Annotated in this window: 49 protein-coding genes (1 of these 49 running past the window's edge); 22 read left to right on the top strand and 27 right to left on the bottom strand. The window is 61.0% G+C overall.

Translation table 11 applies throughout. The features are described from left to right. On the top strand, positions 1-465 hold a 465-nt coding region (gene cysC, locus Q1A53_RS20115), incomplete at its 5' end, for an adenylyl-sulfate kinase (RefSeq protein WP_299970030.1). Between the two features lie 63 nt (positions 466-528). Here cysC and Q1A53_RS20110 read toward each other — a convergent pair. The 3 genes from Q1A53_RS20110 to Q1A53_RS20100 all read right to left on the bottom strand — a co-directional run bounded on the left by Q1A53_RS20110 (position 529) and on the right by Q1A53_RS20100 (position 2,136). Beyond that, the gene (locus tag Q1A53_RS20110; protein ID WP_299970027.1) at positions 529-1,410 is read right to left on the bottom strand and encodes a PhzF family phenazine biosynthesis protein; all 882 of its coding nucleotides are present in this window, start codon (positions 1,408-1,410) and stop codon (positions 529-531) included. A gap of 83 nt (positions 1,411-1,493) precedes the next feature. After that, entirely contained in the window at positions 1,494-1,718 is a 225-nt protein-coding gene (locus tag Q1A53_RS20105; RefSeq protein ID WP_299970024.1) for a DUF1150 family protein, read from the bottom strand. Positions 1,719-1,722: 4 nt separating this feature from the next. Beyond that, a complete protein-coding gene (locus Q1A53_RS20100; protein ID WP_299970021.1) occupies positions 1,723-2,136 on the bottom strand; it encodes an Hsp20 family protein in 414 nt (137 codons plus the stop codon). 157 nt (positions 2,137-2,293) lie between these two features. Between Q1A53_RS20100 and Q1A53_RS20095 the strand changes: the two genes are divergently transcribed. From Q1A53_RS20095 to Q1A53_RS20085, 3 genes are all read left to right on the top strand, one after another. After that, the gene (locus Q1A53_RS20095; protein ID WP_299970019.1) at positions 2,294-2,518 is read left to right on the top strand and encodes a DUF465 domain-containing protein; all 225 of its coding nucleotides are present in this window, start codon (positions 2,294-2,296) and stop codon (positions 2,516-2,518) included. An 84-nt stretch (positions 2,519-2,602) separates the two neighbouring features. Next, entirely contained in the window at positions 2,603-3,091 is a 489-nt protein-coding gene (purE, locus tag Q1A53_RS20090) for a 5-(carboxyamino)imidazole ribonucleotide mutase (protein WP_299970017.1), read from the top strand. Beyond that, entirely contained in the window at positions 3,084-4,151 is a 1,068-nt protein-coding gene (locus Q1A53_RS20085) for a 5-(carboxyamino)imidazole ribonucleotide synthase (protein ID WP_299970016.1), read from the top strand. The genes purE and Q1A53_RS20085 overlap by 8 nt, the downstream gene beginning before the upstream one ends. A 12-nt stretch (positions 4,152-4,163) precedes the next feature. Here the strand turns inward: Q1A53_RS20085 and Q1A53_RS20080 are convergent, their stop codons facing one another. Beyond that, positions 4,164-5,306 carry an alpha-D-ribose 1-methylphosphonate 5-triphosphate diphosphatase gene (locus tag Q1A53_RS20080; protein WP_299970015.1) on the bottom strand — a complete coding sequence of 381 codons (1,143 nt, stop codon included), beginning with the start codon at positions 5,304-5,306 and terminating at the stop codon, positions 4,164-4,166. Next, positions 5,293-6,084 carry an alpha/beta fold hydrolase gene (locus Q1A53_RS20075; RefSeq protein WP_299970012.1) on the bottom strand — a complete coding sequence of 264 codons (792 nt, stop codon included), beginning with the start codon at positions 6,082-6,084 and terminating at the stop codon, positions 5,293-5,295. Before Q1A53_RS20075 ends, Q1A53_RS20080 begins: the two co-directional genes overlap by 14 nt. A gap of 73 nt (positions 6,085-6,157) precedes the next feature. Here Q1A53_RS20075 and Q1A53_RS20070 point away from each other — a divergent pair, with 73 nt between their 5' ends. Then, positions 6,158-6,613 carry an NUDIX domain-containing protein gene (locus Q1A53_RS20070; RefSeq protein WP_299970009.1) on the top strand — a complete coding sequence of 152 codons (456 nt, stop codon included), beginning with the start codon at positions 6,158-6,160 and terminating at the stop codon, positions 6,611-6,613. Here Q1A53_RS20070 and Q1A53_RS20065 read toward each other — a convergent pair. From Q1A53_RS20065 to Q1A53_RS20060, 3 genes are all read right to left on the bottom strand, one after another. Next, on the bottom strand, positions 6,579-7,427 hold the full coding sequence (locus Q1A53_RS20065; RefSeq protein WP_299970007.1) for a DMT family transporter: 849 nt from the start codon (positions 7,425-7,427) through the stop codon (positions 6,579-6,581). The genes Q1A53_RS20070 and Q1A53_RS20065 overlap by 35 nt on opposite strands. Positions 7,428-8,270: 843 nt before the next feature. Next, positions 8,271-8,714, bottom strand: a complete 444-nt coding sequence (locus Q1A53_RS23455) for a response regulator (RefSeq protein ID WP_366872989.1) — start codon at positions 8,712-8,714, stop codon at positions 8,271-8,273. 100 nt (positions 8,715-8,814) lie between these two features. Beyond that, on the bottom strand, positions 8,815-9,573 hold the full coding sequence (locus Q1A53_RS20060; protein WP_299970002.1) for a HAMP domain-containing sensor histidine kinase: 759 nt from the start codon (positions 9,571-9,573) through the stop codon (positions 8,815-8,817). A 213-nt stretch (positions 9,574-9,786) separates the two neighbouring features. On the opposite strand from Q1A53_RS20060, the gene Q1A53_RS20055 reads away from it, so the two are divergent. The 3 genes from Q1A53_RS20055 (at position 9,787) to Q1A53_RS20045 (ending at position 13,011) form a co-directional block, all read left to right on the top strand. Further along, the gene (locus Q1A53_RS20055) at positions 9,787-11,763 is read left to right on the top strand and encodes a HAMP domain-containing sensor histidine kinase (RefSeq protein WP_299969999.1); all 1,977 of its coding nucleotides are present in this window, start codon (positions 9,787-9,789) and stop codon (positions 11,761-11,763) included. Between the two features lie 37 nt (positions 11,764-11,800). Then, positions 11,801-12,244, top strand: a complete 444-nt coding sequence (locus tag Q1A53_RS20050; RefSeq protein WP_299969996.1) for a response regulator — start codon at positions 11,801-11,803, stop codon at positions 12,242-12,244. A gap of 605 nt (positions 12,245-12,849) precedes the next feature. Then, positions 12,850-13,011, top strand: a complete 162-nt coding sequence (locus Q1A53_RS20045; RefSeq protein ID WP_299969993.1) for a hypothetical protein — start codon at positions 12,850-12,852, stop codon at positions 13,009-13,011. A 214-nt stretch (positions 13,012-13,225) separates the two neighbouring features. Here the strand turns inward: Q1A53_RS20045 and groL are convergent, their stop codons facing one another. The 3 genes from groL to Q1A53_RS20030 form a co-directional block, all read right to left on the bottom strand. Further along, on the bottom strand, positions 13,226-14,872 hold the full coding sequence (gene groL / locus Q1A53_RS20040; RefSeq protein ID WP_299969991.1) for a chaperonin GroEL: 1,647 nt from the start codon (positions 14,870-14,872) through the stop codon (positions 13,226-13,228). Between the two features lie 87 nt (positions 14,873-14,959). Continuing rightward, positions 14,960-15,247, bottom strand: a complete 288-nt coding sequence (locus Q1A53_RS20035) for a co-chaperone GroES (protein WP_299969988.1) — start codon at positions 15,245-15,247, stop codon at positions 14,960-14,962. Between the two features lie 171 nt (positions 15,248-15,418). Beyond that, positions 15,419-16,117 (bottom strand): DUF2161 family putative PD-(D/E)XK-type phosphodiesterase, encoded by a 699-nt coding sequence (locus Q1A53_RS20030; protein WP_299969985.1) that lies wholly within the window; start codon positions 16,115-16,117, stop codon positions 15,419-15,421. Between the two features lie 123 nt (positions 16,118-16,240). On the opposite strand from Q1A53_RS20030, the gene Q1A53_RS20025 reads away from it, so the two are divergent. From Q1A53_RS20025 to Q1A53_RS20000, 6 genes are all read left to right on the top strand, one after another. After that, complete coding sequence (locus Q1A53_RS20025; protein WP_299969982.1) at positions 16,241-17,161, top strand: manganese-dependent inorganic pyrophosphatase; 921 nt, start codon at positions 16,241-16,243, stop codon at positions 17,159-17,161. Positions 17,162-17,225: 64 nt separating this feature from the next. Further along, positions 17,226-18,098 carry a TIGR01459 family HAD-type hydrolase gene (locus tag Q1A53_RS20020; RefSeq protein WP_299969979.1) on the top strand — a complete coding sequence of 291 codons (873 nt, stop codon included), beginning with the start codon at positions 17,226-17,228 and terminating at the stop codon, positions 18,096-18,098. A gap of 87 nt (positions 18,099-18,185) precedes the next feature. Next, the gene (locus tag Q1A53_RS20015; protein ID WP_299969976.1) at positions 18,186-18,629 is read left to right on the top strand and encodes a MaoC family dehydratase; all 444 of its coding nucleotides are present in this window, start codon (positions 18,186-18,188) and stop codon (positions 18,627-18,629) included. Between the two features lie 71 nt (positions 18,630-18,700). Beyond that, a complete protein-coding gene (locus Q1A53_RS20010) occupies positions 18,701-19,633 on the top strand; it encodes a bifunctional riboflavin kinase/FAD synthetase (protein WP_299969973.1) in 933 nt (310 codons plus the stop codon). Next, entirely contained in the window at positions 19,630-20,118 is a 489-nt protein-coding gene (locus Q1A53_RS20005) for a YcgN family cysteine cluster protein (protein WP_299969969.1), read from the top strand. Before Q1A53_RS20010 ends, Q1A53_RS20005 begins: the two co-directional genes overlap by 4 nt. After that, positions 20,099-21,139 carry a beta-eliminating lyase-related protein gene (locus tag Q1A53_RS20000; RefSeq protein ID WP_299969965.1) on the top strand — a complete coding sequence of 347 codons (1,041 nt, stop codon included), beginning with the start codon at positions 20,099-20,101 and terminating at the stop codon, positions 21,137-21,139. The genes Q1A53_RS20005 and Q1A53_RS20000 overlap by 20 nt, the downstream gene beginning before the upstream one ends. On the opposite strand, the gene Q1A53_RS19995 is transcribed toward Q1A53_RS20000, so the two are convergent. Next, positions 21,116-21,904, bottom strand: coding sequence for an alpha/beta hydrolase (locus Q1A53_RS19995; RefSeq protein ID WP_299969963.1), 789 nt, complete (start codon positions 21,902-21,904; stop codon positions 21,116-21,118). The two genes, Q1A53_RS20000 and Q1A53_RS19995, sit on opposite strands and share 24 nt — an antisense overlap. Continuing rightward, positions 21,901-22,500, bottom strand: coding sequence for a 2-hydroxychromene-2-carboxylate isomerase (locus Q1A53_RS19990; protein WP_299969961.1), 600 nt, complete (start codon positions 22,498-22,500; stop codon positions 21,901-21,903). Before Q1A53_RS19990 ends, Q1A53_RS19995 begins: the two co-directional genes overlap by 4 nt. A 113-nt stretch (positions 22,501-22,613) precedes the next feature. Between Q1A53_RS19990 and Q1A53_RS19985 the strand changes: the two genes are divergently transcribed. Further along, positions 22,614-23,633, top strand: a complete 1,020-nt coding sequence (locus Q1A53_RS19985) for a ribose-phosphate pyrophosphokinase (RefSeq protein ID WP_299969958.1) — start codon at positions 22,614-22,616, stop codon at positions 23,631-23,633. A 608-nt stretch (positions 23,634-24,241) separates the two neighbouring features. Here Q1A53_RS19985 and Q1A53_RS19980 read toward each other — a convergent pair. The 6 genes from Q1A53_RS19980 to Q1A53_RS19955 form a co-directional block, all read right to left on the bottom strand. Beyond that, the gene (locus Q1A53_RS19980; RefSeq protein ID WP_299969953.1) at positions 24,242-24,658 is read right to left on the bottom strand and encodes a F0F1 ATP synthase subunit epsilon; all 417 of its coding nucleotides are present in this window, start codon (positions 24,656-24,658) and stop codon (positions 24,242-24,244) included. 10 nt (positions 24,659-24,668) lie between these two features. After that, the gene (gene atpD, locus Q1A53_RS19975) at positions 24,669-26,093 is read right to left on the bottom strand and encodes a F0F1 ATP synthase subunit beta (protein ID WP_299969950.1); all 1,425 of its coding nucleotides are present in this window, start codon (positions 26,091-26,093) and stop codon (positions 24,669-24,671) included. A 19-nt stretch (positions 26,094-26,112) separates the two neighbouring features. After that, a complete protein-coding gene (locus Q1A53_RS19970) occupies positions 26,113-26,988 on the bottom strand; it encodes a F0F1 ATP synthase subunit gamma (RefSeq protein WP_299969947.1) in 876 nt (291 codons plus the stop codon). 11 nt (positions 26,989-26,999) lie between these two features. Then, positions 27,000-28,538, bottom strand: a complete 1,539-nt coding sequence (atpA, locus tag Q1A53_RS19965; protein ID WP_299969944.1) for a F0F1 ATP synthase subunit alpha — start codon at positions 28,536-28,538, stop codon at positions 27,000-27,002. Continuing rightward, positions 28,539-29,099, bottom strand: a complete 561-nt coding sequence (locus tag Q1A53_RS19960; RefSeq protein WP_299969941.1) for a F0F1 ATP synthase subunit delta — start codon at positions 29,097-29,099, stop codon at positions 28,539-28,541. Positions 29,100-29,412: 313 nt separating this feature from the next. Beyond that, positions 29,413-30,147: a class I SAM-dependent methyltransferase gene (locus Q1A53_RS19955; protein WP_299969939.1), complete on the bottom strand. Its 735-nt coding sequence runs from the start codon at positions 30,145-30,147 to the stop codon at positions 29,413-29,415. Between the two features lie 64 nt (positions 30,148-30,211). On the opposite strand from Q1A53_RS19955, the gene gloB reads away from it, so the two are divergent. The 3 genes from gloB to Q1A53_RS19940 all read left to right on the top strand — a co-directional run bounded on the left by gloB (position 30,212) and on the right by Q1A53_RS19940 (position 34,051). Further along, positions 30,212-30,979: a hydroxyacylglutathione hydrolase gene (gene gloB, locus Q1A53_RS19950; protein WP_299969936.1), complete on the top strand. Its 768-nt coding sequence runs from the start codon at positions 30,212-30,214 to the stop codon at positions 30,977-30,979. A 174-nt stretch (positions 30,980-31,153) separates the two neighbouring features. Then, positions 31,154-33,475 carry an ATP-dependent Clp protease ATP-binding subunit ClpA gene (gene clpA, locus Q1A53_RS19945; protein ID WP_299969933.1) on the top strand — a complete coding sequence of 774 codons (2,322 nt, stop codon included), beginning with the start codon at positions 31,154-31,156 and terminating at the stop codon, positions 33,473-33,475. A gap of 438 nt (positions 33,476-33,913) precedes the next feature. Beyond that, positions 33,914-34,051, top strand: coding sequence for a hypothetical protein (locus Q1A53_RS19940; RefSeq protein ID WP_299969930.1), 138 nt, complete (start codon positions 33,914-33,916; stop codon positions 34,049-34,051). A 278-nt stretch (positions 34,052-34,329) separates the two neighbouring features. On the opposite strand, the gene Q1A53_RS19935 is transcribed toward Q1A53_RS19940, so the two are convergent. From Q1A53_RS19935 to Q1A53_RS19925, 3 genes are all read right to left on the bottom strand, one after another. After that, a complete protein-coding gene (locus tag Q1A53_RS19935) occupies positions 34,330-36,150 on the bottom strand; it encodes a peptidoglycan -binding protein (protein ID WP_299969928.1) in 1,821 nt (606 codons plus the stop codon). A gap of 2 nt (positions 36,151-36,152) precedes the next feature. Next, positions 36,153-37,337, bottom strand: a complete 1,185-nt coding sequence (locus Q1A53_RS19930; protein ID WP_299969926.1) for a biopolymer transporter ExbB — start codon at positions 37,335-37,337, stop codon at positions 36,153-36,155. A gap of 76 nt (positions 37,338-37,413) precedes the next feature. Next, positions 37,414-37,944: a gamma-glutamylcyclotransferase gene (locus Q1A53_RS19925; RefSeq protein WP_299969924.1), complete on the bottom strand. Its 531-nt coding sequence runs from the start codon at positions 37,942-37,944 to the stop codon at positions 37,414-37,416. A 66-nt stretch (positions 37,945-38,010) separates the two neighbouring features. Between Q1A53_RS19925 and Q1A53_RS19920 the strand changes: the two genes are divergently transcribed. Further along, positions 38,011-39,015, top strand: coding sequence for a DUF2125 domain-containing protein (locus tag Q1A53_RS19920; RefSeq protein ID WP_299969922.1), 1,005 nt, complete (start codon positions 38,011-38,013; stop codon positions 39,013-39,015). Between the two features lie 77 nt (positions 39,016-39,092). Here the strand turns inward: Q1A53_RS19920 and Q1A53_RS19915 are convergent, their stop codons facing one another. The 5 genes from Q1A53_RS19915 to Q1A53_RS19895 all read right to left on the bottom strand — a co-directional run bounded on the left by Q1A53_RS19915 (position 39,093) and on the right by Q1A53_RS19895 (position 43,311). Further along, the gene (locus Q1A53_RS19915) at positions 39,093-39,845 is read right to left on the bottom strand and encodes an extensin family protein (protein WP_299969920.1); all 753 of its coding nucleotides are present in this window, start codon (positions 39,843-39,845) and stop codon (positions 39,093-39,095) included. Beyond that, a complete protein-coding gene (locus Q1A53_RS19910) occupies positions 39,842-40,762 on the bottom strand; it encodes a prephenate/arogenate dehydrogenase family protein (RefSeq protein ID WP_299969918.1) in 921 nt (306 codons plus the stop codon). Before Q1A53_RS19910 ends, Q1A53_RS19915 begins: the two co-directional genes overlap by 4 nt. Further along, positions 40,759-41,844 (bottom strand): histidinol-phosphate transaminase, encoded by a 1,086-nt coding sequence (gene hisC, locus Q1A53_RS19905; RefSeq protein WP_299969916.1) that lies wholly within the window; start codon positions 41,842-41,844, stop codon positions 40,759-40,761. Before hisC ends, Q1A53_RS19910 begins: the two co-directional genes overlap by 4 nt. A gap of 141 nt (positions 41,845-41,985) precedes the next feature. Next, positions 41,986-42,606 carry a 30S ribosomal protein S4 gene (gene rpsD / locus Q1A53_RS19900; RefSeq protein WP_299969914.1) on the bottom strand — a complete coding sequence of 207 codons (621 nt, stop codon included), beginning with the start codon at positions 42,604-42,606 and terminating at the stop codon, positions 41,986-41,988. Positions 42,607-42,741: 135 nt separating this feature from the next. Then, positions 42,742-43,311, bottom strand: coding sequence for a DNA-3-methyladenine glycosylase I (locus tag Q1A53_RS19895; RefSeq protein WP_299969913.1), 570 nt, complete (start codon positions 43,309-43,311; stop codon positions 42,742-42,744). Between the two features lie 132 nt (positions 43,312-43,443). On the opposite strand from Q1A53_RS19895, the gene Q1A53_RS19890 reads away from it, so the two are divergent. From Q1A53_RS19890 to phbB, 3 genes are all read left to right on the top strand, one after another. After that, positions 43,444-44,286 (top strand): EAL domain-containing protein, encoded by an 843-nt coding sequence (locus Q1A53_RS19890; protein ID WP_299969911.1) that lies wholly within the window; start codon positions 43,444-43,446, stop codon positions 44,284-44,286. Between the two features lie 160 nt (positions 44,287-44,446). Next, a complete protein-coding gene (locus Q1A53_RS19885; protein ID WP_299969909.1) occupies positions 44,447-45,622 on the top strand; it encodes an acetyl-CoA C-acetyltransferase in 1,176 nt (391 codons plus the stop codon). Between the two features lie 124 nt (positions 45,623-45,746). After that, positions 45,747-45,754, top strand: the beginning of a protein-coding gene (gene phbB, locus Q1A53_RS19880; protein WP_299969907.1) for an acetoacetyl-CoA reductase. Its footprint extends 715 nt past the window's final position; the window shows 8 of its 723 coding nt (coding positions 1-8); it begins with the start codon at positions 45,747-45,749; its stop codon lies off the right edge, out of view.

Raw genomic sequence — 45,754 nt, 5'->3', positions numbered from 1 at the left:
AAACTAATGGAGATGGGCGGGCGTCCGGTGACACTGCTGGATGGCGATATCGTGCGGAAAAACCTCTCAAGCGAGCTCGGGTTCTCCAAGGAGCACCGCGATCTCAACATCCGCCGCATCGGCTATGTGGCCAGTGAGATCACCAAGAACGGCGGCATCGCGATCTGCGCACCCATCGCGCCTTATGCCACCACCCGACGGGCCGTGCGCGAGGATGTGGAGGCCTTCGGTGCCTTTGTCGAGGTGCATGTGGCGACCTCCATCGAGGAATGCGAGCGCCGCGACCGCAAGGGGCTCTACAAGCTGGCGCGCGAGGGCAAAATCAAGGAATTCACCGGCATCTCCGACCCCTACGACGTGCCCCAAAACCCCGAACTCCAGGTTGAGACCGAAAACGTCGACGTCGACAGCTGCGCGCATCAAGTCCTCCTCAAACTCGAAAGCATGGGCCTCATCAGCGGGTGAGGGCGGGTCCCGACCCACAGACAAACGACCGCGGCCGCCCAGATCACCGGGCGGCCGTTCGTGTCAGGCAGTGTGCGGAAGAGTGAGCTGCCCTGACATCACCACCACGCCTTTGCCCGCAACCTCAACGCCGGTGATCGCGTCCCGCGGACCCAGAACACGGACCTGCGCCTGACCCGGGCGGCCCATGCCGTGGCCCTGCTCCGCCACGAAATCGGGGCGGTCGATCAGCCCGGACGACCAAAGACAGGCGGCCATCGCGCCGGTCGCGGAACCGGTGAAGGCATCCTCCGCCGGGCTCGGCGGCGCCAGCAGAAGGCGGCTGTAGGTATCGCCCTGCGGTGTGGCACCCTCCAGCGTGACCCAAAAGGGCTCCATCACGTCGGTGCCGGAGCTGCCCAGATGAGCCCCCAGGTCAGCAAGCGCCCCGGGATCAAGACACAGGGCGTCCAGCGTGGCGCGATCCTTCAGCACGGTGATGCAGAACGGTAATCCGGTGGAGACGATCTGCGGCGGGGCGATGATCGCCTCGGCGTCGATACCGCCAACCCGGGCCACCAGATCCTTGGGAACCACTGGCCCAAATGCCGGGGCCATCTGGGTCATGGTGACCGTGTCACCCGTCACCTCCACAGGGATGACCCCTGCCCCTGTCTCCAGCCGCAGCGGACCGTCGGAGATCAGCCCTCGGGCCCGCATGGCCAGCACCGTCGCAACGGTGGGATGACCGGCAAAGGGGATCTCACGGCTTGCGAGGTAATAGCGGACCCGGACATCGGCCACCTCCGACGGGCCGGTGAAGGTACATTCGACCAAAGACGTCTCGCGCACATAGGCCATCGAAACTTTGGCCGGGACATCCGCTGCAGCGTGCACGACGGCACAGCCATTGCCGCCAAAGATGACGTCCGTGAACGCATCCACCCAGTCGAAATCAAAGGTCATGCAGGCTCCCAATGAAAAAGGCCGCAGCGCTCTGCGGCCCTCCCAGGGTGATCATGCAGGTCAGGTCACGTCAATGCATCCGTTCAGTGCACGGGCACCGGCGCATAGTCGTTCTGGCGGGCCAGACGGAAGGCCAACCCCCGGTCCGCGACCAGCGCGAGCTGCTGCCCGTCGCTGTCATGCACTGCATAAAGCTGATCCAGATCGCCCGCCTGCTCACGCACGTCCTGCGGCAGATCGGTGACGTCGATGGCCTTCACATAGACGATGCGGGTGTCGGCCGGTATGGTTTGGGTCTCTCCAGTCATAGGCTTACCCTTTCCTGATGTTGATCTTTTGAACAACGGTTTGTGGTTTGGCGCGGGTCAGGTCCACGTGCAGCAGACCGTTTTCCATGATCGCCTCACCAACGTCGACACCATCGGCCAGAACAAAACTGCGCTGGAACTGGCGCGCGGCGATCCCACGGTGCAGGTAAACGCGCCCTTCCGTGTCGTCAGACTGACGGCCCCGGATCACCAGCTGGCGGTCCTCCACCGTGATTGACAGGCCTGCCTCGCTGAAACCGGCCACGGCCAAGGTAATCCGGTAAGAAAAATCCGAGGTTTGTTCGATATTGAAGGGCGGATAGCCCTCATTGCCAGATTTGGCAGTCCGCTCCAGCAGCCTTTCGAGCTGCTCAAAGCCCAGCATATGGGGATATGATCCCAGGGTCATTTTCGTCATGCGACACGTCCTCATCAGTCAAGCGACAGTCAAATTCAGGTCCCGTTAAGGCGACCTGCTGTAAATATGGGGGCCACCTCGTTTGGACACAAGGGCTAGGCGGTAGGTTGGTGAACACCTATGTTATAAGACGACGGGACGGACGGAATCACGGATCATGAACGCACCAACAGACTTGTCGATGAAAACCGACGACGTGCTGCGCGTCGAGCTTGAGGTGTTCCGGCGGGAGCATCGCGATCTGGACGAAGCCATTCAGGCGCTGGCCGAACGACGGCACGGGGATCAGCTGACCCTGCAGCGGCTGAAAAAACGCAAGCTGCGGCTCAAGGATGTGATCGCCCAGATCGAGGACAGGCTGACCCCAGATATCATCGCCTGACCCTGAACGGCACCGCATTGCCTCGGGTCCCGGTTTGGCTATAGTCCGCTCTCATCTGTTGGACCCGAGGGGCTTTTTCACATCATGACCAGACCTGCCGTGGGCATCATCATGGGCAGCCAGTCAGACTGGCCCACGCTGCGCGAGGCCGCAGACCTGCTGGATACTCTGGGGGTGGCTTACGAGACGCGCATCGTCTCGGCACACCGCACGCCCGACCGGCTCTGGGACTACGGGCGGGATGCAGTGGACAACGGATTACAGGTGATCATTGCCGGTGCGGGCGGTGCCGCGCATTTGCCCGGCATGATGGCCTCCAAAACGCGGGTGCCGGTGATTGGCGTACCGGTTCAGACCAAAGCCTTGTCCGGTCTTGATTCGCTCTATTCCATCGTGCAGATGCCGCGCGGTTATCCGGTCGCAACCATGGCAATCGGGGCGGCAGGGGCGGCCAATGCAGGGCTGATGGCCGCCGGGATCCTGGCCCTGCAGGATGCGGCCCTGGCCGAACGGCTGGAGAACTGGCGCGCGGCCCTCTCCGCCTCGATCCCGGAGGCCCCGACGGATGACTGATCCGCTGGCCACCGGTGCGGTCATCGGCATTCTGGGCGGCGGGCAACTGGGGCGGATGCTGTCGGTCGCAGCGGCGCGGCTGGGCTTTCGCACGCATATCTTCGAGCCCGGGGCTGCCCCGCCCGCGGGGCATGTGGCGGACCGCCTGACAACTGCACCCTATGAGGACATCGCCGCGCTGACCGAGTTTGCCCGCAGCGTTGATGTGGTGAGCTACGAGTTCGAAAATATTCCCACCGGTGCGCTCGACGTGATCGAGCGCCTCGTGCCGATCCGCCCCGGGAGAGAGGCCTTGCGCGTCAGCCAGGACCGGTTGACCGAAAAGACCTTTCTGCGCGACCTCGGCCTGACCACGGCCCCTTTCGCCGATGTGCCGGATGCGGATGCGCTCAAGGCATCAGCCGAGCACACGGGCCTGCCAGCGATCCTGAAAACCCGACGCTTCGGCTATGATGGCAAAGGCCAGATCCGCATCGCAGATGCAGACGCGCTGGCGGCCGCCGGGGCGGAGATTGGCGGGCAACCGGCCATCCTCGAGGGTATGGTGCCCTTCAGCCACGAGATCTCCGTGATCGCGGCGCGGGGCCCGGCCGGTGATGTGGCCGCCTTTGACCCGGGCGAGAATGTGCACCGCGACGGCATCCTGCACACCACTACGGTACCCGCACGGCTTAGCCCCGCCCAACGCACTGACGCGGTACTGATCGCTGCCAAGATCCTGAACGCGCTTGACTACGTCGGGGTGCTGGGGGTGGAGCTTTTCGTGACGCCTCAGGGCCTAGTGGTGAATGAGATCGCCCCCCGTGTGCATAACTCAGGCCACTGGACCCAGAACGGCTGCACCGTGGATCAGTTCGAACAACATATCCGCGCAATTGCCGGTTGGCCGCTGGGGGACGGGATGCGCCACGCGGATGTGACCATGGAGAACCTGATCGGGGCGGATATGGAGCGCGTGCCCGAGCTGGCAGCAGAGCCGCGCACAGCGGTGCATCTCTACGGCAAGGCAGAGACAAAACCGGGTCGCAAGATGGGGCACGTCAACCGGATCACCGGCTAGGTCCGCGCGGTCTCAGCTGGCAAAAAAGCGCTCGGCCACCGGGCCGGAGAGATAGCTGAACTGCCCTGCCACCATGGTTGCCGCCACACGCTGCGTGGCCACGTCGATCACCACGAGATCGCAGCGTTGGCCGGGTGCCAGCGTGCCGCGATCCGTCAACCCAAGCACCCGCGCAGGCCCTTCAGAGACCAGCCGCCAGGCGCGCGCCAGATCCATCCCCGGCCCCTCCGCCAGAGCAAAGGCCGCGCGTCGCGGGCTGGGATAATGATAATCGGAGGCAAGCGCGTCGCAGAGCCCCTTTTCCACCAGTGCTCTGGCCGAGACGTTGCCCTTGTGCGACGCACCGCGCACCACGTTCGGCGCGCCCAGGATGACCGGATCGCGCATGTCCTGCGCGGCGTGGGCGGCCTCTTCCGTCTCCGGGAACTCGGCCACGGTGACCCCGCGCCCGTGCCAGCGCTGCCGGATCTCAGCGGTGTGGTCATCATGGCTACCCATGCGGATACCGCGCGCGGCAAGCGCTGCGCACAGCGTGTCAAGCGCGCCGGGCACCTCATCGCGTCGCGCATGGGCCTCCATCATCAGGGCAAAGTGTTTCTCCGGATTGCGGCCTGCCTTCAGCGCCTGTCCCACCATGCGGGGCGGCTGCCGACCCGCTGAGAGGCGATCGTGCGGCAGATGGTCATTGAAAACGACGTAGGTCACATCCCAGGCCGCGACCCGCTGCGGCAGATCAGGATAGAGTTCCAGCTGATGGGTCTCGAACCGAAGCTGGGCGCGGATGTCCGTGACCAGCCCGGCCCGCGTGTCGCGGATCGCCGCAAAGACCTGATCGGCGAAATCGAGCCCGCGCAAACCGCCCTCCCAACTGACGAACTGCGCCAGAACCGCTGTCGTGATGCCATTGGCGGCCAGTTCTGCCTCTGTCGCCACCAGTCCTTCGGCCATCTGTTTCATGGCACCCCGGCGCGGTGCCAGATGCCGCTCGAACCCGTCGCCGTGCAGATCCACGATCCCGGGCAGCACCAGATAGCCAGTGAGATCCACCGGTCTGCCACCGCTGTCCGCGATCCACTGACCTTCTATCGTCAAATCAGAAACGTGCAGCCCCGCAGGTGTCAGAACCTGCGCACCCTGAAACTTAAGGTTCGCCAATCATCGCCCCCACACCCGGCACGCAATTGCCATCGGGACAGCCAAGTTGCGACAGGATCGCGTCAAACCAGCTGAGCGAGCGGTCAAACTTGCCGGTGGTCAGAAAGGACACGGTCTGCGCAATCACGCGCGGGTTGTTCATCATAAAGGTATGCGTGACCGGGAGAACGATGTGATCGCTCATTCCAGCAACACGGGTGGACGCGACTGACACTTTGCCATCGTCCCGCCCCGGTATGAGCGACGAAAAGTAGGGGTTCAGCGACTGATCGCCCGCAATCACACCAAGCTCGAAGGTGACAGGTGGCAGGCGGCGTGGCAGATCCTGCGGATCGGTGCCCAGTTGCGCGCCCGCCGGGCCGTTGATCCAGTCGAAGGCCTCAATTTCGTCCAAGGCATCCACGACCTCGCTGCCCTGGTTCGGCGGCGCCAGCATGACCACGCGGCCAAGCCTGTCGGATGGGCTGTCGGCAACCCACTGACGCAACAGGATACCGCCCATGGAATGGGTCACGAAATCCACCTTGCCTTCCGGACCGCAGGCGGCCATCGCCCGTGGCAGCGTCCGCGCGACCAACTCTGCGATGGGTGCTTGCGTCGAGGGGTAGCCCGGACGCACCACGGTGTAGTCTTCTGCGTTGAGCGCAGCCTCCATCAGCGCGAAGGAAAACTCCGTCCTTGCGAGCCCGTGTAACAGCACGACACAGCGCGCCTGTGCGGCGGCTGCCACCATGGTCAGAGCAAATACGACCAGCGCTGTCTTGAAACTACGTCTCATATCCGGTGAGATAGTGCCAAAGCGCCGCTGTCAAAAGAGTTACGTCGCGCGCCCGGCAAGGAAAGCGCCCGTGATGCCCAAACGCCCCGTTCGCCTGGCCACCCGCGCGGTGATCGTTCATGAGGACCGGCTGCTGCTGGTCAATGCCTGGGCGGATCCTAAAAGGCCGCTGCTCTGTGCCCCCGGTGGCGGCGTAGAGACGGGCGCGTCACTGCCGGAAAACCTGCGCCGTGAGGTGGTCGAGGAAACGGGGCTGGACATCACGGTGGGCGATCCCTGCCTGATCAACGAATTTCACGACCCGGCCACCGGATGGCATCAGGTGGAGGTCTTCTTTCGCTGCCGGATAGAGGGCAATCCGGTGATCGACCCGACATGGCAAGACCCCGAAAACATCGTGACCCGCCATATCTGGGCGACAGAACAGGAGATGCGACAGTTGGTGGTTAAACCGGACAGCCTGCGGCGGGTGGCCTTCTCCCCGGATGCCGCGCTCAGCTACGACCCGCTGGAACAGATCGTGCGGTGATTGCCATGGCAATGCCGGATACGACGAGCGCTGCCGCTAATGCCACCCTCAGGCTCACGGCCTCGCCCAGCAGCGCGGCACCGCCGATGAGCGCTATGATTGGCACGCTCAGTTGAACCACGGGTGCTAGGTTGGCTGGCAGCCGCGGCAAAACCGTATACCACAGTGCATATCCGACACCCGAGGTCACACCGCCGCAGAATATCGCAAGACCCCATCCCAGCGGCGTCATATGTTGGGCAAAAGCTGCCAGTGCCGCCACGACGAGCGGCAGACAGAGCAGGAAGTTGCCCGTGGTGGCGGCAAGCGGATCACGCTCGGCCCGGCCCGCAATGGTGTAGATCGCCCAGCCCACCCCGGCCAAGACCATCCAGGCGGACCCCGTTACTTGGGCCGCGCGTTCCTGCTCCGGCCAGAGTGCGAGAACGAGGCCAAGAAACGCGACACTCGCCCCTGCCAACTGCTGCATGCGAGGCCGGGTGCCAGTGGCAAAAGCGTGGCCGAACATGGAAATCTGCACGACCCCAAAGAGCACCAGCGCGCCAAGTCCCGCATCGAGTGTCAGATATGCCAATGAAAACCCAGCCATGTACACGGCGAGGCTTACGGCGCCCACCGCGCGGCTGCTCTGAAACAGGCGCAGGCGACCACCGCGCACGACCAGGATAACTGAGAGGACGGCAGCCCCCGCGAGCACCCGCACGATGGCAAAGCTGTTGGGATCCATATGGCCGCCATCAACCGCGAGCCTTGTCAGGACGGAGTTGGCGGCAAAGGCGATCATGGTGGCGGTAGTCAGCAGGAAGAGGCGCATGGTCCCGCATAGCGGCTTGGGTTGATCCCGCCAACCGGAAGTTGACGCCGGGGAGACAGCTCTGGCTCCGTGCAGGTGCAGGTTGCGTCGGCAAATCTACGTGACGCGCCCAAGACCGCTATCCGCGCACCGTCTGTCGCGGCGATGGCGGCAGGGCTCCGGCGGATCGTGCTGTGCCGCGATGGCTGGCCGCCGTTGAGGCTTGGCTGAATGGCTATTTTCAGTTCTGGTTTCTGCGTAGCGGCGTGCGCAGATCAGGCCGGACAATGCAACAGCCCGTCAATACCCTCACTCATGGCAAAACGAGACCTGCCGCCAATGTCCCAATCCGCCATTCGAGCCTCCGCACAGCGGGCTAAACGCCTGTGCCCATATGACCGGGAGGTGAGAAGATACTGCCGGTTGCTTCACACTGTGCAGTTCAGTCATCAACAGAGCGCGGAGAATTGGGCCGGTACCTGCGGGGAGCAGGGTCCAGCTGAGCGCCACTGATTCCCCGGAGGTTTATCCCCGGTCGAGCCCGAGTATGCTTGTGTACGTACTTTCGAACCGGAGCCGCAGCAAACCGTTCAATGTCATATTTGAGGACCAGCATGCCGTGGGTCAGGCATGTGTTCAGCTGGCTGAAGCGATAGGCAAGACCGACAAGGAGCCGTTCCTGATAAGACATCAAAACAAGTTGACTAATCCGCGAGGGTACTTGGTTGGGGGCATTTCCCCTATGGTGTCGTAGATGAGCGCGGCACGTTCCGGGGCTGGTTCAATGGAACCTGGAGCTTATCGGGACGGGGTGATCCACCCACCCCATATCCTTCCGGCCAAAGCGCTGGCCGCCCGCAGCGGCTAGATCAGCAAGTGGGTTTTGTGAGGTATATCGCCGTCAGACTTTGACCGGAATGGTGTATCAAAAAGCGCGTGGTGTAGGTGCGCCTTTGTAAATTCGTCTTTTGCCAAAACGCGCGGGTACTCGTGCACTTGGGGCCGCGTATTCGCTCGGTCCCCTGTGACCAGAAGGACGGGCGTATCTGCGTGTCGGGCGCAAGACCGGATCAGGGCGTAGACATCCCAACCGGTACCATCAGGCAAATTCAGATCAATCACGAATAGATCGAAATGCCGGCTGTGCAGTAGCGGCGGCACGGCCGAGCATCGGCTGGCCTCGCTTGTGATAACTCCTTGATCGGTGTCACGGAGCAGTCGGCGCAGCCGGGCGCGATCGAATTGATCGTCATCCACGACCAACACATGGGGAGGCAATGGGACAGGAATAGCGGGAACGACGGACATCCACGATTGAACAAACATGACAGCTCGGCTTTCAGATTTCACAGGGAGACGAGGGACGGCTTCGACAGTTTCAAAAGCGACCGAGAGGTTGCGCCTCGATTCAGAACTTTTTTTCGCAAGGTGGCTGGGGCCCGTCGGGCAGGCTTACCTCCACCGCGATACCGCGAGCATCGAGCGGGTCGTTGAGGCGCGCGTGTCCTTCATAGACCTGGGCAATTTTGCGCGTAATGGCCAAACCCATCCCGCTCCCCTCAACTTCATCCCGGGGTTTGAGGGTTGTCATCGCCCCGAACACTTTCTCACGATAGCGGGGCGCAATACCTGGGCCATCGTCGGAGACGGTTAGAACAACCGATCCGCCCGCTCGCTCAGATGACACGACGATCTTGCCCGTTGGTGAATCATGATGCTTGATCGCATTCGAGATCAGTGCCGTGAGCAGTGTGAGAATATCTCTCTCGCCGCAGCGGACAGAGTGATGAGACAGGTTGCGGATGATCTGAAATCCATGAGGCAGGCGGATTTCCTCAAGCACTTCATCAAGCGCATCGTCAAGATCCACCTGACCGACCTCTTGCATCCGGCCAACGCGTGAAAATGTCAGCAAATCCACCAACATCCGGTCAAGTCGGCCGGTGTGACGGTTCATCAGTTCGATGCTTTCTCCCACTGAACCGTCGAGTTTTACGCCCGCATCCTGCAGATCCTCAGCGATCCAGTGAGGCAGCTCGATCAGCGCGCGCACCGAATTGCGGACATCATGGCTGATCAGGTAAATGAAATCCTCGATCTCCGTGGAGGGCATGTGATCTTTCGTACCAGCCTGCGCCATACCGCACTGATCGGAGTTTGGAGACATGGAAAAGAAGTCCTTTAGAACATCGTCGGGCTGATGTAGCAGGGGCCGCTGAATCCTCGGTTAACGCGGTGTCATTGACCGCAAACGATCCTGTGCAAAAATCACGTATATAAAGATGCGTCTTTTTTCGAGGTCACTGGAAATTCGATAGGGGCGCTCTCTAACTGTACTGGATTTAAGCCGAGTTTAATCCTTCCGCCGTACCCTCATCCGGTGAGCGAGCAAATCAGATCCCTTCCAGCAGAACGCGGCATCTTCTCGAGCATTGTCGCTCGTCTGCGGCTGTTATTGGTGGTCATCGGTCTGGTGACGGTCATCGCCGGACTGACGGGCTTCACTCAGGTGCGCGAGATTTCCTCAGCCACCGGGGCGCTGCGTCACGGGGCACTTCCTATCCTGATGAACACCGCAGCGGTGGAGCGTGACCTGAGCCGAATTCGGGTCACACTTGAACGGGCAAACTTCGCCCGGTCATTGCCGCAATTGAACAAAGCCCAGACCAGTCTGGACAGTCAGATCACCAATTTTCGGACGCAAATCTCACAACTGCTGTTGACCCCTGGGACCATTGCCCTGACCGAACAGATCGAGAGTCATCTGGGTGAGCTGGACAATATCGCACACCAGCTGATCACAAAAAAGCGAGAATCGTTTGAAATCACCCGATCTCTGACGGCCCTACAGCAACAAATTGACAACGTCGCGAGCGACGCGAGCATGGCCCTGAGAAGCCTGCTCAAAGACAGCAGCGATCAGGTCGACATAGCCCTTGAACGGATCCGATCGGACGCCTCGCCAGCCGCCGACGTGATTGATCAGCTTTTCTCCGGACTGTTCCTGAATGCTCTGAATCTGACGAGCCTCTCAATGGGGTTCGAGACCACGACCGAACTGGCCAGAACGGACGCCACCTCCGGCGATGTGAGACGAAGTGCTGAACTGGAACGCACACTCAAGCAAAGACTGGAAAGCTTTACCACGCGCCTGACAGGACTGACGGCGAGTCCGCAAAAAAGCCAGCTCATTCAGGCTGCGGCAGATCTCGAACGTTTGCTGGTCGGGCGGGACGGACTGGTTATTATGGGCCGACGCGCTCTCCAAAACCGCGAAACGCTGCAGTCGCTTCGTGAACAGCACATCACGCTGTCGGGGGAGTTGTCGACCTTCGCGAGAGACCTGGGCGAACAGGCCAAGATGGTTGTCGATAAAAAGTCAGCGGCCTTGGGTGCTGCAACGCGCTGGCTGTCGATGATCCTCGTGGTTTGCCTCTTCCTCGCCGCAATCATTACAACGATCGGCAATTCCATCATCATCGAACAGCAGTTCAATCGCCGAATGGAACGGTTGAGCAAAGCCGTCCGGGCCATCGCAGGAGGGGATCTTAAACACCCTATCGACATCGACGGCCGCGACGAGTTGGGCGATGTTGCGCGGGCGCTGACAATTTTCAAGGACAACGCCGAAGAGTTGCGCCGCTCCAACAAAGAATTGGAACAGTTTGCCTATGTCGCAGCGCACGATCTTCGCTCCCCGCTCCGCGCGATCCATGATCTGGCCGACTGGACACTGCAGGACGACGAGAACGCGCTGTCGGAGGACAGCGGCACCTATCTGAAGATGCTGCAAAGCCGGGCAAAGCGCTTGGACCGGCTACTCGCGGATCTGTTGAATTATGCCCGTGCGGGAAGTCAGAAGGACGGGCTGGTGGACATAGAACTGCGCGCCTTTGTGGAAGAGATCTGGACGATGCTCGATCCGCCCAAGAGCTTCTCACTTCGCTATAGCGGTCTCAACGGCTCTGTACGCACATATGCGACGCCATTGAAACAGATCCTGATCAATCTGATCTCGAACGCCGTGAAACATAATGATCAAAACACGGGTACTCTGTCGATCTCAACAAAGGCAGAGAACGGTTGGCTCATTTTTGATGTCGCGGATGATGGCCCCGGCATCCCACCGGAATATCAGACGCGGATTTATCAGCTGTTCCAGACGCTGCGCCCACGCGATGAGGTTGAGGGCAGTGGGTTGGGTCTGGCGATCATCCGAAAGCTGCTTGAACGCTATAAGGGAGATATTTCTCTCCACTCCGATCCGGATACCGGGCGAGGCGCGCGGTTCAGGGTCAGATTTCCCGGCGATACGGGCCTTGCTGCCGATGAACGGTCATACTCGGGTGCTGCCTGATGACCTTATTTCCATACCTCACTGAAGGATGCGCGCCATGATTGGCACTAAAACGCCCCAAGACGCTACGTTTCTGCTGGTTGATGACGACGAGATCAGCATCCTGTCCATGAAACGGTCGTTAAAGAAGCTTAAGATCGTCAACCCCGTAGTCGTCGCCCGCGACGGGCGCGAAGCACTGGATCTGTTGATCGAAGCGATCAACGAAAACAGTGGTCAATTGCCCCCGTTCATCGTGACTCTCGATCTGAATATGCCCCGAATGAATGGTCTGGAGTTTCTCGAAGCCGTGCGATCAGATGCGCGACTGCAACAATTGGTCATTTTCGTTTTCACAACGTCGGATATGCCAAGTGATATCCAGTCGGCCTACAGCAAGAACATTGCCGGATACCTGGTAAAGGAAAATGCGAGCGAGACACTGTCACGGGCGCTGAAAATGATCGGGTGCTATTCCCGTATTGTCGCCCTGCCGAGCTGACATTTCTGAAATCAGGTCTGAATAGACTCCAGATCTAGCTCCAACCGACATCTGAGGGTGTGTCCAGCTCCATATGCATTCGTCATTTTTGAGCAGGGTTTGGTACCGGTGCGCGCATGTTCAAGGCTTGATGCGGTCGGACACGAGTGTACGGCTTGAGCCGGGTATTGATGACGATCTGCGCCGGTTTTTCGATGCGTCTCCAAACCAATCAGCATCCTGGCGTCGGTCCACTGGCCGGCAGGCGTTTGCGTGGCAAATGATGAGAGGGGCCAAATCACACGTCGACGTCTGGCAAATTTCTGAACAGAGGTCTTACGCTGATATAGCCGCTGAACCATTGTCAGCCGTCCAAATGCCGCTTTGGTTATGGGGGATCATAGCGGTCCTCTCCTCGCCGTGCTCGCCAGCCCGTCCTGCCATGATTTGACCAAAAGCACCCTTGTTGCTCTATTACTTCCGCCGATCAAAATGGTCTTTGGTGGAACACGGTCTTCGGACGCGTCGCGCAAGCACAAGCCATTGGGATTGGTGGATATCACCCAGTCGGAATACGTCTGTCATCTGCCATGGTCTTGTTCGTTGGACGTTGGAAAGAACGAGAGATGCGCGATCTGCGCGCGGCTCGGCGAAAAAGCAAGAGAGACATCAACCCTGTGTTTTCCCGCGGCGAGATACAGCGCTCAACCAGAGTGGATGAGCCTGACGATAACGGCCACTGCCGCACAAAAACGCTGGCGCGCTTTGCGGGACTTTTTGAAGGGTGACATGTGCCCGTTTCGATTTCGAACGATGCACCAAAGAACCCGACTTGGACGCCTCCCTGCGTCTCCTGTCTTGCCGAAGATCAACGTCGAGAGAAACATCGCGCGAATGAGCTCAAACCAACACCGATAAGTGCGGCACCACTGAGCAGACGCCCGAACGCGAAAGGGCCCGCCTGACGACGGGCCCCCTCTTATTCTGCCTAAAGCGGCGCGCTTACATCATGCCGCCCATGCCGCCCATGTCGGGCATGCCGCCACCGGGGGCGCCTGCACCCTCTTTGGAAGGCTTGTCGGCGACCATGGCTTCGGTGGTGATCAACAGACCGGCAATCGAGGCTGCGTCCTGCAGGGCAGTCCGAACCACTTTCGCGGGGTCGATGACGCCGAAGGAGAACATGTCGCCATATTCTTCGGTCTGCGCGTTGAAGCCGAACTTCAGATCATCGCTTTCGCGGATTTTGCCAGCGACGACCGAACCGTCCACGCCTGCGTTCTCAGCGATCTGGCGCAGAGGTGCTTCGAGCGCTTTGCGCACGATGGAGACACCTACGTTCTGATCGTTGTTCTCACCGGTCAGACCTTCGAGCTGCTTGCCCGCCTGAACGAGAGCAACGCCACCACCGACGACAATGCCTTCCTGAACGGCGGCACGTGTCGCGTTCAGCGCATCATCGACACGGTCTTTACGCTCTTTCACTTCCACTTCGGTCATGCCACCGACGCGGATCACCGCCACACCACCGGCGAGCTTGGCCACACGCTCCTGGAGCTTCTCGCGGTCGTAGTCAGAGGTTGTTTCCTCGATCTGAGTACGGATCTGAGCCACGCGTGCTTCGATCTCGGCTTTTTCACCGGCACCGTCGACCACGGTTGTCTCGTCCTTGGTGATCTGCACTTTCTTGGCCGACCCCAGCATGTCCATTGTCACGGCCTCCAGCTTCATGCCGAGATCTTCGGAAATCACCTGACCACCTGTGAGGATCGCGAGGTCCTGCAGCATCGCCTTGCGACGATCGCCGAAACCGGGTGCCTTGACCGCCGCGATTTTCAGACCACCGCGCAGCTTGTTGACCACGAGTGTGGCCAGCGCTTCGCCTTCAACATCCTCGGCCACGATCAGCAGTGGTTTCTGCGACTGGATGACCTGCTCCAGCAGGGGCACCATGGGCTGCAACGAAGACAGTTTCTTCTCGTGCAGCAGCACGATGCAGTCTTCCAGCTCGGTTGTCATCTTGTCAGCATTGGTAACAAAATAAGGGCTCAGGTAGCCGCGGTCGAACTGCATGCCTTCGACGACATCGGTCTCTGTTTCCAGGCCTTTGTTCTCTTCGACAGTGATCACACCCTCGTTGCCGACCTTCTGCATTGCATCCGCGATCTGCTGACCGATTTCGGCCTCGCCGTTGGCGGAAATCGTGCCGACCTGTGCGACTTCGGCGCTGTCGTTCACTTCACGTGAGGCGGATTTGATCGCTTCAACCACTTTTGTCGTGGCCAGATCGATGCCGCGCTTGAGGTCCATGGGGTTCATGCCAGCGGCGACCGATTTCATGCCTTCTTTGACGATGGCTTGTGCCAGAACGGTCGCCGTCGTGGTGCCGTCGCCGGCCTCATCATTGGTCCGCTGGGCCACTTCTTTGACCATCTGCGCGCCCATGTTTTCGAACTTGTCTTCCAGTTCGATTTCCTTGGCAACCGACACACCGTCTTTGGTGATCCGGGGCGCACCGAAGGATTTGTCGAGCACGACGTTCCGGCCTTTGGGGCCGAGCGTCACTTTGACCGCGTCAGCAAGGATGTTTACACCCTTGAGCATGCGGTTACGGGCATCGGTGTCGAATTTGACGTCCTTAGCAGCCATGTTGGTTTCTCCTCTTGAGAATAATTATATGATTGAGCGATAGGTCATGGGGCGGGCATTGGGCCGCCACGCGGTCAGCCGGTTGGCTTACGCGATGATCCCCATGATGTCGCTTTCCTTCATCATCAGCAGTTCTTCACCGTCGAGCGTGACTTCTGTGCCGGACCATTTGCCGAACAGGATCTTGTCACCTGGCTTGACGGCCATGTCGATCAGCTCGCCGCTGTCCTTGCGCGCGCCGTCGCCGCAGGCGACAACTTCGCCTTCGGAGGGCTTTTCTTTTGCGCTGTCGGGGATGATCAGACCACCCTTGGTTTTTTCTTCGCTTTCCGTGCGGCGTACCAGCACGCGGTCATGAAGCGGTTTCAATGCCATCTTTGCAGCTCCTTGAGGCTCAAAGTTTCATTCATAGTTCCGGGCAATGAGATCCTGCCCTGCTGTTGCTAGCACTCAAATACCCCGAGTGCTAACGCGCCGTAATTAGGCAGACGCGGGCAGCGTGTCAACCAAGTGTTACTGCAAAAATACGCAAGTCCCGCGCCGAACTCAGACCACGCCCGTCGGGGTCTCGGACATCTTCGGGCGTATTTGGTTCTGCGCGGCATCGACACCGGCCGGTGTCAGATCATAGACGCCGGTCCGAACCCGCTGGAACCAGCCATAGTGGTCGTCGGCCATCATGCGCGTTGCACGCGCGACGCCGGTTTCGCGGGCGACAGACGCGCCCTTGCTGGCACCAGCCTCATCAAGATAGGCCGCTATCCGCAGCGCATCCTGACGATAGGCCGTCACTAGCCCCCGTCGCGTCTGCCCACCGGCGTTGGGATCTCCGGTTCGCCGCGCAAATTCCTTCAACAGAGGGGTTTGGCGCGCGGTGACGATCCGCGGTCGAAACGGGCCGGGGTCACAGTGCGCCTGCACCAGACCATCCCGCACCCTCACGGTCATCACGCCCAGCCCCAATCGTCGGGCCAGTTTGCAAATATCTTTGACCGATTTTGCAAACCGCTTCCCGGTCCGGTGTTCTACCGCAAGATAGACGTGCTCGGTCACCATTTGCCGGGCAACGCACTGATGGATCAGCGACAGTGAGAACCCCAGCTTCAGCTCGACGATCACCGGAGCTTCCTGGCCGCGCACAGCCATGACATCAACTGCACCAACCTCGGATTTCACCTCATACCCCTGCCCTTCCAGAAAGGCCTTGATCGGCGGGTAGAGGTCAGTTTCGCGCATGTTTGACATGCGCAGACGCTATCATCAGCAGCAAACCGGTGCCAAGCAACCAACGCACCAAGCAGGACGTGACAAGCCAGCGGCCCGCTCCTATAAGGCGCCAAAATGATCCAACCATTGTAGGAACACCTTATGACCACGCTCGTTTTCGGCCACAGATCCCCTGACACGGACAGCACCGGCTCACCCATCATCTGGGCGTGGTATCTCGACCAGATCAAGGAGACGCCCGCCAAACCTGTGCTGCTGGGCGAGCCCAATACCGAGGCGCTTTTTGTCCTGGACCGCTGGTCGCTGGACAAACCCGAGATCATCTCGGACGTGGCGGCGGATACGCCGGTGGTGATCGTCGATACCAACAACCCGGCCGAGCTGCCCAACGGGATCAATAACGCGGATATCACGGGCATCATCGACCACCATAAGCTAGTCGGCGGGCTGGAGACGAAGGGCCCTATCGAGATCCGCATCGAACCGCTGGCCTGCACGGCGACCATCATGTGGAAGATGATCGGCAAGGACATGGCTCAGATGCCGACGGGCATCAAGGGCGCGATGCTGTCGTGTATTCTCAGCGACACGTTGGAATTCCGCAGCCCGACCACCACGCAGGAAGACAAGGCCATCGCATGGGATCTGGCGGAAGACCTTGGTGTCGACATCAGCGCATACGCGGCCGAGATGTTTGCCGCGAAATCCGATGTCTCCGCCTTTTCCGAAGCAGAGCTCTTGCGCATGGACAGCAAGGAATACGAAGTCGGCGGCAAGCAGTTCCGTGTCTCCGTGCTGGAGACGACCTCGCCCGCGCAGGTGCTGGACCGCAAGGATGCGCTGATGGCGGCGATGCCGGGCGTGGCCTCCGACGACGGGGCGGATCAGGTTCTGCTGTTCGTGGTGGATATCCTCGCCGAAGAAGCGACCCTGCTGGTGCCAAATGATCTGGTCAAATCGGTAGCCGAGAAGAGCTTTGACGCGCAGGTCTCGGGCGACACGGTGGTGCTGCCCGGTGTCATGAGCCGCAAAAAGCAGATCATTCCCAACCTCAAGGTCTGATCGCAGACATACCCCGCCGTCGACCCTACAGGATGCGGGTGGCGGCAGACAGGAGCGCACGCCCATGACCCGGATCATCACGCATCTGATAGATGTCGCTGCGCAATACGACGCGCTTTTCGTCGATCTCTGGGGGTGCCTGCACAACGGTGTCAGCGCGCTGCCCGACGCCGTTGCGGCGTTGCAGCACTACCGCACAAGCGGCGGGGCTGTCGTGCTGGTCACCAACTCACCCCGGCCGCGCGCGGGTGTGGAAAAACAGCTCACAAGCTTCGGCGTGCCCGAAAACTGCTGGGACACCATTGCCACCTCGGGCGACAGCGCCAGATCAGCCATGTTCCGCGGGGTCGTTGGCAGGAAAGTCTGGCACATCGGCTATCCCGGGGATGAACGGTTTTTCGAACCCATCGGCGTGGTGGAGGATCCGGTCGACATCCAGCCGGTACCGCTGGAGGAGGCCGAGGGCATTGTCTGCACCGGCCCCCGGGATCCGCTAGCCGACCCGTCCGTGATGCGGCCGGAATTTCTGATGGCCAAGCAGCGTGGGTTGAAACTGCTCTGCGCAAACCCAGACATCATCGTGGACCGCGGCGAGCAGCGCGAGTGGTGTGCAGGCGCGCTGGCACAGCTTTATGGCGAGATGGGGGGGGAGAGCCTCTATTTCGGCAAGCCGCATCCCCCGATCTACGATCTGGCCCGCCGCCGGCTGGCCGCCTTGGGTCGCGATGTACCCGACAACCGCATTCTGGCCATCGGTGACGGGGTGCTGACAGATATCGCAGGGGCAATGGGTGAAGATCTGGATTCGCTTTTTATTTCCGGTGGCTTGGCGGCCGCAGAGACCCAAACCGAGGTTCAGCCTGATCCGGGCGCCCTGGCCAGCTACCTTCAACACGAAATGTCGAGCCCCACGTTCACCATCGGATTTCTACGATAAAGAGCACGGATCGCATTCTGCAGTTGCAAAGTAACAAAATTTCAATGTATACACGCGCATGATTAGATAATTACTCGGAGAATCGTCATGCTGGATAATATGCCCCGCGGCACCATCTGCATCGAAGACATCGAAATGGGCATGACGCGCTCGCTCCGGAAGGTTGTCACCGACGACGATATCGAGATGTTTGCCCAGATCTCCACCGACCGGAACCCCGTCCATCTGGATGATGACTATGCCCGCGACACGATTTTTCAGGGTCGGATCGCACATGGCATGCTGACGGCGGGCTTGATCTCGGCGGTGATTGGCGAGCAGTTGCCCGGCCATGGCACCGTTTACATGGGCCAATCGCTGAAGTTTCTGGCCCCGGTACGCCCCGGTGATATGGTCCACGCAGAGGTGCGCGTGATCGACATTGACTTGGGCAAGCGACGCGTGAAGCTCGACTGCCACTGTGCCGTTGACGGTAAAAATGTGCTGGTGGGTGAGGCCACGGTGATGGCGCCGTCGCGCAAGTTCGACTGATCGCCCGAACAGGGTCGGAGTGCTGACGCGAGACGCTTGCGCAGCGCATGGCGGGCGGCTAGGCAGGGCGGATGAAGATCATCCGCGACTACCAATTTGTTGCACCTGAAGACCGCGGCGCGAGTGCTGCCATCGGTAACTTCGATGGTGTGCACCTTGGCCATCAGGCCGTCATCGATATCGCGCGCGCCGCGGCCCCCGATGCGCCTCTGGGCATCCTCACGTTTGAACCGCATCCCCGGCAATACTTCGCACCTACGGCGCCGGCCTTTCGGCTGATGGGCGCGGCAGCCCGTGCCAGCCGGCTGGAAAAGCTCGGGGTTAAACGCCTCTATGAATTGAATTTTACCGCAGCCCTCGCGGCCCTGACGCCGGAGGCCTTTGCGCAAGATGTGATCGCAGACGGCTTTGGTTTGCGGCATGTGGTTGTTGGCGCAGATTTCTGTTTCGGCAAGGGCCGGGCGGGTACCGCAGAACATCTACAGGATTTTGGTATACGAATGGGGTTCGGCGTCACGGTCACACCGCTTGTCGCGCATGCGGAGCGCACGGTTTCCTCTACCGCGATCCGACAAGCGCTGAGCGATGGCGATCCGCGTACGGCCGCCGAAATGCTGGGTCACTGGCACCGGATCGAAGGTCCGGTCATCAGCGGCGAACAGCGCGGACGCGAGTTGGGGTATCCAACGGCGAATATGTCCATCGACGGGCTGCATCCGCCTGCGTTCGGCGTCTACGCGGTTCTGGTCGATGTGCGCGAAGGAACGCATCAGGGCAGTTACCATGGTGTCGCATCTCTGGGTGTGCGACCGATGTTTGGCGAGAACCGGCCCAATCTGGAGACCTATATCTTTGACTTCAAAGGGGATCTTTACGGGACGGCCCTGTCGGTGGGGCTCGTGGACCATCTGCGCGGAGAGGAGAATTTCGACAGCCTCGACGCGCTGATCACCCAGATGGATGCCGACAGTCTCGAAGCCCGCCGCATTTTGGCTGCGTTGTGAACGACCTCATTGCACGCAAGGGGCTGACGCCGCGGTTCTGGGAGCGCAAATCGCTGCACCAGATGAGCACAGCCGAATGGGAAGCGCTCTGCGACGGCTGCGGCAAATGCTGTCTCAACAAGCTGGAGGATGAAGACAGCGGCGCGGTTGCCCTGACCCGCATCGCCTGCCGGTTGCTGGACGATGGCACCTGCCGCTGCGCGCATTACGAAAACCGGCACCAGTTCGTGCCCGATTGCATTGTGCTGAAGCCCGACAATCTGGACACGCACGCCTACTGGATGCCCACGACCTGCGCCTACCGGTTACTCTGGCAAGGCGCGCCGCTGCCCGACTGGCACCCGCTGATCACTGGGACGGCCCAGTCCGTCCATGATGCGGGCGTATCGGTTCAAGGCTGGACGCTGAGCGAATTCGACGTGCCCGAAGAAGAGTGGGAAGAACACATCATAGAGGAACCGGTGGATGTTTCTCGCATCAGATAACGCAGGCCCCGCACACCCTAACGTGATACGGCATCTTGCCGAGGCCAACGCAGGTCATATGATGCCCTACGGAGCAGATGCCCCCATGGTGCAGGTGCGCGCGCAGATCCGCGAGATCTTTGAGGCACCGGAAGCAGAGGTCTTTCTGGTGAGCACGGGAACCGCTGCCAACGCGCTCGCACTGGCGTGTTACTGCCAGCCGTGGCAGACGGTCTTTTGCAGCGATGTGGCACATATTCACGAGGACGAATGCAACGCGCCGGAGTTCTTTAGTGCGGGCGCAAAACTGAGCCTCGTCCCGGGTGGCCACAGGATGACCGCACCGGCACTTCACGCGCGGATCGACGCCGAGCAGACCCGTGGTGTGCACGGTCCGCAACGAGGCCCGGTGTCAATCACGCAGGTCACGGAGCGAGGCGGGGTGTATTCGCTCGCGGAGTTGCGCGCCCTTGCAGACGTGGCGAAATCCTTCGGGCTACCGGTCCATCTGGACGGCGCGCGCTTTGCCAATGCGCTGGTGGCACTGGGCTGTTCGCCCGCCGAGATGACTTGGAAATCCGGCGTCGATGTGGTGAGTTTAGGCGGAACCAAGAACGGGTGCCTTGGTGTTGAGGCGGTCGTCCTGTTCGATCCTGCAAACGCCTGGGAATTTGAGCTGCGGCGCAAGCGCGCGGGGCATCTTTTCTCCAAACACCGGTACCTCGCAGCCCAGATGACCGGTTATCTGGAGGCAGACACTTGGATCAAGACCGCACGGCAAGCGAATGAAAATGCAGATTTTTTGGCGAAAGGATTGGCTGAGCGCGGTGCGCAGTTCTTGCATGCACCTCAGGCAAATATGATATTTGCAAGCTTTGCCCGACGCATTCATCAAAGGCTCCACGATGCCGGAGCAAGCTATTACATCTGGGAAGGCAAATTGGAGGGAGAGGATCCAGACACACCGCTTTCCGCGCGGCTCGTCTGCGACTGGTCAATCACCCGTGATCAGATCGAGCTATTCCTCAGTCATTTTGAGTAACGCGCGCATCTCTTTGGCAACCGCTTCCGCGTGGGTGAGCGGCGCCATATGTCCTGCGCCATCAATGCAAACGCGGCGGACATTGGGCAATCTAGTACAAAGACTGTCCACTATCGCATAAATGATATCCGGGGCCTCAGATCCCTGGATCATCAGGCAAGGCATGTTCGCTTTCGGCAAGATATCGGGTGCCAATAGACCGGCATTGTCATGCACAATCCCGGGTGCCTGACCTTGTACCAAGTGAATCCGATCCACCAGATAATCTCGTGTCGCCGGGGGAATGTCCTGCCACTCTGTCCCATCGCCCCACATGCGGTTGAAAGCCCGCGTCGCAACGACTGGCTCGCCGCGCTCAAGGGCATCAAAACAAGGTGTGGCAAGTGCTTCATAGGCTGCCATTCGGTCGGGTGCGTCACGCGCAGCCGCGGCGAAAAACACAGGCTCGATGAGCGTCAGGCTTCGCACCAGAGCAGGACGCTCGGCCGCCACACGCAGCGCGATCACCGCACCGAAGGAATGACCCACTACATCCATTGGCTCGGTCATCCGGGTCAGAGCGGCCTGGGTTGATAGCCTGCACAGATCGGTCTGCCCGTCCCAGTCATCGCTGCGCCCGTGCCCTGGCAGATCAATGGCGTGCAGCGTCAGTTGATCCCCGAGCACCGCGGCGAGCCCATGCCAGACACCCGAATGCGCCAAGGCGCAGTGGATCGCCAATGCCTGCCGCGAACCATGACCAAAGCTGCGGGAGTGAGTTTTCACCCTGCCTCGGACAGATGAGTATCAAGATCCTCGATCCGGTCCTGCCCCCAGAACCGCGCACCGTCATCGGTTATGTAAAAGGGCGTACCGAACACGCCCCGCACGACCGCTTCTTCGAGATTGGCGGCGTAGGTCTCCGCACCGGCCAGCAGGCCACTGTCAGCCAGACCCGGATCGAAGCCCGCCTCTGTGAGACACGCTTTGATCACGTCATCTTCGGCAATGTCCTTCTCTTCCGCCCAGGTCGCGCGACCGATCGCGTGCATCAACACCCCGAGATCACCCCCACCTGCGGCCTGTGCCGCGATAAAAGCGTATGATGCTGGTGCGCCATTGGTCGGCCAGTGCGCTGGTTTGAGATTGAGGGGCATCCCCAGTTTACGCGCTTGACGCGGCAGTTCCTCGGCTCGGTACTCTATGCGCGACGGGTGGCGATCCTTGGGCGCGGTTCCGCCCGTTCGGGCAAAAAGTGCCATAATGTCCAAAGGCTTGTAGGCGATCGTTGCACCGTGTTTTGCGGCGACAGCCTCCGCCCGGGTGCCTGCTAGATAGACGTAGGGCGAGAGGGTCGAGAAATAGAGATCGATATGAGCCATTGGGCATTCCTTTGGGGATGTGTTCTTTGCCGATTGGTAAGGCCGTGGTAGGTGAAGTCAACGCCGCGAATCTGCCGCAGGCAACCACTGCCACCATCCGGGAAATGCCCTACATGCCCCAAATTCAAGAACCGAAACTGATCACCGGCAATTCCAACCTGCCGCTTGCCAATGCGATTGCGCGACGCATGTCGCTGCACCGGGGCAAACAGGTCGGACTTGTCGATGCGCGGGTGGAGCGGTTCAACGACGGCGAAATCTTTGTCGAAGTGTTCGAGAATGTGCGGGGCGAGGACATGTTCATCCTGCAATCCACATCGAATCCGGCTAATGACAACCTGATGGAACTGCTGATCATGGCCGATGCCTTGCGCCGGTCCTCGGCCGCGCGGGTGACGGCGGTCCTGCCCTACTTCGGCTACGCCCGGCAAGATCGGCGTACCAAGGCCCGCACGCCCATCACCGCCAAGCTGGTGGCCAACATGCTGATGGGCACAGGCATCGAACGGGTGTTGACGATGGATCTGCACGCAGCTCAGATCCAGGGCTTCTTTGATATTCCCGTGGACAACCTTTACGCGTCGCCGATCTTTGCGCTGGATATCCAGACCGCCTTTAAGGACCGGATGGGAGAGCTCATGGTCGTATCGCCAGACGTGGGCGGTGTGGCGCGGGCGCGAGAGCTTGCAAAGCGGATCAACTCACCACTGGCAATTGTGGACAAGCGACGGGAAAAACCGGGCGAGATCGCAGAAATGACAGTGATCGGGGATGTGAAGGGGAAAACCTGCCTGATTGTGGATGATATCTGTGATACCGCCGGTACGCTCTGCAAGGCCGCGGAGGTGCTGCTTGAAAACGGCGCCAAGGAAGTTCACTCCTACATTACCCATGGCGTGTTGTCGGGTCCCGCCGTGGGGCGGGTCACCAACTCTGTGATGAAGTCGCTGGTGGTGACGGATTCGATCGCGCCAACGGAGGCGGTTCAGAAAGCCCCCAATATCCGTGTAGTTCCCACAGCGCCGGTCTTTGCACAGGCTATTCTGAACATCTGGAGCGGGACATCCGTCTCATCCCTTTTCGAGGCGGAAACCCTCAGCCCCATCTACGACGGCACCTACGCGGCGGAGTAGCTTTCAGACCAGCAGCACGTTGGCACTGCGTTGCGCGCAGGAGTTTGGCCATAGCTGCCATCAGCACTGAGACGCAGCTCGTCCAGAGGAATACCTGCGCCACCAGATGTTCAACCGCTGCACCAATCATCTGTCGGATCTGGTTGCAGATGGCGATGTCACGCTGTCTCTCGCCGTATCGCCAGAGCACGTCTCCCGAGGTCCGCGCTGAGACCGGAGCCCGTGAGATCGCTGTATGACAGATGCCGCAAATTGAACCGGAAAACACCTCGCACGCCGCTGCTATTACCAAAGGTCGCTGAGTTCCCTGCAGCGACGGACGGGAACGCGACGACTTTTGTGCGTTTGCCCCCTTCAGAACAGCTCCTGCGCCGTCACACCCAATACCCTGTTCGGTCTAGATCCGGGGGGTTGCAATTATCTGGCAGCGGGTCCGGCGACATACTAAAAACGCCGCCAACATGACCGACGTTCACATCCAGCGCGATCGCCGGGCCCTGACATGGCCCAAAAATCGGTGATCCACTTCCGATAGCGCCCGGCTCGCCTTGAAATGAAAAAGGCCCCGCGTCGTGCGAGGCCTTTCTCATCCGTCTTCTCATGAGAAATCAGACGCGGATCTGATCCCCGACCGCAACCATATCGGCCAGCAGTTTCGCCGCGTCATCCACAGGCCCGGGCTCGTTGACAAAGGTCTCCTTTGCCGTGTTGAGCGCATCCTCGGCTTCCTTGATCAGTGCATCCATCTGCTCGGCCGAGACTTCGCTCTTGGGCATCGCCCGTTCGGCCAGAACGGTGATACCGTCCGCACTGATCTCGGCAAACCCGCCTGTGACCAGATACTCCGTGGTGCCGTCTGAGCCTTCCGCGCTCAGCACACCGGGGCGCAGTGTCGTGATGGTCGGCGCATGGCCTGCCATCGCCGTCATGTCGCCGTCGGCCCCCGGGATCTGCACGGCGGTCACCTGCGCGGAGGCAAGGCGCCGCTCGGGCGAGACCAGATCGAATTGTGTCGTGTCAGCCATTCAGACCTCCTCAGGCAGCATCCGCCGCCATTTTCTCGGCTTTGGCTTTCACTTCTTCGATACCACCCACCATGTAGAAGGCACCCTCGGGCAGGTGATCGTACTCACCGGCCACAACCGCTTTGAAGCTCTCGATGGTCTCGGCCAGCGGGACCTGCTTGCCGTCGGCACCGGTAAAGACCTTGGCGACGTCGAAAGGCTGGCTGAGGAAGCGCTGGATCTTGCGGGCGCGCGCCACGGTCAGCTTGTCCTCTTCCGACAGCTCGTCCATGCCGAGGATCGCGATGATGTCCTGAAGCGATTTGTAGCGCTGCAGGATTCCCTGTACGTCGCGGGCGACGGTGTAGTGCTCCTCGCCCAGAACCTGCGGGTCCATCAGACGCGAGGTGGAATCGAGCGGGTCCACCGCCGGGTAGATGCCCAGTTCCGAGATCGCGCGCGAAAGAACGGTGGTCGCATCGAGGTGCGCGAAGGATGTCGCAGGCGCGGGGTCGGTAAGGTCGTCCGCAGGCACGTAGACAGCTTGCACGGAGGTAATCGAGCCCGCTTTGGTGGAGGTGATGCGTTCCTGCATCTGGCCCATGTCGGTGGCCAGGGTCGGCTGATAGCCCACAGCGGAGGGGATCCGGCCCAGAAGGGCGGAGACTTCGGACCCCGCTTGGGTAAAGCGGAAGATGTTGTCGACGAAGAACAGAACGTCTGTGCCCGACTGGTCGCGGAACTGCTCGGCCAGCGTCAGGCCGGTCAGCGCCACACGCATCCGCGCTCCGGGAGGCTCGTTCATCTGACCGTAGACCAGCGCCACCTGAGAGTTCTCAAGGTTTTCGGGGTCGATCACGTTGGATTCAATCATCTCGTGGTAAAGGTCGTTGCCCTCGCGGGTCCGCTCCCCCACACCAGCGAACACGGAGTAGCCCGAGTGCACCTTGGCGATGTTGTTGATGAGTTCCATGATCAGAACCGTCTTGCCGACACCCGCACCCCCGAAGAGGCCGATCTTGCCGCCTTTGGCGTAGGGCGCCAGCAGGTCGATCACCTTGATGCCGGTTTCCAGTACCTCGGAGGTGGTGGACTGCGCCGCGAACTCAGGCGCTTCCTGGTGGATCGCGCGGGTCTCATCCGCGGACACGGGGCCTTTTTCGTCGATAGGCTCGCCCACCACGTTCATGATCCGGCCCAGCGTTGCGTTTCCTACGGGGATGGAAATCGGGCCGTCCTGGTCCGTGACCTTCTGACCGCGTACGAGGCCCTCGGTTGAGTCCATCGCAATCGTCCGTACCGTGTTCTCGCCGAGGTGCTGGGCCACTTCGAGGATCAGGCGGTTGCCGTTATTGTCCGTTTCCAGCGCGTTCAGGATCTCCGGCAGGTGATCCGCGAACTGCACGTCAACGACCGCGCCGATGACCTGGGTGATTTTACCGACTGCATTTGCCATGTCGTTTCTCCGATTTGTTCTACAGCGCTTCCGCGCCGGAAATGATTTCGATCAGCTCGTTGGTGATGACGGCCTGACGCGAGCGGTTGTATTCGATGGTGAGGTCTTCGATCATCTCGCCCGCGTTCCGTGTTGCGTTGTCCATTGCGGACATACGCGCACCCTGCTCGGACGCACCGTTCTCCAACAGCCCCGCAAAGATCTGCGTGGCGACCCCGCGTGGCAGAAGATCGGCGAGGATCGCCTCTTCGTCCGGTTCGTAATCAAAGACCGTCGAGGCGTCATCGCCCTCCACAGCGTCGAACTGGGCGGGAATGATCTGCTGCGCCGTCGGGATCTGGCTGACCACGTTTTCGAAGACCGCATAGAAAAGCGTCGCCACATCAAACTCGCCCGCGTCAAACCGCGTCAGCACATCGCGCGCGATGTTCTGCGCATCCACATAGCCGACCCTCTTGATCTCGGTCATGTCGACGTGGCCAATGTAATACTGGCCATAGTCGCGCTTCATCTGATCGCGGCCCTTCTTGCCGACGGTCAGGATCTTGATCTCCTTACCTTCGGCGAGCAGCTTTTTGGCATGGGTCCGGGCCAGCTTTGCGATGTTGGCGTTAAAGCCACCGCACAGACCGCGCTCGGAGGTCATGACGATCAGCAGCTGCACCTTGTCACTGCCCGTCCCGCTGAGAAGCTTGGGCGCGGTGTCGCTGTCGCCGACAGAAGCTGCCAGTTTGGCCATCACCGCATTGAAGCGTTCGGTGTAGGGGCGCGCGTCTTCAGCGGCCTCCTGCGCGCGGCGCAATTTCGCCGCGGCGACCATCTGCATCGCCTTGGTGATCTTGCGGGTCGATTTGACCGACTCGATCCTGTTTTTGAGGTCCTTGAGACTTGGCATCTGCGGACCCCTTACGCGAAGTCAGAGGCGAATTCGCTGATCGCGGCTTTCAGCTTGTCTGCGGCATCGCCCTTGATCTTGGGATCGTCGTTGGTGATCCAGTCGAGAATGTCCTGATGCTTGGAGCGCATGTGCTGCAGCATCGCTGTCTCGAACCGGCCCACATCCTTAACGTCGACCTTGTCGAGGAACCCGTTGGTCCCCGCAAAGATGACGCAAACGATCTCCGCATTGGTCAGAGGCGAGTACTGTGGCTGCTTCATCAGTTCGGTCAGACGCGCGCCTCGGGCCAGCAACTGCTGGGTGGAGGCATCAAGGTCCGAGCCGAACTGAGCAAAGGCCGCCATTTCGCGATACTGGGCGAGCGAAAGCTTCACCGGACCCGCCACGGAGGACATGGCCGATGTCTGCGCCGAAGAGCCCACACGGGAAACCGAGAGACCTGTGTTCACCGCAGGGCGGATACCTTGGTAGAAAAGTTCAGTCTCAAGGAAGATCTGACCGTCGGTGATGGAGATCACGTTCGTCGGGATAAAGGCCGACACGTCGCCGCCTTGGGTCTCGATGATCGGCAGGGCCGTCAGCGACCCGTTGCCCGCATCGTCACCCAGTTTCGCGGAGCGCTCCAACAGACGGGAGTGGAGGTAGAAAACGTCGCCGGGATAGGCTTCGCGGCCCGGCGGGCGACGCAGCAGCAGGGACATCTGCCGGTAGGACACGGCCTGTTTGGAAAGGTCATCGTAGATGATCAGTGCGTGGCGGCCATTGTCGCGGAAATGCTCGGCCATCGCCGTTGCGGAGTACGGTGCGAGGAACTGCATCGGCGCAGGCTCCGACGCGGTGGCAGCCACGACGATGGAGTACTCGATCGCACCGGTTTCTTCGAGCTTCTTGACCAGCTGCGCCACGGTGGACCGTTTCTGGCCGATGGCCACGTAGATGCAATAGAGCTTCTTGCTCTCATCGTCGCCCGCGGCATCGTTATAGGATTTCTGGTTCAGGATCGCGTCGAGCGCCACGGCGGTCTTGCCGGTCTGGCGGTCACCGATGATCAGCTCCCGCTGGCCACGGCCGATCGGGATCATCGCGTCCACAGATTTGAGGCCGGTCGCCATTGGCTCGTGCACCGATTTGCGCGGGATGATGCCCGGCGCCTTGACGTCCGCCACACCGCGCTTGCTGGCGTTGATCGGGCCCTTTCCGTCAATGGGATTGCCCAGACCGTCTACGACACGACCCAGAAGTTCGTCCCCAATGGGCACGTCCACGATGGCGTTGGTCCGCTTGACGGTGTCGCCTTCCTTGATGTCGCGGTCGGAGCCAAAGATCACCACACCGACGTTGTCGGATTCGAGGTTCAGCGCCATGCCCTGAATGCCGCCGGGAAACTCGACCATCTCACCGGCTTGCACGTTGTCCAGACCGTAGACGCGCGCGATACCGTCCCCAACGGAGAGCACGCGGCCCACTTCGGCGACTTCGGCTTCCTGGCCGAAGTTCTTGATCTGGTCTTTCAGGATCGCAGAAATCTCTGCAGCTTGGATACCCATTTATCCGACCTCTTTCATTGCATTCTGGAGGGAGTTCAGCTTCGCGCGGATCGACGTATCGACCATGCGCGAACCCACTTTGACGATCAGACCACCGATGAGGCTTTCATCAACGGTCTTGTTCAGTGAAACGGTTTTGCCGGTGGAGGCTGTCAGCGAGCTTGCAAGCTTGTCGGCCTGCGCATCGGTCAGCGCCTTGGCGGAGACGACCTCGGCCACCACCTCACCCTTGGCATCGGCAATGATCTCGCGCAATGCGGTGATCAGCTGTGGCAGCACGAAAAGCCGCCGCTTGTCCGCCATCAAGGCCAGCGTGTTGGCAACAGTTGGCGACAGCTCCATCTTGGCGGCCAGTGCGGTGATCGCATCCCGTTGCTGACTGCGCGAATAGATGGGCGAGGCGATAAGATCGCGGAAATCCTCGCTGTCGTTCAGCGCGGTCTGTAGCGCGCCCAGATCGGCTTCAAGCGTCTCAACCGAGTTGCCATCCTTGGCCAGATCGTAGACGGCAGCCGCATAACGCTCGGCAATACTTGTGGAAATCGAAGCTGGTTCTGACACGTCCACCCTTTCGATAGTCTTTTGCCGGATATGCGAATGGATCGCGTCACCGGGGTGTTGGCGCGGCTTGAAGTCAATCAAGTCGGCAAAATCAGCGGTGATGTAGCAGAGAGCCTGCTACCCCGCAACATGAGATAATCTCCCTTGTCTTTTGCTCTTTCAGTTTGTTTTCAGATATTTGATCGGGATGCGACCGTTTGGCATGGCAGAAAAAATCTGGGCAAGGTGGAATTGGTCCGGCGTTTTTCTCGATTCCCACTCACTTGAATGGTCCAGATAGTTCGCTTTTGCCTCTTTTCTATGCAGATGTGCTTCAGACGGGTTTTGCACTGGGTTTGAGAACCGCAGAGGGTCGCAGGCTGCGCGATGGCTCGACCTTCCCCTTTGGCGGGTAGACTAGTTTCGTCGCCTCCACCATGAACGCGCCGCCAGCCATCATCGTGGGCACCTGCCGTCCGACCCGTTCGAAGGCAGCAGCGGTCTTCATCCACCACCGCCTGGCCGAGGGCACCTGGTAGAGCGCGCCCAGATGCCGTTCGGGGAGGAACTGATGCTTGCGCAGCTGCGTCTCCAGCTGGCCAGGCGAATAGGGACGCCCGAAGCCGAAGGGCGTGAGGTCGCGCCGCGCCCACAACCCCGCGCGGTTTGGCACGATGAACAGCGCCCGCCCCCCGGGGCCCAACACCCGCCAGCATTCCTCAAGCAGGTCCGACGCGCGTTCCGAGGTTTCAAGCCCGTGCAGCATGACCAGCTTGTCCACGTGACCTGTCTCGATCGGCCAGAGGGTCTCTTCGGTCAGAACAGAGACATTGGGCAGCCCTGCGGGCCAGGGCATGACCCCCTGCGGCCCCGGCATCAAGGCCATCACCCGCCGCGCCTGGCTGAGGTAGGGACGCAGCAGCGGTGTGGCAAAACCGTAGCCGACGACGGTCTGACCTTTCGCTTCGGGCCAAAGCTCCAGCATGCGCCCGCGCAAGCTCGACTGTGCAGCCCGGCCCAGAGAAGAGCGGTAATAGAAGTTGCGCAGGTCTTGCACATCCAGATGCATTGCGATCCGTCTCTTTTCCCGTCACTCTGTAAGTATAGTGTCGCAAACTCGTTGGAGAATGGCCATGGGCCTTGAGATCGTGACGGTGCCTTGCCTGTCGGACAACTACGCCTTTCTGTTGCACGACAGCGGGAGCGGCCAGACAGCGCTGATCGATGTTCCCGAGGCCGCACCGATCCTTGAGGTGGCCCGGGCGCGTGACTGGCGGATTTCGGAGGTATGGCTGACGCACCACCACGACGATCACGTGCAGGGGCTGGGCGAGATATTGGCGCAGTTTCCCGCAAAGGTGCGCGGGGGCGCTGCCGACACGCACCGTCTGCCATCTTTGGATCATGCACACCGAGGGGAGGATAGCTTTGATTTCGCCGGGCACGCGGTTCGGGTGATAGATGTGCCCGGCCACACCAGCGGTCACATCGCATTTTACGTGGCGGATGCCGAAGCGGCTTTCACCGCAGACAGCTTGATGGCGCTTGGATGCGGTCGGCTGTTTGAAGGGACGGCTGCACAGATGTGGACCTCGCTCAATCGGCTGATGTCGCTGCCGCCTGAGACGCAGATTTGCTCCGGACATGAATATACAGCGTCCAACGCTAAGTTTGCGTTAACCATTGATCCGGATAATCCCGCACTTATATCACGGGAAGCATCGATCCGTGCGACGCGCGCTGCGGATGGTGCTACCGTCCCATCAACACTTGCCCTTGAACTGGCAACCAACCCCTTTCTGCGCGCGTCTGACCGCGACATTCGCGCGCGGTTGAAGATGCCGGACGCTCCCGATGTGGAGGTTTTTGCCGAAATACGCGCCAGAAAGGACGCGTTCTGACGCCGAAATGACAGTCTTCTTGTCCGCTTCACATATTTTGTGACCGCAAATGAGAAGAAAAAACTTGAAGCGGCGCTGCGATCAACCAAACTCTAATACTATGAGGCCATGGTCGGAGTACGGATCGATATAAATCGGATCTCACCCGGCCCCGTTCAGAAGGAGCACCCAGCCGTGCCTTCATTTTCTACCACTCTGGAACAGGCAATCCATTCCGCACTGGCGCTTGCCAATGCCCGTCGCCACGAATTCGCAACGCTGGAGCACTTGCTTCTGGCGCTGATCGACGAACCGGATGCCACCCGTGTCATGAAAGCGTGCAGCGTCGACGTTGATGATTTGCGCAGTACGCTGGTGGAATTCGTGGACGAGGATCTGAGCAATCTCGTCACCGATGTGGACGGCTCCGAAGCGGTGCCGACCGCCGCGTTTCAGCGGGTTATCCAGCGTGCCGCAATCCACGTACAATCCTCCGGTAGGACGGAGGTGACGGGCGCGAACGTGCTGGTCGCCATCTTTGCGGAACGGGAAAGCAACGCGGCCTACTTCCTGCAGGAGCAGGACATGACACGATATGATGCAGTGAATTTCATCGCGCACGGCGTTGCCAAGGACCCGGCTTACGGCGAACAACGTCCCGTCTCCGGCGCGCCAGAACAGGAAGAAGAACCGCAAGGCGTCACCGAAGGCGAAAAGAAAGAGAGCGCGCTGGAGAAATACTGCGTCGATCTCAATGCCAAATCGCGCGAGGGTGATATTGATCCGCTGATCGGGCGGGATCTGGAGGTTGAGCGCTGCATTCAGGTGCTGTGCCGCCGGCGGAAGAACAACCCGCTTCTGGTTGGGGATCCCGGCGTCGGGAAAACGGCCATCGCCGAAGGATTGGCGCGCAAGGTCGTGGCCGGCGAGACGCCAGAAGTCCTGCAAAACACCACCATCTATTCGCTCGACATGGGGGCATTGCTTGCCGGCACACGCTACCGGGGCGACTTTGAAGAGCGGTTGAAGGCCGTTGTTGCAGAGCTGGAAGAGCACGAAGATGCGGTGCTCTTCATCGATGAAATCCATACGGTCATCGGGGCGGGCGCCACATCCGGCGGCGCCATGGATGCGTCAAACTTGCTGAAACCTGCACTGGCAGGGGGTAAATTGCGGACCATGGGCTCCACCACCTACAAGGAGTTCCGGCAGCACTTTGAAAAAGACCGCGCCCTCAGCCGCCGGTTCCAGAAGATCGACATCAACGAGCCCTCTGTCGAGGATGCCGTCAAAATTCTGCGTGGTCTCAAACCCTATTTTGAAGATCACCACTCGGTCAAATATACGGCGGACGCGATCAAAACCAGCGTGGAACTGGCCTCGCGCTATATCAACGACCGCAAACTGCCAGATAGCGCCATTGATGTGATCGATGAAGCGGGTGCTGCACAGCATCTGGTCGTCGCCGCAAAAAGGCGCAAGACGATCGGCACGAAAGAGATCGAAAACGTGGTCGCAAAGATTGCCCGCATTCCACCGAAAAACGTCTCCAAGGACGATGCAGAAGTTTTGAAAGACCTCGAAGGATCGCTGAAACGGGTCGTTTTTGGTCAGGACAAGGCGATCGAGGCGCTGTCGTCGGCGATCAAGCTGGCGCGGGCCGGTCTGCGCGAGCCCGAGAAGCCTATTGGCAACTACCTCTTCGCGGGCCCGACGGGCGTCGGCAAGACCGAAGTCGCCAAGCAGCTTGCCGATACTCTGGGCGTGGAATTGCTGCGGTTCGACATGTCGGAGTATATGGAGAAACACGCGGTCAGCCGTCTGATCGGCGCGCCTCCCGGCTATGTGGGCTTTGACCAGGGCGGCATGCTGACCGATGGGGTGGACCAACACCCGCATTGCGTCTTGCTTCTCGATGAGATGGAGAAGGCACATCCGGATGTCTACAACATCCTGCTGCAGGTCATGGATCACGGCAAGCTGACGGATCACAACGGGCGGACCGTCGACTTCCGGAACGTCGTTCTTATCATGACGTCGAACGCGGGCGCTGCCGAACAGGCCAAAGAGGCGATCGGCTTCGGTCGTGATCGCCGCGAAGGCGAAGACACTGCCGCCATCGAACGAACCTTCACGCCTGAATTCCGCAACCGGCTTGACGCGGTGATCAGTTTTGCGCCGCTGCCGAAAGAGGTGATCCTGCGTGTGGTCGAGAAATTCGTGCTACAGCTCGAAGCTCAGTTGATGGACCGCAATGTAACCATTGAACTGACCAAGCCTGCGGCAGAGTGGCTCGCTGACAAAGGATATGATGCGAAAATGGGCGCCAGACCTCTCGGCAGGGTGATCCAGGAACACATCAAGAAACCACTGGCGGAAGACCTGCTCTTTGGCAAACTGTCGAAAGGCGGGATCGTAAAGGTCGGGATCAAGGGTGGCGAAATCGACCTGAAAATCGAAGGCCCGGACAAACCGAGGCTGTCAGGTGACAAACCACCGCTGTTGACTGCGGAATAACGTGACGGAGCACTGCCCGCGGCGCACTATGCCGCGGGCTTTTGAGCCTGTCGTCCATGAAAATAAGTCTGTGCCGTCAGCTGATCAAAAGACGTGACAGCGACGGGACCTGTTATTGTTTGAGCTGCGCGTTGAATTGCAAGGTTTGCTCCGATTGCTTGTATAGAAAATCGCTGAACTCACACGGCGCGAATACGGTCGGCCGGAAAGGCTGATGCCGGTGGCTCAGCAACTATTCGTCGTTCAGGATCTGTATGCTTCCCGCTTTTCGTTCCAGCGGGTTCTTGTTTTCCAATCGCAACACTCGGGACGTTGTCATTTGAGGTCCCAACAGTGGAGTAGAACTTCGGCCACCATCGCTCAGATTGCCGACCTTAGGTGTAAAACGCACCAATAGTCTATCTGAACAATCGGCCCGCATGAGACCATAACGTAGGCATGCAAAGCACCATCCACGGACTGACCAAGAAGCGCGCTGAGATAACAGGAGGCCAGCACAAGGTCGCGCCGAAAACCCCAGACGCTCTCGAGGCCGATCTGGAGGCCATGGACCGCGCGCTGGTGCTATGTGGCTAAGCGCCCTGGCAGAAGGGTTCAGCCAAGAACTTGAACAAGCGCGCATGCCGATATCTGCCGCGAGACACGCAACTGGCGGCGCTCTTAAATCGCAATAAGGCGATTTGCGACTGCCTGAACGGCACACCCAAAAAATGCCGTGGATGGCGCACCCCGAGCTGAGCCTTTAGAAAAGAGATGATGGAAACAGAGATAGAGGGAAACGTAGCAACGACACTTGAGCCATCATCAATACGTTTCGCGTTGCAAGAACCACCCTCACGAAAAACAGTGCGTGCCTACTGCTCCGTGAACTTGAGCTCAATCCGGCGGTTTTGGGCCCGCGCTTCCTCGGTATCGCCAGCGGCAACTGGCTGGTATTGACCAAACCCGTTCGCAGCCAGCCGCTGCGGGGGGATACCGAGCGCATCAACCATGTAGCGAACCACGGACAGTGCCCTGCCTTGGCTTAACTCCCAGTTGTCAGCAAAAGCACCGAAACCTGACAGCGGGACATTGTCGGTATGACCATCCACCCGGATAATCCAGTCGATCTCAGGCGGGATCTCATCTGCCACACCCGCAATGATACCCGCCACCTTCGCAATCTCTGCCTGTCCTTCATCTGATAAAACGGCGCTGCCCGGATCAAACAAAACCTCGGAGGAAAAGACAAAGCGATCTCCCTCGATCCGAACCCCTTCCTGACGTCCCAGAACATCCCGCAAGCGGCCAAAAAACTCCGAACGATACTGCTCCAGATCCTTGGTCTCGGCTGCCAGACGCGCGGCCTCTTCCTCCAACCGCTTACGCTCGGCCTCCTCCAACTCCGCACGGCGGCGTTGCTCTGCCGCGACCCGCGCCAGCGCCGTGTTGAGATCCGCCCCAAGCGTCTGCAGCCGGACCTGGGAGGCCGCATCCCGCGCCACCGCATCATCAAGCAGCGCCTGAACATCGCCAAGCTGCGCCCGCAGCGCGGCGACCTGCTGGTTGAGCAGCTCCGTTTGCCGTTTCGCGGCAGCGCTTGTGTCGGTCTCGGTGCTGAGGGCGCGACGGGCTTCGGCGAGCAGGGCGGCGGTGCGTTCGGCCTCGCTCTCAACGGTTTCGGCGGTGCGCTCGGCGGCCTGACGGGCAGCCAGCGCATCAGCCAGTCGGGCACGTAGCGCATCGCGCTCTTCTTGGGTGAGTGCCAAAGCCTCCTGCCGTGCGCGCACCTCGGCGCGCAGCTGGTCGGTCTCCTCCGCCGATTGCTCCAGCCCCGCCACTTTCGCGAGCACCTCCTCCAGTTGCGCGTCCAACGCCTCCTCGGCGGCGCGGGCAGCGGCCAGAAGTGTCAGCGTCTCTTCCGCCTCGCGCCGCTGCGCCTCCAGTGACAGGGTCATGGCCGTCAGTTCCGCGCCGGCATTTTCCAGCCGGGCGCGCAGCGCTTCTGCCGCCGCGGCCTCTGTCAATCGGGCGGCTTCTTCGGCACTCAGTGCATCCTGAGCGGCCGCCAGTTCCGAGCCCAGCCGCGCCACCTCCCCTTCGGTTTCGCGATTGCGCGCCTGCAGGTCCGCCACCAGCGCATCAAGCGCCTCGCGCCGTGCCGCCGCCAGGCGCGCAGCCTCGGTCTGAGCGTCGATCTCGCTGCGTGCGGACGACAGCGCCAGATTGAGAGCCTCCTGCTCGCTCAGCAACGCAGCCTCCCGATCCTCCAGCGCCGCGACGGTGCCAAGCGCGGTATCCCGCTCAGCGATCAAGGCCGCGACCTGCGCCTCAAAGCGGGTCAGCCGGGTTTCGGCCTGCGCGAGTTGGGCGCTTTGCGCATCCCGCGTTGCCGTCAACGCGGCGATCTGCGCTTGCGCGTCCGATAGCGACCCGCTGAGCGCGCCAACCCGGTCCTGCAGCCGGGCAGAGGTTGCTTCCTCAAGGCCCAAAGCGCGCGACAGCGCCGCGACCTCGCCTGCCAGTGCATCCAGCTCCGTTTCCTGGCCGGTGATCCGTTCGGTCAGGACGAACTGCACGATCATGAAGATCGACAGCACGAACATCAGCACCAGCAACAGCCCCGTCATCGCATCGACGAACCCCGGCCAGATCGACCCCTGGAACCGAGTGCCCGTCCTGCGCGACAGTGCCATGCTCAGCCATCCCCCGAGTTTAGCGGTGTGATGTTGCGGGACGGTCGGTCACGTAGAGCGTCGGCCAGCCGCGAAATGTCGCGCCGCAACTCGCCCATGCTCTCTTCGCGCCCGGCGGAAATTTCTTCGAGGATCCGCAGCATCTGCACATCAATCGACCGCAACCGCATGCGGCTTTCCGCGTCGATCCCCTCGCCCATCTGCTGGTTCTCGATGGCGGTGATCAACCGCTCCTGCCCCGCGGCCACCCGCTCAAGGGCCGCACTTGCGGGGTCCATACCATCCATCTTGCCGGTCATCCGCTCAATGGAGGCCGTGAGCGTCCCGAGGTTCTGGTTGATCTCGGACCGACTGACGTCCGAGTTCTGGAACATCTGCTGCAGGCTTTCCATCTGTTCAACCATGTGTTCGACGACGCTGGCCAGTGCGCCCTGATCCCCGGCAGCCTCATCGCCGGAGGTGAAGCCCACGCGGGTGATGGAGCTGAGCCATTCTTCCAGCTCCCGGTAAAAGCGGTTCTGACCGTGCCCGGCAAAAAGCTCCAGCAATCCCACGACCAGTGAGCCTGCAAGCCCCAGCAGAGAGGATGCAAAGGCCACGCCCATGCCGCCCAGTTGCGCCTCCAGACCGCTCATCAGCCGGTTGAAGACGTCCACACCGCCCTCGCCGTCCTGCGGTGCGAGACTCCGGATGGTGTCGACCACGGCGGGAACCGTTGTGGCCAGACCATAGAAGGTTCCCAAAAGGCCAAGGAAAATCAGCATGTTGACGATGTAGCGCGTGATCTCCCGCGCCTCATCAATCCGGGTGGCGACCGAATCCAGGATGGAGCGTGTGGAACTGGCGTTGACTTGCATCCGCGCGCCACGTGAGCGCAGCAGTGCCGCCAGTGGCGCCAGCAGTTGCGGCGCCTTGATGCTGGCATCCAGCGTGCCGGAGGCGAAACGTTCGATCCAGCGCACGGACCCGATCAGTTGCAGGACCTGATAAAAACAGGCCAGCACCCCGATAAAAAAGACGAAGAGAATGAACCCGTTGAGATACGGGTTCGCCTGAAACACCGGCAGAACCCGTGGCAAGGCAAGAAAGCTGCCGAAGCCGGACAGGCCCAGCACGATCAGCATCAGCGAGATTTGCCGTACCGGTTGAGAAAAGACCGGTCGTGCCTCCAAGTCTGGCATTGCCATGCGCTTGTTCTCCTCGCGCGGTATTCTACTGCTCTGGCGGCAGCTTACACCCAAACGTCCGGGGGGCACCAAGCATTTATGCGCTCAAGGTGGCGACCCGCTGACTGAGCCATTCCAGTTCCGGATCGTGCAGGCCAATCTCCGCCAGATGTTGCGCGGTGTTGTAGAGGTACTCGGTATTTGGCCCCATGCCACCCTGTGCCCGGGCGATAACCTGCGCCTGCTCTTCCAGCGGCATGCCACCGCAGTATTGAGCGTGACCCGGGTTGATCACGTAGGCCAGCGCGGTGACCCGTCTGCCGTCTGCGAGGTCGAGATCCACGGTCTTTTCCACATAGGCGGACGAAATCAGCTCTCGCTCCCGCAGGTAGGCAAGTGTTGCGTTCTCCTGCCCCTCGTGCACGGCCAGTGCCACCCCTTCGCAGGCGTGGGCGGGATCTTCATCGAGCGCCAGCACCAGACCTGGCGCCTCCTCAGTGCCCCGGTGGTGGATCGACCACATGCAAAACGACCGCGCGTAGCCCGGCAGCGTGGCCAGCACCTGCTCGGCCACGTCAAAACCCGGCTTCCAGAGCAGGCTGCCGTAGCCAAACACCCACATCGTCATCGCGCTGGTTCTCCTTGTGCGCTTTGCGTAAACCTCAATTCAGACGGAAAGGCAAAGGGGGCGTGGATGCGCCGGGTGATTTGGGTCTTCGTAGTGCTGGCGCTCGGGTGGAGTGGCTGGTGGGTCTGGGCAGCGGCCCGCACGGAAGACCGGGTGGCCGATTGGTTCGAGGCGCGGCGCGCCGAAGGGTGGCAAGCGGACTACAGCGCCTTTGAGATCACCGGGTTTCCGCTGTCTTTCGAGGCCGAGGTACAGCTGCCGGCACTTGCCGACCCGCAGACAGGCGTTGCCGTCACCGCCAGCGCGCTGAGGGTCGCAGCACCTGCCTGGTGGCCGGGGGATCTGACCCTGATGCTACCACCGGATGACATTGTCTTCGCCAGTCCGGTGGGGCGCACTACGCTGGTGGTGACAGAGGGCATCGGTGCCCTCAGCCTCAGACCGGGGACAGATCTCGCGTTGGCGCATCTGACCCTCGATGCGAGGTCTTGGGTCCTGGGGGCTCAATCAGGTGACTTGCTGCTCGGCGATAGCCTGAGCGCCCGGTTTGCACTGTTGCAGAACACGCCCGACCGATACGTACTCAGCGCCGATGCCGCGGGCTTTCGCCCCGGTCCCGTCTTGCGCACGCAGCTGCGCATCCCGGACGACTGGCCGCTGAGCTTTGAGCGGTTTGGTCTCGCGATGCAGGTCACCTTCGACCGGCCATGGGACCGCCGTGCGGTCGAGGTTGCCCGCCCGCAACCCCGCCAAATTCAGCTCGATCTTGCAGAAGTGGTCTGGGGCCAGCTGAGCCTGCGCGCGGCAGCGGATCTGGAGATCGACGCCAGTGGAATTGCCAGCGGTACAGTCTCGATGCAGGCGCGCAACTGGCGCGAGATGCTGACCCTCGCAGGTGCGGCGGGCGTGCTTCCAGAGGCCGTCGCCCCGCAGGCCGAAACCGTGCTGGCGGCGCTGGCCCGAGCCACGGGAGATCCGACAAGTATCGACGTGACGCTGACGGTGCGAGACGGTCTTGTCCTGCTGGGGTTTGTGCCGCTGGCGCGCCTGCCGCCTCTGATCCTGCGGTGAAACTCCAAGACGCCCGCCCTGGGCCGCCGCCGATCACACACGCCCGGGGCTCTCAACCCGTCACGCTGACCGGGTAATCATCGGCAGTAGGTTCCGCTGCGGTACCGGGCAGTATCAAAATGGAAGTGATCGCGGTGGTAGCTGTCCGCCTCCGGGCCGAGAACCGTGCCGAAGGGTCCACAGGCATCCCGGTGCATCTGCCGCAGCGCCTGCGCGGTCTGGCGCGCGTGCCATCCTTTGAGCACGGTAATGGTGGAGCCATCGCGCAACCGAAAGCCGGAGATGTCGATGGCCCGCCCCTTGCCATGTTCCGAAACGCGGGCGCCGGGGCGATTGTTGCGGGTCCTGCAGGCGTAGTGCGCCGCAACCCGGAGCCCCGCGACGCCCCCGCCTAACCGGCTGAGGTTCGGTTTGACCGATACGTCGACCCATTGTCTGAGCGCCTGGGCCGTTCCGCAATCCATGACCGACGCCTGGCTCAGTCGCACGTCCGAGACGGATTTGATCCTGACCGCATCGGCAACGCCGCAGGCGGCAAGCCGTCCACGGACCCGCCCGACGACCTCTCCCTGTAACGCCGGATCACCGCAAACCGCACCGCGGGCGCGCAGCCGCTTGTGCTGGCGGATGGCGCGACGCGCCTTACGGGTACGCTCCTTCGGTCTGAGCGAGACCCGCGGCACCTGACTGCCGGCCCGCCGGACGGTTTCCGAGGCCGCGGCAGCGGGCGTCAGCTCCGCCGGGCGCATCACGGGACGTTTGACGCTCTCGGGCAGGTTGGCCATGGCCGTCCCCGCAAGCAGAACGAAGAGCAGAACCAGACGTGTCATGACGGCTTCTTGACGCGGCCAAAGTCCGGCGCGTCCGTGTCCTGACCGGCCTCGATAATCCCGCGGCGGATCGCCCGCGTCCGGGTGAAATAGTCGTGAAGATGCGCGCCGTCACCTGTCCGGATCGCGCGCTGCAAAGCAAAAAGCTCTTCGGTAAAACGGCCCAGGATTTCCAGCGTGGCGTCCTTGTTGGTCAGAAAGACATCGCGCCACATGGTCGGGTCGCTGGCGGCAATGCGGGTGAAGTCTCGAAACCCGGCCGCGGAGTATTTGATCACCTCGCTGTCCGTCACGCGGCGCAGATCATCGGCCACGCCCACCATCGTATAGGCAATGAGATGCGGCGCGTGGCTGGTGACGGCGAGGACGAGGTCGTGATGATCAGCATCCATCTCTTCGACATTGCTGCCAACCCCTTCCCAGAGCGCGCGGAGCCGGGCAATGGCGGCAGGGTCCGTCCCGTCCGGTGGCACCAGCAGACACCAGCGGTCGTCAAAAAGCTCCGCAAAGCCGGACTCGGGGCCCGAGTGCTCTGTCCCCGCCAGCGGATGGCCGGGAACAAAGTGAACGGTATCGGGCAGATGTGGCGCGACAGTGTCGATCACATCACGTTTGACAGAGCCAACATCCGTGACGGTTGCCCCGGGTTTCAGCGCGGGCGCGATTTCGGCAGCAACCGCACCCATCACGCCCACGGGCACGGCCAGTATGACCAGATCCGCCCCATCAACGGCGTCGGCCATGCTGTCGCAGACCCGGTCACAAAGTCCGATGCGTCGCGCTGTGTCGCGGGTCTCGGCGCTGCGGGCGTAGCCGGTGACCTCGCCCACGAGGCCACCGCGCTTGATGGCCCAGAACAACGACGAGGCAATCAGTCCCAGCCCGATCAGCGCTACACGGTCGTAGATCACACTCATCCCGCGCGCCTGAAGTCTGCCAGCGCCTCCAGCACACGGGTTACATCATCCGCCTGGCCGACGGTGATGCGCAATGCCTCTGGAAAGCCGTAGCCCTTGACCAGCCGCACAAGGATGCCCTTGCTGCGCAGATGCGTCTCCGCAGCCAGCGCCTCGGGCTCGTCTGCGAACCGCGCCAGCACAAAATTGGCCTGGCTTTCGTCGCAGTTGACGCCCAGTTGCCGCAATCCGCCTGTCAGCCGCGCACGCTGTTCGGCGTTCTGCTGCAGGCAAGTCTCCACGAACTGACGGTCCCGCACGGCGGCCTCGGCCCCGGCGAGCGCAAGTTTCGACAGGTTAAAGGGCCCGCGGATGCGGTTCAGCACGTCAATGACGTGCTGGCTGGCGTAGCCCCAGCCGACGCGCAACCCCCCCAGCCCGTAGAGTTTGGAGAAGGTGCGCGTCATCACCACGTTGTCCCGCGCGGTGACCAGCGACGCACCACCATCATAGCCCTCAAAGAACTCCGCGTAAGCGCCATCAAGCACCAGCAGGCAGGACGCAGGCACCGCATCCGCGAGCCGTTCCAGCGCCTCTCCGTCAAGGCCTGTACCCGTGGGGTTCGCAGGATTGGCGATGTAGATAAGCCGTGTCGCCTCCGTAATCCGCGCGATGATCGCATCCACATCAACACAGCGGTCGGCTTCGGGTGCCACGACCGGTGTTGCGCCCGCGGAGAGCGCAAAGATCCGGTAGAGCGAGAACCCGTGCTCGGTATAAAGCACCTCGTCCCCCGGCCCCGCAAAAGCCAGGGCCAGCAAGGTCAGCACCTCGTCCGAGCCAACACCGCAGATGATCCGCTCCGCCTGCAGCCCGTGGACCTCGGCAATGGCCGCACGCAGGGGGGCATGGTCCGTTGACGGGTAGCGATGCAGATTGGCCGCTGCCTCGGCCACCGCCGTCACGGCAGTGGGGCTCGGACCAAAGGGGTTTTCGTTGGAGCTCAGCTTCAGCGGATCGCTTTGACCGGCGATGGCGGAAGCACCGCCCTGGTAGAGCGCGATCTCCATGATGCCGGGTTGCGGGCAAAGGGCCGTGGTCATTGTGTTATCTCTCCTGTCGGGCGGAGGTTAGCGGGGCGCACCGGGGGGTACCAGCGGGATCTCGGCCTGCACGACACGCAAAAAGGGCCGCGCCGGTCTGATCCCGCGCGGCCCCCAAGGCTATTGGTTCGGCGAAGGACCTTAGTTCTTCGCGTAGAATTCCACGACGAGGTTTGGCTCCATCATCACCGGATAGGGCACGTCCCCAAGCGCAGGCGTCCGCACGAAGGTTGCCGCCATCTTGGAATGGTCCGCTTCGATGTAGTCGGGCACGTCACGCTCGGGCAGCTGCGTGGCCTCGATGAGTGCGGCCATTTGCTTGGACCGGTCGCGGACCTCGATCACGTCACCCTCTTTCACGCGGTAGGAGGGGATGTTGACGATCTTGCCGTTCACGCGGACATGCTTGTGGTTGACGAACTGACGGGCCGCAAAGACGGTCGGCACGAGTTTCGCGCGGTAGACGACGGCGTCCAAACGACGCTCCAGCAGACCGATCAGGTTCTCACCGGTGTCGCCCTTGACCCGCTCGGCCTCCGCATAGATGCGGCGGAACTGCTTTTCGGTCAGGTCGCCGTAGTAGCCTTTGAGCTTTTGCTTGGCGCGCAACTGGATGCCGAAATCGCTCAGCTTACCCTTGCGGCGCTGGCCGTGTTGGCCGGGGCCGTACTCACGGCGATTGACGGGAGACTTGGGGCGGCCCCAGATGTTTTCGCCCATGCGGCGGTCGATCTTGTATTTGGCAGCGGTGCGTTTGGTCACGGCTGATATCCTTCCGATGTGGCCCTCTCGGGCGATGAAGGGCGTTGTCCTCTGGTCCGAAGACCCGACAGGCATCCCCTCGCGGGGGCCACCAACACCAATGAAGCCGCGCTTATACTGCGCCTGAAACCGGTGTCAACGTCTCATGGCGGCAACTTCTGCATGGCGCGGGCAGGTGACCAGATGATCGTTCACCATGCCGACCGCCTGCATGAAGGCGTAGACGATCGTCGGGCCACAGAATCGGAAGCCCGCGGCCTTGAGATCCTTGGATATCTGCTGGGATAAGGGCGTGAAGGCGGGCACCTCTTCGAGGGTCTGCCAGTTATTCTGTAGCGGTGCACCCCCCATGTAGTTCCACAAGAAGGTGTCGAACCCGCCCTCTGCCTCTATCTTTTGCCAGGCCCGGGCGTTGCCGATCGTTGCTTCGATCTTGCCTCGGTGCCGGATGATACCGGGATCCGTCACCAGCCTGTCGACCTCCGCCGCGCCCCAGCCTGCAATCACATCCGGATCGAAGCCCGCAAAGGCTGTGCGGAAATTCTCTCGCTTTTTCAATATGGTGATCCAGCTGAGCCCGGCCTGAAAACCATCCAGGATCAGTTTTTCCCACAGCGCGCGACTGTCATATTCCGGAACGCCCCAGTCGGTATCATGATAATCAAGATAGATTTGATCCGGTCCGGCCCAGCCACATCGCTCCATCAGGGTTTTCCTTTCGTTTACCTTACTTTTCAATAGATTAAACGAGACAAAATTAGAACAAAATAGGAATATTTACGCGATTTTAGCACCTGAAGCATCAGGGTGAGGGAGAAGCCAGAACATGAGGTTGCGATGCCCGGACCCCGGAAAAGAAAGTTTGCCGATCTCGCCGTGGGATCCGAAAACCCGCTTCAATTTGCTGTATCACAACGGGATCGCAGTACCATGCAAATGGTTGCAGAGGCGATCAAGCACAAACAGATATTGCTCGCATTTCAGCCCATCATGCAGGCTCGCGCAACCGGCAAGGTCGCCTTTTACGAAGGGCTGATCCGTGTGCTCGATTCGACAGGGCGTGTCATTCCGGCTGGCGACTTTATGGACACGATCGAAAGCTCGGAGATGGGTCGGCAGCTGGACACGCTTGCGCTCGGTCTGGGGATGCAAGCCCTGCACGAGAACCCGGGCCTGCGCCTATCGATCAACATGTCCGCACGGTCTATCGGATACCAGCAGTGGAACCGCACGCTCGATCAGTGGCTGACACGGGATCCGCTGATTGCCGAACGGCTGATCCTGGAGATCACGGAAAGCTCGGCCATGATGGTGCCGGAACTGGTCGTGGACTTCATGGACCGGCTGCAGGTCGAAGGGATCTGTTTTGCCATGGATGACTTTGGCGCAGGGTATACCGCGCTTCGGTACTTCAAGGACTTCTTTTTCGATATCCTGAAGATCGACGGTCAATTCGTGCAAGGGATCGCGGATGATCCGGACAACCAGGCGATGACGGCGGCGCTCGTAGCGATTGCAAAGCACTTCGACATGCTGACTGTCGCCGAGTACGTGGAAACCGAACGTGACGCGGAGATGCTCATCAGGCTTGGGGTCGACTGTCTGCAGGGCCACTACTTTGCGGCTGCCACAACCCGGCCGCACTGGCTGCGCGACACCTCCAAGAAAGAACGTGTATAGCGTCCGTTTCCGCGGACCGACGGATGCGCGCCCGTGCCATCCGGTTGCTGCCCTGCAGCGAATGAGCTATGCACCCCTCATGACAGGTGAGGGGTGGGGGCCCATCGAACTGGCGTCCCAATGATTGCCCTTTTCCGGAACTGGCAAAGGACCAATCCATATGACGAATGTCGTTATCGCTTCTGCAGCTCGTACCGCCGTTGGCAGTTTCGGCGGATCTTTCGCAACCACTCCGGCGCATGATCTCGGCGCGGCCGTGCTGAAAGAGATTGTCGCACGCGCGGGTGTGGAGAGTGCCGACGTGTCCGAGACGATCCTCGGGCAGGTGCTGACCGCGGCGCAAGGCCAGAACCCCGCCCGTCAGGCACATATCAACGCGGGTCTGCCGCAGGAAAGTGCGGCCTGGACCATCAACCAGGTCTGTGGGTCCGGCCTACGTGCGGTTGCGCTCGCGGCACAACACATACAACTGGGCGATGCAGAGATCGTTGCAGCCGGCGGTCAGGAAAACATGACCCTGTCGCCCCACGCGGCCCCCCTGCGCGCCGGGCACAAGATGGGTGACGTCAAGTACATCGACACGATGATCCGCGACGGCCTTTGGGATGCCTTCAACGGCTACCACATGGGCCAGACCGCCGAGAATGTCGCCGAGAAATGGCAAATCGGGCGGGAACAGCAGGACGAATTCGCCGTCGCCTCCCAGAACAAGGCCGAAGCGGCACAAAAGGCCGGAAAGTTCGCGGACGAGATCATGGCTTTCACGGTCAAAGGGCGCAAAGGCGATACGGTTGTCGACCAGGACGAATACATCCGTCACGGCGCGACAATCGACGCGATGCAGAAACTGAGACCCGCCTTCACCAAGGACGGGTCGGTCACCGCAGCCAATGCCTCTGGCCTCAACGACGGCGCTGCCGCGGCACTTCTGATGTCGGCGGATGAGGCCGAGAAACGCGGTATCGAGCCGCTGGCCCGGATCGCGAGCTTTGCGACAGTGGGGCTCGACCCGTCCATCATGGGCGCCGGACCGATCTTTGCCAGCCGCAAGGCGTTGGAGAAAGCGGGCTGGAAAGCCGAGGATCTGGATCTGGTCGAGGCAAACGAGGCTTTTGCGGCGCAGGCGTGCGCCGTCAACAAGGACATGGGCTGGAACCCGGACGTGGTGAATGTCAACGGTGGCGCCATTGCCATCGGCCACCCCATCGGCGCCTCTGGCGCGCGCATTCTCAACACTCTGCTGTTCGAGATGAAACGGCGCGACGCCAAGAAGGGCCTCGCCACGCTCTGCATCGGCGGCGGCATGGGTGTCGCCATGTGCCTTGAACGCTCCTGAGCCATCTCGCATGGCTGACCACAGCCATGCACTGTATGATTGACGGCAGCGCTGCGTAATATTGTTGCGCTGCCCACATCAACTGCCTAACAAGATTATCAGAAAAAACTGAGGAGGATTCCCTATGTCCCG

This window comes from uncultured Roseobacter sp., assembly GCF_947496515.1.
Taxonomy (GTDB): Bacteria; Pseudomonadota; Alphaproteobacteria; order Rhodobacterales; family Rhodobacteraceae; genus Roseobacter.
Note: the sequence above shows the minus strand (reverse complement) of the source record. Positions and strands in the feature narration are given on the sequence as shown.

Excerpts from the sequence above, each read along its gene's own strand:
- Q1A53_RS20010 (WP_299969973.1), top strand. The coding sequence starts at position 18,701 with ATGAAGATCATCCGCGACTACCAATTTGTTGCACCTGAAGACCGCGGC.
- hisC (WP_299969916.1), bottom strand. The coding sequence starts at position 41,844 with ATGACCACGGCCCTTTGCCCGCAACCCGGCATCATGGAGATCGCGCTC.
- Q1A53_RS23455 (WP_366872989.1), bottom strand. The coding sequence starts at position 8,714 with ATGTCCGTCGTTCCCGCTATTCCTGTCCCATTGCCTCCCCATGTGTTG.
- Q1A53_RS19940 (WP_299969930.1), top strand. The coding sequence starts at position 33,914 with ATGCAAAGCACCATCCACGGACTGACCAAGAAGCGCGCTGAGATAACA.
- Q1A53_RS20075 (WP_299970012.1), bottom strand. The coding sequence starts at position 6,084 with ATGAGACGTAGTTTCAAGACAGCGCTGGTCGTATTTGCTCTGACCATG.
- Q1A53_RS19890 (WP_299969911.1), top strand. The coding sequence starts at position 43,444 with ATGCCCGGACCCCGGAAAAGAAAGTTTGCCGATCTCGCCGTGGGATCC.
- Q1A53_RS19920 (WP_299969922.1), top strand. The coding sequence starts at position 38,011 with ATGCGCCGGGTGATTTGGGTCTTCGTAGTGCTGGCGCTCGGGTGGAGT.
- Q1A53_RS19935 (WP_299969928.1), bottom strand. The coding sequence starts at position 36,150 with ATGGCACTGTCGCGCAGGACGGGCACTCGGTTCCAGGGGTCGATCTGG.
- purE (WP_299970017.1), top strand. The coding sequence starts at position 2,603 with ATGACCAGACCTGCCGTGGGCATCATCATGGGCAGCCAGTCAGACTGG.
- Q1A53_RS19915 (WP_299969920.1), bottom strand. The coding sequence starts at position 39,845 with ATGACACGTCTGGTTCTGCTCTTCGTTCTGCTTGCGGGGACGGCCATG.
- Q1A53_RS20015 (WP_299969976.1), top strand. The coding sequence starts at position 18,186 with ATGCTGGATAATATGCCCCGCGGCACCATCTGCATCGAAGACATCGAA.
- groL (WP_299969991.1), bottom strand. The coding sequence starts at position 14,872 with ATGGCTGCTAAGGACGTCAAATTCGACACCGATGCCCGTAACCGCATG.
- Q1A53_RS19955 (WP_299969939.1), bottom strand. The coding sequence starts at position 30,147 with ATGCATCTGGATGTGCAAGACCTGCGCAACTTCTATTACCGCTCTTCT.
- atpD (WP_299969950.1), bottom strand. The coding sequence starts at position 26,093 with ATGGCAAATGCAGTCGGTAAAATCACCCAGGTCATCGGCGCGGTCGTT.
- Q1A53_RS20095 (WP_299970019.1), top strand. The coding sequence starts at position 2,294 with ATGAACGCACCAACAGACTTGTCGATGAAAACCGACGACGTGCTGCGC.
- Q1A53_RS20060 (WP_299970002.1), bottom strand. The coding sequence starts at position 9,573 with ATGTCTCCAAACTCCGATCAGTGCGGTATGGCGCAGGCTGGTACGAAA.
- Q1A53_RS20110 (WP_299970027.1), bottom strand. The coding sequence starts at position 1,410 with ATGACCTTTGATTTCGACTGGGTGGATGCGTTCACGGACGTCATCTTT.
- Q1A53_RS20025 (WP_299969982.1), top strand. The coding sequence starts at position 16,241 with ATGACCACGCTCGTTTTCGGCCACAGATCCCCTGACACGGACAGCACC.
- Q1A53_RS20000 (WP_299969965.1), top strand. The coding sequence starts at position 20,099 with ATGTTTCTCGCATCAGATAACGCAGGCCCCGCACACCCTAACGTGATA.
- Q1A53_RS20020 (WP_299969979.1), top strand. The coding sequence starts at position 17,226 with ATGACCCGGATCATCACGCATCTGATAGATGTCGCTGCGCAATACGAC.
- Q1A53_RS19895 (WP_299969913.1), bottom strand. The coding sequence starts at position 43,311 with ATGGAGCGATGTGGCTGGGCCGGACCGGATCAAATCTATCTTGATTAT.
- atpA (WP_299969944.1), bottom strand. The coding sequence starts at position 28,538 with ATGGGTATCCAAGCTGCAGAGATTTCTGCGATCCTGAAAGACCAGATC.
- Q1A53_RS19885 (WP_299969909.1), top strand. The coding sequence starts at position 44,447 with ATGACGAATGTCGTTATCGCTTCTGCAGCTCGTACCGCCGTTGGCAGT.
- Q1A53_RS19925 (WP_299969924.1), bottom strand. The coding sequence starts at position 37,944 with ATGACGATGTGGGTGTTTGGCTACGGCAGCCTGCTCTGGAAGCCGGGT.
- Q1A53_RS19970 (WP_299969947.1), bottom strand. The coding sequence starts at position 26,988 with ATGCCAAGTCTCAAGGACCTCAAAAACAGGATCGAGTCGGTCAAATCG.
- Q1A53_RS20070 (WP_299970009.1), top strand. The coding sequence starts at position 6,158 with ATGCCCAAACGCCCCGTTCGCCTGGCCACCCGCGCGGTGATCGTTCAT.
- Q1A53_RS19910 (WP_299969918.1), bottom strand. The coding sequence starts at position 40,762 with ATGAGTGTGATCTACGACCGTGTAGCGCTGATCGGGCTGGGACTGATT.
- Q1A53_RS20050 (WP_299969996.1), top strand. The coding sequence starts at position 11,801 with ATGATTGGCACTAAAACGCCCCAAGACGCTACGTTTCTGCTGGTTGAT.
- Q1A53_RS20065 (WP_299970007.1), bottom strand. The coding sequence starts at position 7,427 with ATGCGCCTCTTCCTGCTGACTACCGCCACCATGATCGCCTTTGCCGCC.
- gloB (WP_299969936.1), top strand. The coding sequence starts at position 30,212 with ATGGGCCTTGAGATCGTGACGGTGCCTTGCCTGTCGGACAACTACGCC.
- Q1A53_RS19980 (WP_299969953.1), bottom strand. The coding sequence starts at position 24,658 with ATGGCTGACACGACACAATTCGATCTGGTCTCGCCCGAGCGGCGCCTT.
- Q1A53_RS20105 (WP_299970024.1), bottom strand. The coding sequence starts at position 1,718 with ATGACTGGAGAGACCCAAACCATACCGGCCGACACCCGCATCGTCTAT.
- Q1A53_RS19930 (WP_299969926.1), bottom strand. The coding sequence starts at position 37,337 with ATGGCAATGCCAGACTTGGAGGCACGACCGGTCTTTTCTCAACCGGTA.
- Q1A53_RS20045 (WP_299969993.1), top strand. The coding sequence starts at position 12,850 with ATGCGCGATCTGCGCGCGGCTCGGCGAAAAAGCAAGAGAGACATCAAC.
- Q1A53_RS19990 (WP_299969961.1), bottom strand. The coding sequence starts at position 22,500 with ATGGCTCATATCGATCTCTATTTCTCGACCCTCTCGCCCTACGTCTAT.
- Q1A53_RS20100 (WP_299970021.1), bottom strand. The coding sequence starts at position 2,136 with ATGACGAAAATGACCCTGGGATCATATCCCCATATGCTGGGCTTTGAG.
- Q1A53_RS20030 (WP_299969985.1), bottom strand. The coding sequence starts at position 16,117 with ATGTCAAACATGCGCGAAACTGACCTCTACCCGCCGATCAAGGCCTTT.
- Q1A53_RS19985 (WP_299969958.1), top strand. The coding sequence starts at position 22,614 with ATGCCCCAAATTCAAGAACCGAAACTGATCACCGGCAATTCCAACCTG.
- Q1A53_RS20085 (WP_299970016.1), top strand. The coding sequence starts at position 3,084 with ATGACTGATCCGCTGGCCACCGGTGCGGTCATCGGCATTCTGGGCGGC.
- Q1A53_RS20035 (WP_299969988.1), bottom strand. The coding sequence starts at position 15,247 with ATGGCATTGAAACCGCTTCATGACCGCGTGCTGGTACGCCGCACGGAA.